At 38.9% G+C, this 56,946-nt stretch carries 63 protein-coding genes and 1 riboswitch (2 of these 64 only partly in view); of the genes, 10 read left to right on the top strand and 53 right to left on the bottom strand.

Annotated features, from left to right (window positions below):
• Positions 1-1,009: the 5' portion of a PTS transporter subunit EIIC gene (locus PT287_RS05475; RefSeq protein ID WP_277133288.1), read on the bottom strand. The gene continues 263 nt to the left of window position 1, outside the view; the window shows 1,009 of its 1,272 coding nt (coding positions 1-1,009); its start codon is at positions 1,007-1,009; its stop codon lies off the left edge, out of view.
• Between the two features lie 122 nt (positions 1,010-1,131).
• Between PT287_RS05475 and PT287_RS05470 the strand changes: the two genes are divergently transcribed.
• On the top strand, positions 1,132-2,010 hold the full coding sequence (locus tag PT287_RS05470; RefSeq protein WP_277133286.1) for an AraC family transcriptional regulator: 879 nt from the start codon (positions 1,132-1,134) through the stop codon (positions 2,008-2,010).
• Positions 2,011-2,096: 86 nt separating this feature from the next.
• On the opposite strand, the gene PT287_RS05465 is transcribed toward PT287_RS05470, so the two are convergent.
• Positions 2,097-3,953 carry an FAD-binding protein gene (locus PT287_RS05465; protein ID WP_277133284.1) on the bottom strand — a complete coding sequence of 619 codons (1,857 nt, stop codon included), beginning with the start codon at positions 3,951-3,953 and terminating at the stop codon, positions 2,097-2,099.
• Positions 3,954-4,071: 118 nt separating this feature from the next.
• Between PT287_RS05465 and PT287_RS05460 the strand changes: the two genes are divergently transcribed.
• Complete coding sequence (locus tag PT287_RS05460) at positions 4,072-4,986, top strand: LysR family transcriptional regulator (protein WP_277133283.1); 915 nt, start codon at positions 4,072-4,074, stop codon at positions 4,984-4,986.
• A gap of 75 nt (positions 4,987-5,061) precedes the next feature.
• On the opposite strand, the gene ribH is transcribed toward PT287_RS05460, so the two are convergent.
• From ribH to rsmG, 18 genes are all read right to left on the bottom strand, one after another.
• Positions 5,062-5,535 carry a 6,7-dimethyl-8-ribityllumazine synthase gene (ribH, locus tag PT287_RS05455; protein ID WP_277133281.1) on the bottom strand — a complete coding sequence of 158 codons (474 nt, stop codon included), beginning with the start codon at positions 5,533-5,535 and terminating at the stop codon, positions 5,062-5,064.
• 1 nt (position 5,536) lies between these two features.
• Positions 5,537-6,763 (bottom strand): GTP cyclohydrolase II, encoded by a 1,227-nt coding sequence (gene ribA, locus PT287_RS05450; protein ID WP_277133280.1) that lies wholly within the window; start codon positions 6,761-6,763, stop codon positions 5,537-5,539.
• A 10-nt stretch (positions 6,764-6,773) separates the two neighbouring features.
• Entirely contained in the window at positions 6,774-7,379 is a 606-nt protein-coding gene (gene ribE, locus PT287_RS05445) for a riboflavin synthase (protein WP_277133278.1), read from the bottom strand.
• Entirely contained in the window at positions 7,380-8,426 is a 1,047-nt protein-coding gene (ribD, locus tag PT287_RS05440) for a bifunctional diaminohydroxyphosphoribosylaminopyrimidine deaminase/5-amino-6-(5-phosphoribosylamino)uracil reductase RibD (protein WP_277133277.1), read from the bottom strand.
• Positions 8,427-8,552: 126 nt separating this feature from the next.
• Positions 8,553-8,691: riboswitch (FMN riboswitch) on the bottom strand.
• A 101-nt stretch (positions 8,692-8,792) separates the two neighbouring features.
• Positions 8,793-8,996, bottom strand: a complete 204-nt coding sequence (locus PT287_RS05435) for a hypothetical protein (protein ID WP_277133275.1) — start codon at positions 8,994-8,996, stop codon at positions 8,793-8,795.
• Between the two features lie 154 nt (positions 8,997-9,150).
• Positions 9,151-9,897, bottom strand: a complete 747-nt coding sequence (locus PT287_RS05430; RefSeq protein ID WP_277133274.1) for an amino acid racemase — start codon at positions 9,895-9,897, stop codon at positions 9,151-9,153.
• 12 nt (positions 9,898-9,909) lie between these two features.
• Positions 9,910-11,481 carry a UDP-N-acetylmuramoyl-L-alanyl-D-glutamate--2,6-diaminopimelate ligase gene (locus PT287_RS05425; RefSeq protein ID WP_277133272.1) on the bottom strand — a complete coding sequence of 524 codons (1,572 nt, stop codon included), beginning with the start codon at positions 11,479-11,481 and terminating at the stop codon, positions 9,910-9,912.
• A 45-nt stretch (positions 11,482-11,526) separates the two neighbouring features.
• A complete protein-coding gene (locus PT287_RS05420) occupies positions 11,527-12,681 on the bottom strand; it encodes a HAMP domain-containing sensor histidine kinase (protein WP_277133271.1) in 1,155 nt (384 codons plus the stop codon).
• A gap of 4 nt (positions 12,682-12,685) precedes the next feature.
• Positions 12,686-13,372: a response regulator transcription factor gene (locus tag PT287_RS05415; protein ID WP_277133269.1), complete on the bottom strand. Its 687-nt coding sequence runs from the start codon at positions 13,370-13,372 to the stop codon at positions 12,686-12,688.
• Positions 13,373-13,530: 158 nt separating this feature from the next.
• Positions 13,531-15,393, bottom strand: coding sequence for an ABC transporter ATP-binding protein (locus PT287_RS05410; RefSeq protein ID WP_277133267.1), 1,863 nt, complete (start codon positions 15,391-15,393; stop codon positions 13,531-13,533).
• Between the two features lie 9 nt (positions 15,394-15,402).
• On the bottom strand, positions 15,403-17,127 hold the full coding sequence (locus tag PT287_RS05405; protein ID WP_277133266.1) for an ABC transporter ATP-binding protein: 1,725 nt from the start codon (positions 17,125-17,127) through the stop codon (positions 15,403-15,405).
• Between the two features lie 144 nt (positions 17,128-17,271).
• Positions 17,272-18,063 (bottom strand): DUF1129 family protein, encoded by a 792-nt coding sequence (locus PT287_RS05400; RefSeq protein WP_277133264.1) that lies wholly within the window; start codon positions 18,061-18,063, stop codon positions 17,272-17,274.
• Between the two features lie 9 nt (positions 18,064-18,072).
• On the bottom strand, positions 18,073-19,173 hold the full coding sequence (gene ychF / locus PT287_RS05395) for a redox-regulated ATPase YchF (RefSeq protein ID WP_277133263.1): 1,101 nt from the start codon (positions 19,171-19,173) through the stop codon (positions 18,073-18,075).
• 31 nt (positions 19,174-19,204) lie between these two features.
• Entirely contained in the window at positions 19,205-19,474 is a 270-nt protein-coding gene (locus tag PT287_RS05390) for a DUF951 domain-containing protein (RefSeq protein ID WP_277133262.1), read from the bottom strand.
• Entirely contained in the window at positions 19,467-20,354 is an 888-nt protein-coding gene (locus PT287_RS05385) for a ParB/RepB/Spo0J family partition protein (RefSeq protein ID WP_277133260.1), read from the bottom strand. The genes PT287_RS05390 and PT287_RS05385 overlap by 8 nt, the downstream gene beginning before the upstream one ends.
• Positions 20,332-21,111, bottom strand: a complete 780-nt coding sequence (locus PT287_RS05380; protein ID WP_277133258.1) for an AAA family ATPase — start codon at positions 21,109-21,111, stop codon at positions 20,332-20,334. Before PT287_RS05380 ends, PT287_RS05385 begins: the two co-directional genes overlap by 23 nt.
• A gap of 15 nt (positions 21,112-21,126) precedes the next feature.
• On the bottom strand, positions 21,127-21,978 hold the full coding sequence (gene noc, locus PT287_RS05375; protein ID WP_277133257.1) for a nucleoid occlusion protein: 852 nt from the start codon (positions 21,976-21,978) through the stop codon (positions 21,127-21,129).
• A gap of 14 nt (positions 21,979-21,992) precedes the next feature.
• Positions 21,993-22,715: a 16S rRNA (guanine(527)-N(7))-methyltransferase RsmG gene (rsmG, locus tag PT287_RS05370; RefSeq protein WP_277133256.1), complete on the bottom strand. Its 723-nt coding sequence runs from the start codon at positions 22,713-22,715 to the stop codon at positions 21,993-21,995.
• Positions 22,716-22,873: 158 nt separating this feature from the next.
• On the opposite strand from rsmG, the gene PT287_RS05365 reads away from it, so the two are divergent.
• Positions 22,874-23,410, top strand: a complete 537-nt coding sequence (locus tag PT287_RS05365) for a CvpA family protein (RefSeq protein ID WP_277133254.1) — start codon at positions 22,874-22,876, stop codon at positions 23,408-23,410.
• Positions 23,411-23,466: 56 nt separating this feature from the next.
• Here the strand turns inward: PT287_RS05365 and PT287_RS05360 are convergent, their stop codons facing one another.
• The 13 genes from PT287_RS05360 to yaaA form a co-directional block, all read right to left on the bottom strand.
• Positions 23,467-24,489, bottom strand: a complete 1,023-nt coding sequence (locus PT287_RS05360; RefSeq protein WP_277133252.1) for a DUF3324 domain-containing protein — start codon at positions 24,487-24,489, stop codon at positions 23,467-23,469.
• A 2-nt stretch (positions 24,490-24,491) separates the two neighbouring features.
• Complete coding sequence (locus tag PT287_RS05355) at positions 24,492-25,046, bottom strand: WxL domain-containing protein (RefSeq protein WP_277133250.1); 555 nt, start codon at positions 25,044-25,046, stop codon at positions 24,492-24,494.
• 239 nt (positions 25,047-25,285) lie between these two features.
• Positions 25,286-26,215 carry an FAD:protein FMN transferase gene (locus tag PT287_RS05350; protein ID WP_277133248.1) on the bottom strand — a complete coding sequence of 310 codons (930 nt, stop codon included), beginning with the start codon at positions 26,213-26,215 and terminating at the stop codon, positions 25,286-25,288.
• Positions 26,216-26,223: 8 nt separating this feature from the next.
• Positions 26,224-27,015, bottom strand: a complete 792-nt coding sequence (locus tag PT287_RS05345; protein ID WP_277133246.1) for a tyrosine-protein phosphatase — start codon at positions 27,013-27,015, stop codon at positions 26,224-26,226.
• An 84-nt stretch (positions 27,016-27,099) separates the two neighbouring features.
• Complete coding sequence (locus tag PT287_RS05340) at positions 27,100-27,648, bottom strand: NADPH-dependent FMN reductase (RefSeq protein WP_277133244.1); 549 nt, start codon at positions 27,646-27,648, stop codon at positions 27,100-27,102.
• Positions 27,649-27,660: 12 nt separating this feature from the next.
• Positions 27,661-28,200, bottom strand: a complete 540-nt coding sequence (locus PT287_RS05335) for an NAD(P)H-dependent oxidoreductase (protein WP_277133243.1) — start codon at positions 28,198-28,200, stop codon at positions 27,661-27,663.
• Positions 28,201-28,328: 128 nt separating this feature from the next.
• Positions 28,329-28,955: a TetR/AcrR family transcriptional regulator gene (locus PT287_RS05330; RefSeq protein WP_277133241.1), complete on the bottom strand. Its 627-nt coding sequence runs from the start codon at positions 28,953-28,955 to the stop codon at positions 28,329-28,331.
• Between the two features lie 90 nt (positions 28,956-29,045).
• Positions 29,046-29,276 carry a hypothetical protein gene (locus tag PT287_RS05325; protein ID WP_277133239.1) on the bottom strand — a complete coding sequence of 77 codons (231 nt, stop codon included), beginning with the start codon at positions 29,274-29,276 and terminating at the stop codon, positions 29,046-29,048.
• A gap of 427 nt (positions 29,277-29,703) precedes the next feature.
• Positions 29,704-30,378: an ABC transporter ATP-binding protein gene (locus PT287_RS05320; protein WP_277133238.1), complete on the bottom strand. Its 675-nt coding sequence runs from the start codon at positions 30,376-30,378 to the stop codon at positions 29,704-29,706.
• 1 nt (position 30,379) lies between these two features.
• A complete protein-coding gene (locus PT287_RS05315) occupies positions 30,380-31,441 on the bottom strand; it encodes an ABC transporter permease (protein WP_277133236.1) in 1,062 nt (353 codons plus the stop codon).
• Positions 31,441-31,962 (bottom strand): TetR/AcrR family transcriptional regulator, encoded by a 522-nt coding sequence (locus PT287_RS05310; RefSeq protein WP_277133234.1) that lies wholly within the window; start codon positions 31,960-31,962, stop codon positions 31,441-31,443. Before PT287_RS05310 ends, PT287_RS05315 begins: the two co-directional genes overlap by 1 nt.
• 129 nt (positions 31,963-32,091) lie before the next feature.
• Complete coding sequence (locus PT287_RS05305) at positions 32,092-32,694, bottom strand: histidine phosphatase family protein (protein ID WP_277133232.1); 603 nt, start codon at positions 32,692-32,694, stop codon at positions 32,092-32,094.
• Between the two features lie 61 nt (positions 32,695-32,755).
• Positions 32,756-33,523, bottom strand: a complete 768-nt coding sequence (yaaA, locus tag PT287_RS05300; protein WP_277133230.1) for a peroxide stress protein YaaA — start codon at positions 33,521-33,523, stop codon at positions 32,756-32,758.
• A gap of 61 nt (positions 33,524-33,584) precedes the next feature.
• On the opposite strand from yaaA, the gene PT287_RS05295 reads away from it, so the two are divergent.
• Positions 33,585-34,241: a hypothetical protein gene (locus tag PT287_RS05295; protein ID WP_277133228.1), complete on the top strand. Its 657-nt coding sequence runs from the start codon at positions 33,585-33,587 to the stop codon at positions 34,239-34,241.
• A 48-nt stretch (positions 34,242-34,289) separates the two neighbouring features.
• Here the strand turns inward: PT287_RS05295 and PT287_RS05290 are convergent, their stop codons facing one another.
• The 9 genes from PT287_RS05290 to ulaG form a co-directional block, all read right to left on the bottom strand.
• Positions 34,290-35,693, bottom strand: coding sequence for a glycoside hydrolase family 1 protein (locus PT287_RS05290; protein ID WP_277133226.1), 1,404 nt, complete (start codon positions 35,691-35,693; stop codon positions 34,290-34,292).
• Positions 35,680-37,578 carry a beta-glucoside-specific PTS transporter subunit IIABC gene (locus tag PT287_RS05285; protein WP_277133224.1) on the bottom strand — a complete coding sequence of 633 codons (1,899 nt, stop codon included), beginning with the start codon at positions 37,576-37,578 and terminating at the stop codon, positions 35,680-35,682. The genes PT287_RS05290 and PT287_RS05285 overlap by 14 nt, the downstream gene beginning before the upstream one ends.
• Before the next feature lie 80 nt (positions 37,579-37,658).
• Positions 37,659-38,354, bottom strand: a complete 696-nt coding sequence (locus PT287_RS05280; RefSeq protein WP_277133223.1) for an L-ribulose-5-phosphate 4-epimerase — start codon at positions 38,352-38,354, stop codon at positions 37,659-37,661.
• Positions 38,355-38,367: 13 nt separating this feature from the next.
• Complete coding sequence (locus PT287_RS05275) at positions 38,368-39,249, bottom strand: L-ribulose-5-phosphate 3-epimerase (protein ID WP_277133221.1); 882 nt, start codon at positions 39,247-39,249, stop codon at positions 38,368-38,370.
• A 73-nt stretch (positions 39,250-39,322) separates the two neighbouring features.
• Positions 39,323-39,961 (bottom strand): 3-keto-L-gulonate-6-phosphate decarboxylase UlaD, encoded by a 639-nt coding sequence (locus PT287_RS05270; RefSeq protein WP_277133220.1) that lies wholly within the window; start codon positions 39,959-39,961, stop codon positions 39,323-39,325.
• An 11-nt stretch (positions 39,962-39,972) separates the two neighbouring features.
• Positions 39,973-40,278 (bottom strand): PTS sugar transporter subunit IIB, encoded by a 306-nt coding sequence (locus PT287_RS05265; RefSeq protein WP_277133218.1) that lies wholly within the window; start codon positions 40,276-40,278, stop codon positions 39,973-39,975.
• A gap of 30 nt (positions 40,279-40,308) precedes the next feature.
• On the bottom strand, positions 40,309-41,805 hold the full coding sequence (locus PT287_RS05260) for a PTS ascorbate transporter subunit IIC (protein ID WP_277133216.1): 1,497 nt from the start codon (positions 41,803-41,805) through the stop codon (positions 40,309-40,311).
• Positions 41,806-41,809: 4 nt separating this feature from the next.
• Positions 41,810-42,286 (bottom strand): PTS sugar transporter subunit IIA, encoded by a 477-nt coding sequence (locus tag PT287_RS05255; RefSeq protein WP_277133214.1) that lies wholly within the window; start codon positions 42,284-42,286, stop codon positions 41,810-41,812.
• Between the two features lie 36 nt (positions 42,287-42,322).
• A complete protein-coding gene (gene ulaG / locus PT287_RS05250) occupies positions 42,323-43,396 on the bottom strand; it encodes an L-ascorbate 6-phosphate lactonase (RefSeq protein ID WP_277133212.1) in 1,074 nt (357 codons plus the stop codon).
• A gap of 203 nt (positions 43,397-43,599) precedes the next feature.
• Here ulaG and PT287_RS05245 point away from each other — a divergent pair, with 203 nt between their 5' ends.
• A complete protein-coding gene (locus PT287_RS05245; RefSeq protein ID WP_277133210.1) occupies positions 43,600-44,361 on the top strand; it encodes a DeoR/GlpR family DNA-binding transcription regulator in 762 nt (253 codons plus the stop codon).
• A 58-nt stretch (positions 44,362-44,419) separates the two neighbouring features.
• On the opposite strand, the gene PT287_RS05240 is transcribed toward PT287_RS05245, so the two are convergent.
• The 6 genes from PT287_RS05240 to trpX all read right to left on the bottom strand — a co-directional run bounded on the left by PT287_RS05240 (position 44,420) and on the right by trpX (position 49,561).
• Positions 44,420-45,391, bottom strand: a complete 972-nt coding sequence (locus PT287_RS05240) for an NAD(P)-dependent oxidoreductase (protein WP_277133208.1) — start codon at positions 45,389-45,391, stop codon at positions 44,420-44,422.
• A 20-nt stretch (positions 45,392-45,411) separates the two neighbouring features.
• Positions 45,412-46,377, bottom strand: coding sequence for an amidohydrolase family protein (locus tag PT287_RS05235; RefSeq protein ID WP_277133207.1), 966 nt, complete (start codon positions 46,375-46,377; stop codon positions 45,412-45,414).
• 107 nt (positions 46,378-46,484) lie between these two features.
• Complete coding sequence (locus PT287_RS05230; protein WP_277133205.1) at positions 46,485-46,826, bottom strand: hypothetical protein; 342 nt, start codon at positions 46,824-46,826, stop codon at positions 46,485-46,487.
• 59 nt (positions 46,827-46,885) lie between these two features.
• Positions 46,886-47,662: an ATP-binding cassette domain-containing protein gene (locus PT287_RS05225; protein ID WP_277133203.1), complete on the bottom strand. Its 777-nt coding sequence runs from the start codon at positions 47,660-47,662 to the stop codon at positions 46,886-46,888.
• Positions 47,652-48,554 (bottom strand): ABC transporter permease, encoded by a 903-nt coding sequence (locus PT287_RS05220; RefSeq protein WP_277133201.1) that lies wholly within the window; start codon positions 48,552-48,554, stop codon positions 47,652-47,654. The genes PT287_RS05225 and PT287_RS05220 overlap by 11 nt, the downstream gene beginning before the upstream one ends.
• Positions 48,551-49,561 (bottom strand): tryptophan ABC transporter substrate-binding protein, encoded by a 1,011-nt coding sequence (gene trpX / locus PT287_RS05215; RefSeq protein ID WP_277133199.1) that lies wholly within the window; start codon positions 49,559-49,561, stop codon positions 48,551-48,553. The genes PT287_RS05220 and trpX overlap by 4 nt, the downstream gene beginning before the upstream one ends.
• Before the next feature lie 430 nt (positions 49,562-49,991).
• Here trpX and PT287_RS05210 point away from each other — a divergent pair, with 430 nt between their 5' ends.
• Both PT287_RS05210 and PT287_RS05205 read left to right on the top strand, forming a co-directional pair.
• Positions 49,992-50,435, top strand: a complete 444-nt coding sequence (locus tag PT287_RS05210) for a LytTR family DNA-binding domain-containing protein (protein ID WP_277133197.1) — start codon at positions 49,992-49,994, stop codon at positions 50,433-50,435.
• Positions 50,432-50,893 (top strand): DUF3021 domain-containing protein, encoded by a 462-nt coding sequence (locus PT287_RS05205; protein WP_277133195.1) that lies wholly within the window; start codon positions 50,432-50,434, stop codon positions 50,891-50,893. The genes PT287_RS05210 and PT287_RS05205 overlap by 4 nt, the downstream gene beginning before the upstream one ends.
• Before the next feature lie 523 nt (positions 50,894-51,416).
• On the opposite strand, the gene PT287_RS05200 is transcribed toward PT287_RS05205, so the two are convergent.
• Both PT287_RS05200 and PT287_RS05195 read right to left on the bottom strand, forming a co-directional pair.
• Complete coding sequence (locus PT287_RS05200; protein WP_277133193.1) at positions 51,417-51,728, bottom strand: hypothetical protein; 312 nt, start codon at positions 51,726-51,728, stop codon at positions 51,417-51,419.
• The gene (locus PT287_RS05195) at positions 51,725-51,928 is read right to left on the bottom strand and encodes a helix-turn-helix transcriptional regulator (protein WP_277133191.1); all 204 of its coding nucleotides are present in this window, start codon (positions 51,926-51,928) and stop codon (positions 51,725-51,727) included. Before PT287_RS05195 ends, PT287_RS05200 begins: the two co-directional genes overlap by 4 nt.
• 163 nt (positions 51,929-52,091) lie before the next feature.
• Between PT287_RS05195 and PT287_RS05190 the strand changes: the two genes are divergently transcribed.
• Together PT287_RS05190 and PT287_RS05185 are read left to right on the top strand one after the other, a co-directional pair.
• The gene (locus PT287_RS05190; RefSeq protein ID WP_277133190.1) at positions 52,092-53,099 is read left to right on the top strand and encodes a choloylglycine hydrolase family protein; all 1,008 of its coding nucleotides are present in this window, start codon (positions 52,092-52,094) and stop codon (positions 53,097-53,099) included.
• Positions 53,100-53,272: 173 nt separating this feature from the next.
• A complete protein-coding gene (locus PT287_RS05185) occupies positions 53,273-54,148 on the top strand; it encodes a DUF4097 family beta strand repeat-containing protein (protein WP_277133188.1) in 876 nt (291 codons plus the stop codon).
• A 60-nt stretch (positions 54,149-54,208) separates the two neighbouring features.
• On the opposite strand, the gene efp is transcribed toward PT287_RS05185, so the two are convergent.
• On the bottom strand, positions 54,209-54,781 hold the full coding sequence (efp, locus tag PT287_RS05180; protein ID WP_277133186.1) for an elongation factor P: 573 nt from the start codon (positions 54,779-54,781) through the stop codon (positions 54,209-54,211).
• A gap of 120 nt (positions 54,782-54,901) precedes the next feature.
• Positions 54,902-55,816 carry a type I pantothenate kinase gene (gene coaA, locus PT287_RS05175; protein ID WP_277133184.1) on the bottom strand — a complete coding sequence of 305 codons (915 nt, stop codon included), beginning with the start codon at positions 55,814-55,816 and terminating at the stop codon, positions 54,902-54,904.
• 95 nt (positions 55,817-55,911) lie between these two features.
• On the opposite strand from coaA, the gene PT287_RS05170 reads away from it, so the two are divergent.
• Positions 55,912-56,472 (top strand): SGNH/GDSL hydrolase family protein, encoded by a 561-nt coding sequence (locus tag PT287_RS05170; protein WP_277133182.1) that lies wholly within the window; start codon positions 55,912-55,914, stop codon positions 56,470-56,472.
• A 41-nt stretch (positions 56,473-56,513) separates the two neighbouring features.
• On the opposite strand, the gene PT287_RS05165 is transcribed toward PT287_RS05170, so the two are convergent.
• Positions 56,514-56,946 carry the 3' portion of a GNAT family N-acetyltransferase gene (locus PT287_RS05165; RefSeq protein WP_277133180.1) on the bottom strand. The gene runs 14 nt beyond the window's last position, so 433 of the gene's 447 nt are visible here — the last part of the coding sequence; its start codon lies beyond the right edge, outside the window — the gene reads right to left on this strand; it ends in the stop codon at positions 56,514-56,516.

Below are 56,946 nucleotides of genomic sequence, written 5' to 3'. Positions count from 1 at the left end.
CAAAGTTAAAGTTTAGGACTAGCGGTGTACCAAATACAGTTGGTTCAGTTATCCCAAAAAGAGCAGGAATAAGTGCTAATCGACCTAGCTCTTTATAACGCTTGCTCTTACTTATCAAGACCATTAATAAAACTAATCCTAAAGCTGTACCGCTCCAAGTTACAATAGTGAAAAAAGCATTCCCAATAATATTTGGCAGTGGCTTACCTGTCTTTAATGCTTCAAGGTTTTGCATATCCAAAGCCATCCAAATAGGCATAACGATTGGATTAAGTACGTTGGTACCATGAATGCCAAAGAACCATAATATCTGCATTAATAGTGATACTAAGATCATTGCCCAAATTGAACCACCAATATTTTGTAATGGTGTTTGAATAATTGAAAAGATCATTTGGTGGAAACTACCCCAACTAGTTAAGGTAAAGAGATAATTAACCAGCATAGCTACAACGCCATCAACAATTGCTGGAATTAAGTTAGCAAAAGAAGCTGAAACCATAGGTGGTACCCCAGCTGGCATTTTGATAGTCCAATTGTGTTGCTTCATAAATACGTATGATTTGGCAACTAAAATTCCGACAATCATAGCTGAGAAAACACCTTGAGAAGATAACCAGGTAGTTGGAATCGCAGTAATTGCAGCTCCTTTGTCTTTAATTTGACCTAGAGGAACTAAAATCAAAAATACCATTAATGAAATAATTCCTGCTGCACTACCATCATCCCCCTCAATAAAGTAAGGCACTAGGTGTTTAGCAATTAAAAATGCAATATATAAAGCCATACCATTCAAAGTAACGGCACTGACTGCATTAAGTACATTTGCTATCCCCGTCAAATTATATTTGGCAGCATAAACAGCGCCTAAAACGGCAAACGAACCTAAGATAATTGGCCCCAGTATTTCTAGCATCGCAGCCATAATCGTTTGTAAATATTTATTTGCACCCACTTTATTTAAAAAAGGTGTAATTTTTTCAAAAAATTTTGTCATTTTTTCTTTCATGACAATTAATCCTCCTATCAACTAATATTCCCTACATTAATTATTATAAGCGTTTTCATTTTTGGTAAAATGTATATAATTAACTTAGATATGTATTTTTTTTACTTATTAAAGGTTTGGATATGGAACAATCAAAACACGAAATTATTAAGTTCAAACAAGGCTTACCATTTAAGATTTTTACTTTTCATGGTAAAAATTCTAATAAAAAAATACCTCTACATTGGCATGAGCAGATAGAGCTGCTTTTCTGCATCGAGGGACATTTAAGTGTTAGCATTTCTAACAATCAATATTTAATGACTCCAAACGACATAATCTATATTCGTTCTAATCAATTACATTCAACATTTAGTCCCTCACCCAATCACGTTTTATGTATACAAATTCCTATGAAGTGGCTACGCTATAATTTAGGAGAAAATTTTGCAACGGATTGGGATATTTCAATTAATACAGTACATGATGAACTTATATCAGATAAATTGCTGATACAGAAATTAATATATGTTACCTCACTATTAGAATCTAAAAATAAGGATTTAAGCACTAATCTAAAAATTAAAGGGGAGATTTTTCTGGTTTTGGATTCTTTAATTAAACATATTACAAAATTAGACAAAGAGACTACTTCTACTGCTAATACAGAATTAAAAATTGAAATGCTTAATTACGTTAAAAACAATTTCCAAACTCAAATTTCTTTAGACAGTCTTAGTCAGCATTTTGGCTATTCTAGTGAATATTGCTCGCGAATGTTCAAACGATTAATTGGTACCAATTTTAAAGAGCTACTTACTTCGTATCGTTTAAGCAATGCATATGACCAGTTAATAAATAGCAATGATAGTATAGAAAGTATTGCTGCTGAATCAGGATTTGTTAGTTACCGGACTATGTACAATACTTTTTTGAAGTATTACAATATGACGCCATCGCAATTAAAGCTTTTATATCAAAATAACGAAATCAATATTAAAAATAATCATTTAAAAAATTAATACAAAAGGACCAACTTCAATAGAATATTGAAAGCTAGTCCTATGTTGAAATTTAATAATTTGATTTAATTTCAGGGCTTAAATCTCTAAAGAATATTCTTTTGACTAACCCTACATTCCACTACTTTATTTAACGAATCCTTAACCGCTTCTTTAATCGCCTTACTTGTTTGTGAAGCACCAGATACAGCATCAACATCATAAGTGTTAGCTGCAATCATTTTCTTTGGAAGTTCTTGAACTGCCTTTAGTCCATAATCATCGCTCTCAGTTTGCTTTAACACTTCAATATTGGCAATCTTACCATCATCGCTAAGAGTGGTCCGAACAACTACCCCATCACCCATTCCTTGATTACTATAGCCAAGGTATTGGTTTTTACTAGTTGAGTACTTTTGATTATCTTCATCACTAGTTGCATCAAAGTTAGGATTAATACTTACATCATTTAAGTTAATTCCACCTGAAACTGGCAATTCTTGCTTAACAGCTGCCGCATTTTCACCAGCAATTTTACCAGAGATCAGACAGTCAGCTACATTACCACCAGTAGTATATTTATTAACAAATGGTGCGCCTAATTCACCTGCTTCATACAAGTGCGGAATAGGTTGGTTATCAGGATCAAGCACCTGAGCGTGATCATCACGACGTCCCCCACCTTGTGTATTTAGCATATTTTGTCTTAAAGCAATTGCATAATATGGGCCATTCTCACTGAATTCACGCAAAGTTTGTGGTTCGCGATGAAAGGCGTAATCCTTTCCTTGCTCAACCATAAAATTAAACTCTGCAATGGTATTAGTAAGTGTCTCTGGCTTCTTGCCAATCTTTTGCGCTAATTCAGTTATCGATGATGCCTTAATCGCTTTTTCCAAGAAACCTGGAACTTTCAAGCCATCGTCTGGTTCATTCTTCAATTCATCATATTTTTGTTGGTCAAAAATCATGTAAGGATGGTTTTGGTTCAACGGCACAACCCAATCACCATGATTATAAATATGACCATGACGATTCATTTCTGCTTCGTTAAAGTAACGTGTACCATCATCGCCAACAACGATGACACTACCAGTGGAGCTTTCTTGCCAAAAGACATTCAGAGCATACGTTGAACGCGCGCCTTCTTCTTGTCTTAATGACAACCCGTGGAATTGACCTAGTGACTCAAATGAACGCATATTCCATAATTGTGCGTTTACTTCTTCGAGCATCTTAATGCCGTCACCCTTGTTGTACAAAGTACCAATTGGTGACAAGTAAGAGGATTGCAAGAAGCCTTGGATCATATCTTTATTATTTTCAAAACCACCAACGGCTAAAACAACCCCATTATTCACTTTAATATTGCGCAAAACATGGTCACGTTCAATTTGAACGCCAATCACCGTTTTAGTAGCGCCATCTTGAATTAAATGTTTTGCAGGTGAAGCATACCAAACATCAATTTTATCAGATCGATCTAAAACCTTTTGCCGTAAAATCTTCCACAATGCTGCATCATCAACACCACTATGTACCAAATAGGCATCATAAGAATCCGCATCAGGTAATTCTGGATATTCTGTCACATAAGCAGTTGACGGCGTATTAGCTAGCAGCTTTTTCATGCTCACAGGCTCGACGTCTAAATATTTTCTAAAGTAATCACCCATGTTAGCCATGCCTTCAATTAAGGCATTGAAAACTTTTTTGTCAGGCTTTAATGGTGCTGCAAGGTGTTCGTGATAATTTTTCAAACCTTCAAAATCAGTCCCAGCACCGACCATTTGACCTGAATATCTTGTATTACCACCTTCATGTCCTTCTGGAGCACTGTCTACTAGCAAAACTTTTGCACCATTATCTGCTGCAAACCTTGCTGCAGTAGCACCAGCACCACCGAATCCTAGAACGGCAACATCATAAACTGCATCCCATTGAAATTTTTGATTATTAACCATAAGTAAACCTCCTATCAGTAAGTTCTTGTTCACGCTTTCATTAAATACTATAATTGGTAATATGTGAAATACTTAATTATTAAAATCAATATTACAAAATAGGTATAGGTAAATATTAATGAACAATCGCTTATTGATTTTTTTGGAAACATTAGAAAACAGCAATTCAATTTCGGAAGCGGCGCAAAAATTGTACTTGAGTCAGCCCTATCTTAGTCGCGTCATTAAAAAGTACGAACAAAAATACAATGTTATTTTAGTTAAGCGCGATACTAAGCCAATCAAATTAACACCGGCAGCGCACCTATTAATTAAATATTTACGGAAAAACTTGCAGCTGCAGCATCAATTAAAAGTAAAAATGAAGCAGTATGAAAAAAATTATTTCCCTACCTTACAAATGGGAATTACACCGCCATTAGGTGAAAGATTCAACTTAGTCGTATTGCCGCAATTATTTGCAAAGTTCCCTAACCTGCAAACCAAAACTTTCGAATTAAGCACGGCAGATGCCGAAAAAGCCTTTCAGGATGGGCAATTAGATCTTTTTGTCGGCAACACGATTCTCCTACCAAATGTTAAAAATGAAAGCTTATACACTTCAGCACAAGTTTTGGTTCTAGGACGGCACTCACATTTATACGAAGCTGGTAAACATGAAATCAAGCTGTTAGCTCAGGATTTAAATAAAATCAATCACGAAAAATTTATCGTGACCGATGGTGAGCGAGGCTACCAAGCAATTATCAACAATTACTTTAGCAACATTGGCCTAGAATTCTATCCCACTATCCACGTTCGTGATTCCACAACTGCACTTAAATTAGCTGAACTAGGATTAGGAAATATGACGACCAGTATCGAAGCTGTTAATGAGCAAAAGCCGTCTAATATCAACTATGTCCGTCTACCTAGACATGAAATTAACGTTAGTTTTTCTATTTCCACAATCAAGTCGCAACCAAAACTCACAGATGAAATTAACTACGCAACGCAAATTCTAAAAAAAGATTTTGTCGATAAAATTATTTAACATCACAAAAAAGCCATGACTTCTTCTCAGTCATGGCTTTTTAAGCATGTATTTATGTAAGAAAAAATGGCAATATTACAAATTGTTGATTTGCTCTTCCAGGCTTAAAACCTCTAAGATATCCGTTGCGCATTCAGCACCCTTATTACCAGATTTACCACCAGCACGATCAGTTGCTTGAGCAACAGTATCGGTCATTAAGACGCCAAACATTACTGGCACTGGGCCATTAGCAGTGGCTGCTGCTAATTGTGATGCTGTACCTTCACAAACATAAGTATAGTGGTCAGTTTCACCGCGAATAACTGCGCCCAAAGCAATAATGCCATCGACCTTGCCACTTTTAGCCAAACAGTTAACAGTCCGCGAAATTTCATATGCTCCTGGCACGTGAACAACAACGATATTGTCGCTAGATACACCGGACATCTTCAATTGTTCCAAAGCGCCGCTAAGCAAGCGATCAGTCACAACACCATTAAATTTGGCAACCACAATCCCAATTCTTTTATCTTGCTGTGCCACTAATTTTCCTGTCAGTTCTTTCATTTTAGTCTACCTCGTTTAAAATATGATTCATTTCGTGCTTCTTGGTGCTCAAGTATTGTCTGTTTTCCTCAGTGAGACCAACTTCCATTGGAATTCGTTCCACTACCTGCACGCCAAAGTTTTCTAACTGGGCAACCTTATCTGGATTGTTAGTCATTAATTTAACTTCTGTGATACCTTTTTGGCGTAAAATTTCGCCAGCAACATTATAGCGGCGGGCATCAACAGGCAAACCTAATTGCTGATTAGCTTCAACAGTGTTCATGCCTTCATCCTGCAATTTGTATGCGCGCAATTTGTTTTCCAGACCAATTCCGCGGCCTTCTTGACGCAAATACAGCACGGCACCCGAGCCATTTTCTTCAATTTTAGTCAAAGCTTCTGCCAGTTGTGCACCGCAATCACAGCGCTTAGAACCAAAAACATCCCCAGTCAAACATTCACTGTGCAAACGCAACAAGAGTGGCTCACCCGGTTTAATTTTACCCTTACTAATTAGCAATGTTGGCTGCTTGTCTGGGTGCTTACTATCTCTAAAGCCTTCAAGTTGGAAATGGCCATATTTAGTTGGAAAATCAACTTTAGTAATGGATTCAATTGCCAAATCTTTATTTTCTTGCCGTTTACGGTATTCAATTAATTCCTCAATTGTCAAGTAAGGAATGCCCAGCCCTTCTGCTAATGCCTTCAAGTCCTTACGGCGAGCCATCGTACCATCTTTTTTAATGCATTCACAGATAAATCCGACTGGGGCAACTCCGGCTAAACGAGCCAAATCAAGTGCGGCTTCAGTATGACCAGTCCGCTCTAAAACGCCGCCTTCTTTGGCAACCAATGGAAAGACGTGACCAGGATGATAAAAATCATCCCATTGACTATTAGGGTCTGCCAACTTTTTAATCGTTTTAGCCCGATCAAAAGCAGAAATTCCCGTTGTTGTCTCGGTTGAGTCGACACTAAGAGTAAAGGCTGTACCGAAAGTATCATTTGAACCCGTTTCAAGTGGACTTAATTGTAAGCGGTCAGCGTATGCCTTACTCATCGGTACACATAATAGGCCGCGAGCTTTAGAAATCATGGTGTTAACCATTTGCGGGGTTACTTTTTCTGCCAAACCAATCATGTCACCCTCAGACTCACGTTGTGGTGAATCTGCCACGATAACCAAGCCACCATTTCTCATATGATCAAAAATTTTGGCCATTTTTTCGTTTAATTCGTCCTTCATTTTTATCCTCCTAAAATTCTTTTTTCCACGCCTGAATCTGCTTAACTGCGTAACGACCAATCATATCAACCTCAATATTAACGTGATCGCCAACCTGGCAATTAGCTAACGTTGTATTGGCAATAGTAAACGGAATCAGACTAACGCCAAAGACATCGTTTTCTGCCATTGTGACCGTTAAACTAATACCATCAATTGCGATTGAGCCTTTTTCAACAATATACGGATCATACTTGTGCGGCACTTGGAAGCGCAGCTCGATTGAATTTTCTGTTTCTGTACGCTTAATTAATTCCGCCGTTGTATCAATATGACCAGCAACAATATGACCGTCAAGCGTGCCGTTGACACTAACGGATGGCTCCAAATTAACCAAACTGCCATTAGTAAGGTTGCCTAAGTTTGTTCGCTTCATTGTTTCTGGCATTACATCGACCGTAAACTCATCATCATTCCAAGCGGTAACTGTCAGACAAATACCGTTGACCGCAATACTGGCGCCAAGTGGCAGATCTTTTTGGGCCATTTTGGCTGAAGTAATACCTAACTTGGCATGCTTTTCTGTAATGTCTAAGCGCGTAATTTTACCCGTGCCTTGAATTATTCCTGTAAACATTTATCCTCTCCTTGCGCAAATGCGCACATCTTGACCCAATTGTTGGACATTAAGAAGTTGATACTGCAATTTAGTACTTAAAGCTGGGCCAACTGCTGCCGGTAAGCCGGTACCGCCTAAAACTTGCGGAGCAACATAAGCAATAATTTCATCTGCCAAGTCAGCGGCAATAAATTCAGCTTGAATCTGGCTGCCACCTTCAACTAGTAGTGACTGGATTTCACGCTGCGCAAGTAACGCCACAATTTTTTCTGGCGTCCATTTTTCAGCCGTTAGACATTCAACGTTTTCGCCTATTTTTTTAGTTAATGGTTGTTCACTAAGCAGCCAAATTTGTTCCGGTAATTGAAATAATTGCTTAGTAAAATCAAGTTGGTTGGCATCCCGCGTGACTACAATCCTAATTGGCGGAATTGGCAAATTCTTAATTCTTACTGTTAATTGCGGATCGTCAATGCGTAATGTGTTAGCACCAATTAAAATCGCTTGATTACGGCACCGCAGTTTTTGGACATCAATTTGGGCTGCATCACCTGTTAAAAACGTTCGCTTCTGCTTAGCTTCATTAATTTTGCCATCAAGTGACATCGCATACTTGAGCGTGACAAACGGGCGCTTTTTTTGATAGAAAAAGTTATAGCGCTCATATAACTGCTCTACACCGCCAATTACTTCGGTTTCAAGGCCATGCTCATTTAAATATTGCATCCCCTTGCCGCCGACAATTTGATGCGGATCTACCTGACCAACTACCACACGCTTAATGCCAACTTCCACTACACGCTTAGCACATGGTGGCTGCTTGCCGTAATGGCTGCATGGCTCTAGCGTCACGTACAAAGTCGCACCTTGCGCTAGGCTTGGCTTAGCTAAATGCGACAACGTGTTAATCTCGGCATGCTCTTTACCATATTGGTGGTGGTAGCCTGTTGCCAATACTTGCCCATCTTTAACCAAAACCGCACCAACAAGCGGATTAGTCCAAGTCGCACCCTGTGCTTTTAAAGCTTCATGAACGGCCATCTGCATGTAATCCTTGTCTTGCACTATCTTCACTTCCTAAATACACAAAAAAAGACCCCGTTGATTATTTCAGCGAGGTCCATTCATTATTAACCAAATATGATTTCAGCGAAGTTCACTCAAAACGACGCGAGTCAAATATTAGTCGTATTTGTTCTTCTCCCATCCAGACTTTAACTGTCGGTGCTAGACTCACACTAGCTCCACCGCGATGTACGCGGGTCACGGACTTCAGCTTACTTAGGCTGTCACCGTCGGTCAGGAATTACACCCTGCCCCGAAGAAACCGTATTCAATTACTTTAAGAATAAGCTAGACGTTACAAAATGTCAATAGTTAAAGTTACAAAAGGTAATTAAAGACAAGCTCCTTCCCCTTGGCTCTAGTAGTTTAGCTCAATAATATTTCCCAATCAGTCAAACTTACTGGCAGATTGTTATTTTTAATAAAGTACTTTTTAAACGCCTTACCAAAGGCTAATTGTTCTTGATCGCGATGTTGATAGATGTCCCTAAGGGTCAAGCAGGCAGTTACTGCCAAGTTAACAGCCAAAATAATTAATAAACCAACCAGTATGTATAAAAGATAAAGCATCGTCCTACCTCTTTTGCAAATATCATTTAGTATTGTATTACTTACATAATACACTAAACTATAATTGCAAAATTGTCAATCAATTATGTGAAATCGATTACAATTTTCCGTAAAAAAAGAAGAATCTGGGGTTTTCAGATTCTTCTTTTTAACTTTAATACAAATACTTTTTAGTAGCCTCTTTAGGATCCATTCCTGCACGTATTTTCAGCGACAATTCAATTGCCACATCAGCAATAATTGATTGTGGATCAATCACGTTGTATGGGTGGTCCGGTGCCTTTTCCTGAGCCAAGGACAATTCCGTACAGCCAAGCAAAATCACGTTACAGCCATATTTATCATGCATTAATTGCAAAATATGATGGTATAAATCGTGATCAACTACGCCTTTTTCCTTGATATTAGCATAAATTAGTTTAGTTACCAGCGGTTGAATTTCTGGTCCGCCAAGCTCAACCTCACGCCCAACTGCCTTAATCTCATCGGCATAAAGATGGTCATAGATCGATCCTTCGGTTGCAATTAGGCCAATCTTAGGTTCATCCGGGTACTTTTCAACAAACTTGTGCACGGCAATGCGCATCATGTGCAAAAACGGAATATCCGTCAATTTGGCAAGGTCATCGTAAAAATAATGCGCGGTATTACACGGCATAACGAAAAAATCAGGCCCCAATTTTGCTTGTCCCAAAACATCTTCACGTAAGTCTACCAAACAATTAGGCTTAGTATGATCCTTGATATACGCTGTTCTATCTGGAATTTGCGCATCATTAACCAAAATATAATTTAAATAATCTTGATCCTTCGCAATTTTTACCCGATGATTCAATAACCGAACGTAGCTTTCAGTGGCAATTGTCCCCATGCCACCAATAATACTAAAAAAATGCTTCATTTTTCTGCTCTTTTACTTATTAAAGTGCTCGCTCTGACCTTCCAATTCGTCAATGACTTGCTGGGCAACAACAATATCTGATGGATACGGGGTATCAATACCGCGCACCTTTTGGAAACCATCGGCACCCTTGCCGCAAATTAACACAACATCGCCAGAGTGAGCCATACTGATCGCATCATGAATGGCTTTCGTGCGGTCAAGTTCAATCGTTACATCAACCTTGGCATGATCGATACCGGCGTCAATTTCTTCTGCAATATCCTTCGGATCTTCAAATCCCGGATCATCTGACGTTAAAAAGGCCTTGTCTGCGTATGCATTTAAACTTTGACTAAAACCAGGTCTGCGCGACACACCCTTATCTCCGGGAGCACCAACGACCACAATAATTTTAGGATTATTAAATTCGCGCTGCATAAAGCTCATTAACGCCATCATCGATGCTTTATTATGCGCATAATCAACCACAACAATCCCATGATCCTTAGTTACTTCCGTTTGCATTCTGCCCGGCACAGTAACGTTACTAATTCCCTTGGCAGCATCGGCATAATCTAGACCAGCTAACCCAGCACCGATAATTGCGGCGGTGCCGTTTGACTCGTTAAAGTCACCCAGCATCTTCAACTTATAATCCCCAGCAATTGCCAGTTCCTTAGCCTTATCTGTTGCGCACAAAACTTGGAAGCGGGTTTCTGCCATATCACTTTCTTCTGAAGAAAAGCGGAAGTCAATCGGTGCCTTCAAGTTAGGATTAGTGAACTTTTCATCCGCAAATAGATAAATGCTATCCGGATCTGTCGTCGTTGTTGCGGCAGCGTAAATTTCGTCAAAGTGATCACTTTGAGCATTGATAATACACTTGCGTGCATTAACCATCAACTGTAATTTGCAGTGCAGATAATCCGCAAAGTTAGGGTGTTCATTCGGTCCAATATGGTCCGGTGAAATATTTAAGAAAAAGCCTAAATCATAAGTTAAACCAAAGACACGGTTCTTTTTATAAGCCTGGCTGGAAACTTCCATTACCAAATGCGTCATCCCGTTATCAACCGCGCGCCGCATATCACGGAATAAGTCCAGCGACTCCGGCGTTGTCAGACTCGACTTGAAGCTGTCTTCGGGTTTAGTCCCAACAACATCATTAACTGATGAAATCAGCGCTGTCTTGCCACCATTGACTTGGTCCAGCATCCCCTTTAAAAAGTAAGCTGTCGTGGTTTTACCCTTTGTTCCCGTAATGGCCACAACAAATAGGTCATCTTGAGGAAAGCGGAAAAACGCTGCTGACAGCAGTGCCATCGCTTTAGAAACATCGCGCACAATTAACGCGTGCATCCCCTTACCCTCTGGATAAGGCTGCTCGGCAACGTAACAATTAGCGCCATTATCCTTAGCCATTGATAAGTAAGTCGGCCGAAAGCCAGCACCCTTGCAGAAAAACAAGGTGTTAGTTTTAATGTCACGTGAATCGTATGATACATATTCCATCTTAGTCGCGACAGTATCTTGAACAGCACTCGATTTTAGCAAGTGGTGTTCTTTCAAAATTAAAATACAGGTATTTAAGGAAATACTCATTCTGTGCCCCTCTGTTTTTTTATCTCAGTCAAAATTATAACACAGCTAGCCAGTTGTTTTATCATTCTTTAGATCTAACGGCAATTGAATAATAAAGCGCGTCCAGTCATCATCGGATTCACAGCGGATTTTACCATGATGCAAATCGACAATACTTTTGGTAATTGATAATCCCAAGCCTGTGCCGCCAGTCTGCGTATTGCGTGAGGTTTCTACACGGTAGAAGCGCTCAAAAATTTTCTTCAGTGACGCCTGCGGAATCTTGGCACCGTTGTTTTCTACCCGCAGTTCAACCTCATCGTCATTGACTAAATTAGCAATCAAATTAATCTGACTTGCACCGCTGCCGTACTTGAGTGCGTTAGTAATCAAATTATTATAAACTCGCACCAATTTTTCCGGGTCTGCCTGAATCGTCAAATCCTTTGGACGCACCGCAATTTGAAACTCGATGTTTTTTTCTTCAGCTTCAAATTCAAACCCCGCCTCTACTTGTTCTAACATTGAAAAAATGTGCAGTGGCGACAGATTTAATTTTGTCGTGGTTGATTTAAGCGTTGTATATTCAAGTAAGTCATGCGCCAAAGACTTCATCTGCTCGGCCTTGGTATAGGCAATATCCAAGTACTTTTGCTGGTCCTTAGGATCTGATACTCCCGTTTTTAACAAGCCCAAATAACCAATAATTGACGTTAGCGGCGTTCGAATATCGTGCGAAACGTTACTAATCAGTTCATCTTTGGACTGTTCAATCGCCTTTTCCTCATTAATTGCGGTCACCGTACTATCAACGAGGGAATTGATTGAGTCAATCACCTTCTGCAAGTCGGTCTTCACCTTAAAAGATATGCAATGGTCAAAGTGCCCTTGCGCAATATAATGCAATTCTGAAATCACGTGGCGTAGTTGCATCTGATGATAGCGACGAATTAAGCGCCAATACAGCACAATTAAATCGCCGGCACCCATTAACAGCAAAAAGGTGTGTTGCCACGACCACATATGCCGACCACCAAAAAACGTGATAGTTTTTTTAAGAAAGTAAATGCCATTAATCAAATTCTTATCGCGTAAAATTGTCAAATTGACCAAAATAATAATTGATAAGTTAAGTAGCAGCAGTAATACCACCGTAATGACGCCTTCAGCAAACAGTTCACTCTTTTCTGCAGCTGTTAACTTGACGCGTTCTTTTTTCATTTAATTACGCCTCGACTTTGTAGCCAACTCCCCAAACAGTCTGAATGACATCTTCGCCGCCTGTCGCCTTTTGGATTTTATCGCGTAAGTGCGACACGTGAACCATGACGGTTTTAGCAGAAACAATCGACTCTTGCTGCCAAACACGTTCAAAAATCTCATCGGCTGAAAATACCCGGTTAGGATGGCTTGCTAGCAAATATAAAATACCAAACTCCAATGCAGTTAACTGGATGTCCTTGCCGTCAATTGTCTTAACTTCGTGTGAATCGCGGTTAATCACTAACGGTCCAACCTCTAAGACATCGGGCTTTTCATCCTTAACCTGCTTTTGACTGCGCCGCAGTAATGAACGCACTCGAGCCATCACTTCCAACGGATTAAACGGCTTTGACACATAATCGTCAGCACCTGTAATCAGTCCTTGAATCTTATCCATATCGCCAGTCTTGGCTGAAACAATAATAATCGGAATGTCGGAATCCTTGCGTACTTCTTTAATCACATCAATTCCACTCATATTCGGCATCATGACGTCCAAAATCATTAACGCAATATCTGGCGTAGTCGTTAAACGGGTAATTGCCTCCTTACCACTATATGCCGCAACTGGCGTGTAACCTTCATTTTTTAAATAAATGCTCAACAACTCAACGATTTCTTTATCATCATCAACAACCAAAATTTTCATAGGGCGTATCCTCCCCTTTATTTAAGTTCTATTAATCATCGGGCACTAAGGCCTATGCTTAACATTTTAATCATTTTTAAGGTCAAAGCCTACTAATCAGGCATAATTTTATCTTTTTATTAAAAAAGAGCTGAGAAACTCTCAACTCTTTAGCAAAACTATTCAATTTCTTTCTTACCAGTGTATAACTCGTAATAGTAGCCCTTCTCCTTAATAAGCTTATCGTGGTTACCGGCCTCAATAATATGACCGTGGTCAAGCACAAGGATTAAGTCAGAGTTAACAATTGTGGATAATCTGTGGGCAATAACGAAACTCGTCCGGCCAGCAAGAAGGTTATCCATCCCAGCCTGAACCAATTTTTCAGTTTGCGTATCAATACTCGATGTTGCTTCATCCAAAATCATTACGGGTTCGTCAGCAATCATTGCTCGCGCAATACTGAGCAGTTGCATTTGTCCTTGAGACAAGTCCCCACCGTTACCGTCAATAATTGTCTTGTAGCCGTCATCCAAATGATGAATAAACTCGTCAGCGTGCGATAAGCGAGCTGCTTGGTAAACTTCATCATCACTAGCTTCTGGATTACCAAAACGAATATTATCCATAATAGTACCCGTAAACATGTGCGTATCCTGCAGAACGATAGACAGTGACTGCCGCAAGTCGTCCTTCTTAATCCGCGTAATCGGAATCCCGTCATAAGTAATTGTTCCCGACGCAATTTCGTAGAACCGGTTAATCATGTTGGAAATCGTAGTCTTACCAGCACCAGTTTCACCAACCAAGGCAACCTTCATTCCCGGCTTAGCATCAATTGAAATATTGTACAAAATCTGCTTATCAGGTGAATAGCTAAAGTTAACATTGTCAAAAACAATGTGACCCTTAACCCTAATTTTCTTAACTGAACCGTCTTGTTGCGGTACATTCCAGTACCAGCTACCCTTAATGTCCTCATCTTTAGAAATCGTAACGTCACCATTATCAACTTCAACTGGTTGGTCTTCTAATTGGAAGATCCGTTCAGCACCGGCTAAGGCCATAACGATTGAGTTCAATTGTTGCGAAATCTGCGCAATTGGCATTGCAAATTGCTTCGATAATTGCAGGAAAGCACCAATTACACCAAGTGATAATGGCGCAATCTTATTAATGGCAACAGCACCACCTAGAACTGCAATAATAACATAAAGCAGGTTACCAACGTTACCCATAATTGGGAACAAAACTGTGGCGTAAGTGTTAGCCTTACCAGAAGCATCCCGCAAATTTTCATTATATTTGTCAAAATCTGCTTCAACTTCTGGTTCATGACTGAAGACCTTAATAACCTTCAAGCCGCTTAGCATTTCTTCATTATAACCGTTGACTTGACCCAATTCTTTTTGCTGAAGCTTGAAGAAGTGAGCTGAGCGCGTAGTCAAAAACTTAACAATCCCAATTGACAAAGCAAAGATAATCAACGTAAAAATGGTTAATTGCCAACTCAAGCTGAACATTGCAGCCAAAACAAAGACTAAGTTCAATGTTGAGTTCATAAACTGGGGAATTGACTGCGAAATCATCTGCATCAGTGTATCAATATCGTTAGTGTACCGACTCATGATGTCGCCGTAATCATTTTCATCAAAGTATGAAATTGGCAATTGCTCCATGTGACTAAACATTTCGTTTCTGACTCTGTACTGCGTCTTTTGCGCCAAAACGGCCATCAAAACAGCAAACAGATAGTTAGAAATAAAACCAATTGCATAAATACCAAACATAACCTCAATTGCATGGAGTAATGGCATAAAATTCGGTTGTGCCTGCTTCAATAATGGCATGATGTAATCATTAATTAGGCGCTCAATAAATAGTGACCCTAAAACATTCGCACCAGCCGCTAAGACAATCGCAATCATTGATGTGATGAGCATCCATGGACTAGTAGTTGCGACTAACTTAAGTAACCGCCACAAAGTAGCGGAACGCTTACCATCCTTACTTGCATTTTTATTTTCTATTGCGTTATCCAAATTGCTCACCTACTTCTTTTGCTCTTCTTGGAACTTAGCAATTGAACTGTAAAGTTCATTGTTCTTCATCAATTCGTCGTGAGTTCCAATATCTTGAATTTTACCTTCATTCATCACAACAATTCTGTCTGCATCCTTGATAGAAACAATCCGTTGCGAAATGATAATTTTAGTTGTTTCTGGCATATTCTTAGCCAAGGCTTCCCGAATTTCACGTTCAGTCTGGGTATCAACAGCTGAAGTAGAGTCATCCAAGATTAAAATCTTCGGCTTCTTTAACAGAGCTCTGGCAATAGTAATTCTTTGCTTTTGCCCACCAGATACGTTAGTACCGCCTTGTTCAACCATTGTGTCGTACTTGTCAGGCATTTCTTGGATGAAGTCGTCTGCATGAGCTACCTTGGCTGCCGCAATGACTTCTTCATCAGTGGCATTCTCGTTACCCCATCTCAAGTTGTCCTTGATTGTCCCAGAGAACAAGACATTATTTTGTAAAACCATGGCAACGTTGTCGCGCAAGGTCTTCAAGTCGTATGACTTAACGTTGTGTCCTGATACCCGTACGGCACCAGAATCAGTATCGTAAAGCCGAGGAATCATTGACACCAACGTTGACTTCGATGATCCTGTCTTACCAATCATCCCGATTGTCTCACCCGGCTTAATGTGCAAGTTAATGTCGTTTAAAGCCAAAGCCTTATCATCATTGTCATACTTAAAGTTCACATGATCAAAAATCACTTCACCATTATTAAAGTTAGTCAATGGCTTGTGTGGATTTTCAATTGATGGCTTTTCATTAATTACGTCAGCAATTCTTCGACCACTAGCACCAGAAATAACTAATTGCGTAAAGATCATCGCTAAAATGTTCAGACTGTTTAAAACAGAATTGGAGTATGAAAACATAGAAATTAATTGACCGGTTTGCAAACCGCCACCGACAATTTCTTTAGCACCAAACCAGCAGATAGCTAGGTTAGAAATGTTCAAAACAGCCATTACGATTAATGAGTTCAAAGACATAATCTTTTGTGCTGTTGAGAATAATTTGTAAATAAAACCAGATGACTTCTTAAATTCAGCCGTTTGTGGTTTTTCCTGGACATAAGTCTTTACTTCTCGAATACCGCGAATGTTCTCCCGAACTACTTGGTTCATCCGGTCATAACCTCTAAAGATCCGTGGGAAGTATGGGTAAGCACTCTTAATCACCACTGCCAATAGCAGAATGAAAATTGGTGCTAGCACAACAAAGATTAACGACAAACGCGGGCTGATGATAACTGACATAATGACTGACACAATCAGCATCATCGGTGCTCTAACCGCAATTCTGATGATCATTTGGTAGGCCATCTGAATGTTGTTAACATCCGTCGTCATCCGCGTTACCAGACTAGCACTTGAAAACTTATCAATATTTTCAAATGAATAATCTTGAACATGATAAAACATGTCCTTGCGCAAATTAGCGGCAAAGCCGGCAGCAGCGTGAGCTGACACGTAACTAGCACTAGCCCCTAAAATCAGTGAAACAATCGTCAAAACCAGAAGAATCATGCCCCATTTAGTAATGTAGGCCATATCCCCCTTCATAATTCCGTTATCGATTAAAATACCGACCAAATACGGGATTAACATTTCAATGATAACTTCACCCGTGACAAATAAAGGCGACAGTAAAGACTGCTTCTTATACTGCCGAATTGATTTACGCAGTGTGTTAATCATTAAATACCTCTTTCTTTTATGTTAAACAATTATATTTTCATACATGCAAAAAGCTTCAAAAAAGGATAAACAGACAACTCAAGTCTGTTTATCCTTTTTAGCATTTGATAGTTTAGTATAATACTCTTATAGACAAAAAGCACACTATTTGCTTTTTACAGTCGGTGTAAAGACTGAGCCAATAATCTGGTAATGCCGTCTAAAGAGCCAACGTAAACCATAAGCAACTGCTGCTACAATAATGTTTGCAAATCCTGACAAGACTGGATTAATAACCCGCAAAGCCGGGATTGACAATACCCAAATGAGCACAAATAAAATTGCTAACATGGCAACCATGCCCAAGATTAACTTAGTCCACGGAATCTTTTTGTTTCCTGTCTGAGCAGGAATAACCCATTCATTATACTTAGTCATAAAGACTCCCATCATCGCCCCAACAACTAAGAGAGTCAAAATTCCCATTTGTGAGCTTTGCGCACTTGCCTTTTGGTTGGTTTGGAATAAGGCAATCACGCCAAACAAGCCAACAAAAATTGCAATGTACAACAAGGCACTATCAACAGCATATTGCCAGAACGGAATATCTGCTGCTGTGCGTACTTTGGGCTTTAACATATCAGCAGCCTTTAATTTAGGTGCCATATTGTAGTAGGTGCTAGCGGGTTGACCATGATGTTGCGCCACAACCAATTGTGGCAATATCTCATCGACCTTACTGGCCGCTTCAGCTTGACTGAGCTTACCTTGCAACTCCAATTCTTTTTGCAAGCGGAAAACATAGTCAGAGTTCTTATTGCTCAATTCCTTGCGCAATTCTGCCGGCTCAAGCTGCTTAACTTGATCATCCTTATTCTGACTTTCAATCTTATCTTTTAACTTTTCCTGCTTATTAGTATCGATTTTTGCTTGTTCTTCTTTTTTCTCTTCTGCCATTATTTTGTCCTAAACGTTAAATCTAAATTCAATAATGTCGCCGTCTTGAACTTCATAGTCCTTACCTTCAAGGCGTAATTTACCAGCTTCCTTAACCTTTTGCATGGTTTCAAACTGATCCAAGTCGGTGTATGAAACAACTTCTGCTCGAATAAAGCCACGCTCAAAGTCTGAGTGGATAACACCAGCAACCTGTGGAGCCTTCATCCCTTCGTGGAATGTCCAAGCCCTAGTTTCTGGACCACCGGCTGTAAAGAATGTCCGCAAGCCTAAGATATGGTAAGCAGCTCTGATTAAACGGTCAAGTCCGGATTCAGTAACACCTTCTGCTTCCAAAAATTCGGCTTTTTCGTCATCATCAAGGCCGGCAATTTCTTCTTCAGTAGCAGCTGAAATACCTAAGCATTCCGCATTTTCGCTTTCGGCGTGCTTCTTAACAATTTGATAGAATTCATCACTTTCTGGATCAGCCATTGATTCTTCGGCAATGTTAGCCACGTAAATTACTGGCTTGTCTGTCAATAGGAAGAAGCCCTTGACCAATTTTTGTTCATCATCAGTAAATTCAATTGACCGAACTGCTTTGCCATCTTCCAAAACTGGCTTGATTTTTTGCAAAACTGCATATTCAGCCTTAGCTTCCTTGTCATTTTGCTGGGCAATCTTCTTAACCTTATTAATTCGACGGTTAACAGCATCAAGGTCGGCAATTGCCAGTTCCAAATTAATAGTGTTGATGTCTTCTTCTGGATCAACTTTACCGGTAACGGAAGTAATGTTTTCATCTTCAAAAGCCCGCACAACGTGAATGATGGCATCAGTTTGACGAATGTTCTCAAGGAACTTATTACCTAAACCTTCACCCTTTGATGCACCCTTAACTAGTCCAGCAATATCAGTAAATTCAAAAGTGATATGGACAATTTTCTTAGCCGGAATGAGTTCCTGAATCCGTGCAAGCCGCTTATCAGGTACTTCAACCATCCCTACATTTGGCTCAATCGTCGCAAACGGATAGTTGGCCATCTCGGCTCCAGCTTTAGTAATTGCATTAAATAACGTAGACTTACCAACATTCGGCAAGCCGACAATCCCAGCAGTTAATGACATCTTTATCCTCTTTTTCTATTTAAAATCTTACTTATTCTTGTTTAGAACCCGGTCTGATAATTTCATCTTTGGGAACATAAAATTCCTTTTTGTTATTGACCGGATCATTTGCCTTAGTCAAAATCTTTTTCAAATTATGAGTAAACTTGCCGCGCGGCATCAACACCACATGTCCGCAGCCCATGCACTTGAGTCTGATATCCGCACCCAGCCGCAAAACTTCCCAATCGTTAACTTTGCAGGCGTGGGGCTTTTTCATCTGAACGGTATCAGCTAAATTATAAGCAATCTCTTTATTCATCAAGATCAACACCTAAAATATCAAGAATCCGGTTCAATTCATCAACCGAGCTAAAGCCGATTGATAAATGACCCTTACCCTTCTTGCTTTCTGAAATATTGACACTTGAACCTAATTTATCAGCCAATTGGTGTTCACTAGCCCGAATAAAAGCAGACTTGTGCGTTGTTTTCTTGGTTTGCTTTTTAGCATTCAATTGCGCTACCAATGCCTCAACTTTACGCACCGGCATGCCTTCCTTAACAACTTGCTTTGCAACTTCGTCAATCTTATCCTTATTCTTGAGTCCCAATAAAGTTCTGGCTTGACCCATTGACAATTGCCCGTATTGCAGTAAGTGCTTTGTCTTTGTCGGCAAAGTCAATAAGCGCAGATAATTAGCAATATATGGCCGCGACTTGCCCATTCGTTTGGAAACTTCTTCTTGCGTTAAGCCCAAGTTTTTTTGCAGCATTTCGTACGCCTGAGCTTCCTCAAGTGGGGACAAATCCTCACGCTGCAAGTTTTCCAAAACGGCAACTTCCATCATTTGACCTTCGTCAAAGTCACGTACAATTGCTGGGACAGTCGTCTTTTTAGCTAATTTTGATGCCCGAAAACGCCGCTCCCCCGCAATAATCTCATAGCCGTTAACCGACTTACGCACAATAATTGGTTGAAAGACACCATTTTCTTTAATTGAATCAGCTAATTCCTTTAATGCTTTGTCATCAAAGTTCTTCCGCGGCTGGTATGGATTGGGCCGAATGTCACTTAGGTCAAGATCGAGAATTTCTTCTTCGGTTTCTTCAACCTGGGGTTCATCCTCAAATAAGGCTTCAATACCACGACCAAGGCCGCCCTTTTTCTTTGGTTCTTTATTTCTTGAGTCTCTTGCCATTATTCTTTAGCACCTCTTTTGCTAAATCATCATAAACCTTTGCACCACGGGAATTAGGAGCATATTCTGCAATTGATTGACCATAACTTGGTGCTTCTGCTAGTTTAGTAATCCGCGGAATAATCGTCTTGTATACTTTTTTAGCAAAGTACGATTGAACTTCCTTGACTACTTCGGCACCCAAGTTAGTCCGCGCATCCAGCATCGTCAACAGGACACCCTCAACACCCAAATCCTTGTTAAAGTGCTTTTGCACTAAGCGAATTGTATTTAATAGCTGGCTTAAACCTTCCATTGCGTAATATTCACTTTGAACCGGTATCAAAATCGAGTCCGATGCCGTAAAGGCGTTAATTGACAGCTGTCCAAGAGACGGCGGACAATCAATGAAGATGAAGTCATAATCGTTACTAACAACATCAATTGCCGACTTCAATCGGGTTTCTCGCGCCATCATGCTAATCAGTTCTGTTTCTGCTCCAGACAAGTTAATTGTGGCTGGTACTAAATCAAGATTTCGATTTGAAGTATGGAAAATAGTGTCTTTTAACGGTACATCATTAATCAGTACGCTATAAATATCATCATTAATTTCTGACTTTTCAATTCCCATTCCGGAAGTCAAGTTTCCCTGGGGGTCAATATCAATAATTAAGATATGATAGCCACGTTCAGCCAGAGCTGCCGACAAGTTAATTGTCGTCGTTGTTTTACCAACACCACCCTTTTGGTTAGCAACCGAAATTACTTTTACCATTTTTGCTCCGCCTTCCTATTTTCTCTTCAACTCAATTGTAATCATATAATCATTAGGATCATTATTTTCCTTAACTTTGACCTTAATGCCCGATTCTTTAGCCAACTTAACAGCACGCTTAATCGTATTAATCTGCACTTGCAAATCTTTAGGAATACGGCTGACAGCCCGCTTAGTCTGCTCAGCCTTCTCTTGATCCTTAGCCCGCTTTTGCTTATTGATAAAATAGCCGTCGACATCTTTGACAATCTTTTCAGTATCGTTAACGTTTAGGTTATTAGCTAAAATCTCATCTAAAACGCGGCCTTGATCCTTCTCACTAAGACCAACAAGACACCGGCCGTGGCGCGGTGATATTTGACCACTAGCTAAATAACTTTGCACCTTGGGCGTTAATTTTAACAACCGTAATTTATTAGCAACATACGATTGTGACTTACCGATATTTTTAGCCAAGCTTGTTTGCGTTAAGTTATTTAATTTCATTAAATTATCATAAGCCTGAGCTTCATCAATGGGGTTCAAATCCTCACGCTGCAAATTCTCAATCAAAGCAAAGGAAGCAGCTTGACTATTATCCATGTTGTTCACGATTGCTGGAATGGTCTCCCATGCAAGGTGCTTGGCAGCACGGTACCGCCGCTCGCCAGCAATAATCTCATAATTATCATCACCCTGCTCGCGCACGATAATCGGCTGCAGAAGGCCATCTTTATCAAGAGTTGACGCCAATTCCCGGATCGACTTATCTGAAAACTCGCGCCGCGGTTGGTAAGAATTTGCTTTAATTTTAGTTAATTCGATATCTTTAATTTGTTTATCTTTAGGAATTTCATCATGATGTCGTAAAGAAGAAAAGATTGACATATAGAGTCCCCCTATTAATGAATTGGTTTTCGGTGCGGTGTGCCCGCTTGCCGAGGATATTTCTTAGGTGTTGCCCGCACTTTTTGAACAAGAATAAGCGTACGTTCTTCATTACTTTTGGGCAAAGCTAATTCCTCACCAGCAATTACCTTACCACCTAACACTTTAACTGCCTTTTGGCTGTCCTTCAATTCGTTTTCAGCCTTTGGCCCTTTTAAAGCCACGAAATAGCCATTTGCTTTAACCAGCGGCAGGCAATATTCACTTAATACCGCCATATTAGCAACCGCTCTCGCCGTCACGATGTCAAATTGTTCGCGATACAATTTATTTTGCCCGACATCTTCAGCGCGACCATGGACTAAGGTTACACCCTCTAAATCCAGCTTGCTAACTAAATCTTGCAAAAAGGTTAGCCTTTTTCCTAGCGAATCAACAATCGTTACCTGTAATTCCGGCATTAAAATCTTTAACGGAATTGACGGAAAACCGGCTCCAGCACCAACATCACATAAGGAGGCATCCGACTTAAAGACTGAGCTAAAGACAAACAGCGGCGTAATGCTATCGAAAAAATGCTTTAAGTAGACATCTTCTTCTGCAGTAATCCGCGTCAGATTAACGTGCTCATTCGCCGTCACTAAGTTAGTAAAATAAAGTTTAAATTGTTTGATTTGCTTTTCACTTAATTCAAAATTATGTTTTGATAATTCTTGGACAAATTGTTCAGGATTCATTTTTCACCCGTGAAACCTTGTTTCACATTCTATAAATTTAACGCCAAAAATAACTTATTGTAAAGCCATTACATCTCTTTAATTATGAAGTATTTTTAGGCAATCGTCAAAGTCTAAATATGCAAAATAAGCTATAATATACGACAAAGGAGATAAACATGATCGTTACTTTAATCGTTTTAGCCTATTTGGCTCTAAAAACCTACAAGGGCTACCAAACAGGCTTTACCAAATTAATAATTAATTTGATTTTTGCTGCAATTGTTTTTATCGTTGCAATTTTATTTCAAAATCCGCTGGGAAACTGGCTTTATGGCCAGATTACCGGACAAAATATGCAAACCACTTTAACGCCGAGTACAAATTTAATTTTGTTTCGCTTTATTGCTTTCTTTATTTTACTATTTGTTGGCAAAATGGTAGTCAAAATTTTCAAGGGTTGGGTACCAAGTAAAAATCCTCACGCCACTAACTTTGGCAGTATTTTAGACGGTGTGCTGGGTGCAATCGTATCCTTTGTAGCCAGCTACTTTTTCGTCTATATTATTTTGTCGATGCTTAACGCGCTGCAAAATCCGTGGTTCATCCAACAAACACTCGATTCATCATTTTTACGGTTTATTATTTATAACACACCAGGATTATCTAACGGCGTGTTTAACAGCATCTTCAGTATTAGCCGGACAACTGCTTAAAATTTTAACAATATAAAAAGGACAAGACGGTTTTACGCTTTGTCCTTTTGTCTTATTTAATTTTTACTATGACGTTTACCTAAATAATACATGCCGCTGAGCATAAGGAGTATCACAATCACTGCTGCACCAATCGCTAACCACAACCAGAGTTTATGGTTTTTTGGCGAATGATCCTTTTGACTAGCAGCCTGCGCTAATTTAGCATCAATCTCAACTTTTTGCTTAAATTGCCAATGCCGAGTTCCCGACTGTGCTGTTACTAGTAGGTCATAAGTACCACTAGACAACTTTTTATTAAGTAAAACATGATTGTCAAAATAGCTTAATGGCGCCATTGCCAGATTTTTCTTAGTTTGCACAAACACTGACTTCTTAGTCCGTGGATCCACAACTTTAGTTGTGACATCCAGCTGACCAAACATTGTCGGTGTCTCATTTGCTAGCCGGACAATAATAAAGGGATTACTCCGATCCACTTTTGTCATGACCTTAGGCATCGCTAACTTAGTATGCACCACCTGCTTACTTTCACGCAAAATTAGCGGAATCACATAAGAATAAACATTGCGATACCCCATCACTGCCTTTTGTCCTGCAGCTTTTTTATCTTTTTGCGGCTTAGTAATTTGCGACACATAAAAGCCGCCAGCTAAAACACCCTTGAAAGCTTTTCGTGGAACTTTAACAACATAGGTTTTACTGACTTGAGCATGCGCAGCCAGCCTAACGCGGCGCGGCCCACTTGTCATTTGCCCAAAATTATTTTGGCCAAAATATCGTTTGCCCGGGTTAGCCAGATTATACTGCACTAAGCCGTTATCACCAGTGACAGCTTGATTGGGTGACACATTAACTGTCTGCACTTTGGCACTATTATTAACAAAAACGAGTTTAACACGAAGATTTTGTTTCGGCTTGACTTGGCGTTCAATGTAAGAAGAATTACTGCCGGCAACCCTAACGGAAAAGCTTTCCGCTGCGTTTACTGTTTGTCTACCTCCAATTAAACTAAACAAAAACAGGGCTGCTGCAATAGAGATAAAGCCAAGTCGCTTACGCTCACTAGTAAAATTCATGATTATTCAGCAGAATTAGCTGTATCTTTAGGTGTACCACTTAATGTCCAAGTAATTGTACCCGTGTAATCACCAGCAAAAACTTGGTTATCTTGTTGAAGCGCGATTGAAGTATTGGCAGCGGTTAACGGAGTTGTAATTGTACCTTCCTTATCACCGCTAGCAACTTCAACGCCATTAGTACCATCAATGACCGATGTAGCTTTACCATTAATTGTTAAACTGGAAGCCTTTAAAACATGACCATTGGCATCTGTTAACTTTGTTGGTACAGCAGATAAAGTCCAGTTAGTATCAGTACCTAGACCGCGGTTATCGGCAGTTTCAATAGAGCCATCTGCAGCGATATTAGCAGTTGTCTCGCCGTTAGCAATTGCTTCAACTGAAGAACTAAAGTTAAAGTCTGATACATTACCTAGTGTCAGTGTACCTGCTTGAACAGCAACTTTAGTAGCACTATCTTTAGTTGGATTTTCAGCAGCTTTAACTACACCAGTTGATACACCGAGACTAGCTATTAATGTCATTGCGGCCGTTAAAATTACACTTTTCTTCATAAGTTTCCCTTTCTTACTTATAAAATTCGATTAAATAAAATTTCTGCATGCAGCATTTACAAGTTTACTGACTAATAACTATTTTTAGCAAGTTTAATGCTTACTTTTTAAAAGTATATTGTTGATTCAGGGGCATTAAACATGAAAGGCAAAAGCAATTGCTAAAAACCAATTACTCTTAGAACTATACAAAAATAGCTATTACGCAATCAATAAAAATTGTGTAATAGCTACTTAAATTAATTATTAAAATTGTCATACTCGACGTGTTCATCATTATAAACAAAAATTGCACCAACACGATCGGGATCATCATGCCAGCCCTTAATTGGATGCCCAGCAAAAAATAGTCGCTTACATTCAATTTCAGCTTCAACTGAATCCTTGGTAAAGGTAGTCACCCCAGCCAAATCAGTTTCTACTGGATAACCAGTCCGCGGGTCAATTAAGTGGTGATACTTATGCCCATCAACAACTAAGTAGCGCTCATACGTCCCACTAGTAACTGCCGAACATTTAGGTACCATTACCGAAGTAATATTTTTACCACGCTTTTCTTTCGGGTCTTGAACACCCACTGACCACTGGCCGCTAATCCGTTTAGGCGAATCACCAACCAGCAGAATATTGCCGCCAAGGTTAATAATCCCAGCATTGACGCCATAAGCATGCCAGAAGTCCCGAATCCTGTCAGCAATCCAGCCCTTGGCAATCCCACCAAGGTCAAGTTCCATTCCTTCTTTAGTTAAAAAGACAGATTGATTATTATCGTCAAGTTCAACGTTAAACGGGTCGATTAATTTCATTTTTTCTTTAATTTGGGCATCAGTTGGCACGTGCGCACCCTTAAACCCAATTGCCCACAGCTTAACTACTGGCCCAATCAATGCGTTAAAGCCAAAGTTAGCTCGGCTTTCTTTTACAGCTAATTTAATCAAGCTGTAAGTACCGCTCGATACTTGTACCGGGTGCTTCCCAGCAGCGTGGTTAACACTCATTACCTCAGATTGATCGCGGTTAACCGTCAACAAGTCCTCATAATGATCGATTAAGTCAAAAGACTTATTAATGATGTCCTGATCTTGCGTGCCAAAAATCTGTAACGTAATTGACGTCCCTAAGGCGTGATGCTGACCAACTGCTTGTTCTAATGCTAAATCATCAATCATTGCTATACCTACTTTTCCAAATATTTATTTCTAATATCATCTTGAACTTGCGCTGTAATTCCTACTGCTTGTTCAAGGTAAGCGTCTAAACCGCCATATACTTCATTAATTGTAATCAAGCTAGTATCCAAGAACGCATCGCTGACTGAACCCAAAACACGCATGTTAGCGCGAAACTTATCGTTTTCACCACGCTGTTTAAACCGGCGATCACGGACAGCACGATACTCATTTAACATGTAATTTGAATATAAATAATCTTGCCGAATTGTTTCAGGGTCAACTCCTAAAATATGCAAAATGAGCAGTGTCACTAAGCCGGTCCTATCCTTGCCTTCTGAACAATGATACAAAATTGCGCCTTGATCTTGACTAGCAATCAATTGCAAAATTTGATGAAAACTATCTTGACTACTCTTATTTAAAATGTGTTTACGATAACGCGCGCACATCATTTTTAATCCTGCATACTGATCCTGACGATACTTGGCCTTGTTTTCTTCAATCTGGCTGCCACCACCGGAAGTATTGTCTTCAATTCCTAGTGGCAACTGATAATGTTCAACGCCAGCGAGTGTTTTATCAGGATTAATTTCACATTCTGCCGGAGAACGCAAATCAATAATTTTTTTCAGACCATAATCAAGCAAAAACTGTTGGTCTTGTACCGTAACTTTACTAATATTGCCAGTTCTAAGCAAACGATGCTTTTTTATTTTGCGATTTTCAAAGCCGCGATAACCGCCTAAATCTCGGGGATTGCGAACAGATAACACTGGTAAAACTACAGGCTCAGACATGTAAATACACTTTCTAGCATAAAAATAACCGGATAGTACTCCTATCCGGTTATTTTACTCTATGCCAGGCATTCTAGCAAAACTTTATTTAGTTGCTTGCTTAACAAAATTGAAGAAGTTATCCATCATACCATCTAATGATTTAATAGTAGCTTCATCAGTTAATTCGCCAGTTTCTTTATTAAACTTACTTGCGACACCGCCGATTAAGACTTCGTTACCTGGCAAAACATTAGCACTCATATCTGGTGAAAGTAAAATTTCACGCATATCTTCTTGAGCGCGACCAGAACCTTGGCTACCGTATGAAGCACCAGCAATAGCAACTGGCTTGTTCTTCATAACGTTAGGACCAGCATGTGAACCCAACCATTCCAAAGCACTCTTTAATGGTGCAGGAATAGTATGGTCATATTCTGGAGTGGTAATTACAATACCATCAGCAGCTTTAATGTCTTCAATCCAAGCTTTAATTGTGTCATCAGCCATTTGCGTTCTGCAGAAAGGTGTTAACTTATCGATTTCTTTTACTTCGATATCAGCCTTGTCAGCGTAACGCTTAGCGATAAATTGTGCTAAAAAGCGGTTATATGAAAAATCTGCGTTTGTACCAACGATTGATAAAATTTTCATTCTTGGTCCTCCTTACTTAGTAACTTGTGCGTACCATTCGTCAACTTCGTCAAAGAATTGACCTAAGAATTTAACGGTACCCTCATCAGTCAGGTCACCGTTATCATCAAATTGACTAGGACCGTTGCCCATCATGAATTCATCACCAGCAAAAACATTTGCACCAAAGCCAGGAGCCATTAACAAGCTTCTTAAGCGACTTTGTGAACGTGAAGCACCTTGTGGCATTGGTGAAGTTGATACCATAACAACTGGCTTGTTCTTAAATGGGTGAGAAGTGCTTGATAACCATTCAAGAGCACTACTCAAAGCACTTGTTACTGAGTGTTGTTGTTCAGGTGAACCAATCAATACTAAATCAGCAGCTTCAATTTCTTTACTTAAAGCAGTAACTGATTCGGGAGCATCTTCACCCTCTTTAAACATTGGTAACCCCTTAACTGTTGCCAGTTTAAAATCATATCTGTCGGCGAAGTGCTTAGAGATAAACTTAAGCAAAGCTTCATTAAACGAATTATTGGCATTTGAGCCAGATAATGCAAGGATTTTCATAAAAACCCACCTTTCAAAAAACTAATTTCTACAGATTATTATAACCTATATATGATTTTTTGAACATAACTCTGCTTTCATGTTTTTACACAAATTAAATAAACACTCTAGCTTCACACTTAATAATCTTACTCATCGATAGCATTTTTTTGCTTTTTATAATCTCTCACATCAAACAGCGGTATCTCCTTGTTCTTACTGAGCCAATCATTTAAAATTGCGTCATTAATTTGCGCTGTCAACACGTTAATAATCTGTGTTTCCGAAAAAGTAGCAATCTCATTAATAATTAGTGAAGCAATACCGATTGTAGTAATCCAATTTGCCACAACAATATTCATGATTTTTTCTTCACTATAATCAGTATCTTCATATTGCTCATTAAACTTCTGGATACCAAAATCAATTAACGTATTAGAAATACGCTTGCTGCCTAACTTACCATCCACAAACATTGCTCGAAACAGATTTTCGTGTTCTTTTGCATAATCAATATAAGATAAATCCATGTCAATTAAGGGCTTACCTGTATATTCTTTTTGCAAAACATTACCTTTTAAATTCTTCGCAATTTTATCTAAAACTTCATCCCGAAGCTCATCCATACTGCTAAATTCAAGATATAGGGGTTGCGTCGAAAAATGTCCTTCTTTAGCAATATTACGTGCAGTCAGACATTCGACACCATCTCTCATCACCATTTTATAAGCAACGTTTAAAATTTTGTCTCTACCTATTTCTTTTTTTCTCGCCATTCGGTTTTTCCTTAACTAACTTTCGTAATTGTACATTCGAATGCTTGCGATCTGCTGGTCAATTAATTAGTACCGCTAATCAATTATCAACTAGTTATTATTGTTATTACTTTCCAAAAATTGATCGTAGGATGATGAAACCATCTCACTAACTTCGGACTTACTTAATCCTTGAGAAGCACAAAAGGAAAAGAACGCTGCCGATAAAATATAACCGCGCTCACGATCATCTGTTAGATCATCCGAAAACTTAATATTGATACTTTGATTTTGATAATCCGTTGCTAACACAATTGATTTATCTGTTGGTACTTCGTTCATTTCTTACCTCATTAAAAATTAGCTGCCTATCTACTTAAATATAATTACTAATATCTAGCTAAACAAATACACAATTACATAACGCTTTGATACATATCCAATTACAAATCACTTGTTATTTTATAACTATTAAATGTTCAATCTTTTCAATAGCAACAGCGCTTTCAGCGTTAGCCTTAAAATGCCGTTTAAAGCCATTTTGTTTTTTTATCATATTAAAAATAACAAAGCAATTATCTAACACCTAGAATAGTAAATTTGAAAGCCCTTTGTCAAGAGGAAATCGCTTTCTAAAAGATAAATAAAAGGCCAAATTATTAATAGCCACTTTATTAAATATCTTCATTTTTTTCGCAAAAAAATACACAATCCTTTATTAATTAAAGCATTGTGTACTTCTGCTAAACATTAAAATAGTAGCTATTTTTTATTTTGTTTGCGTCATTTTGCCATCCATCATCTCGTAAATATGATCGGCATATTGTTCCAAACGTGGATCATGAGTTACTAATAAGACGGCTTTAGCATAATTTTTCGCTAAGTTTTTAAATAATTGACCAACCTCATCAACATTCTTACTGTCTAAAGATGCCGTTGGCTCATCTGCCAGCAAGATTTCTGGATTAGCATATAGAGCCCGTGCAATTGCAGCCCGCTGCTGCTGACCGCCAGATAATTCTCCGGGATACTTATTAACTAAAGCAGTAATGCCTAACTGGTCTAATAATTTAGTTAAGGTCGCGTGATCAATGTTGCCCTGCTTTTTTACCCGGTCAACTAATTCAAATTGTTCCTTAACTGTTAAAAACGGCACTAAGTTATAGGCTTGCAAGACAAAGCCAATTTGATTAAGCCGCAAGTGGTTGCTCTGCTTAGTTGTCAAATGGGCAATGTCTTTGCCATCAATTAAAACTTGACCAGACGTTGGCTTCTGCAGTGAACCAGCGATGGTTAAGAAGGTACTTTTACCAGCGCCAGATGGCCCCATGATGAGGACCACTTCACCTTTATTAGCCGTAAAATTGATATTTTTAAGTGCTTTAACTTCGGCAGCACCCTTACCATAAATTTTTTGGACGTTTTTTAATTCAATGACTGCCATCTTATTCACCTATTGCCTTTGCTGGATCTACTTTCAAAATTGATCTAATTGGAATTAAGCTGCCGATAATTCCCGTTAACAGCATGCCACCAGCACCACTCAGCATAATTACCGGAGTAAAACTCATCGGTACAGCAGCTGGCAAGGCTTTAGCAGTCAAAATCATTGCTAACAGGCCAATTATTACCCCAACAACAACCAGAATAATTGCTTGACTAACTGTTGCTCTAACTAAAGTGCCACTAGGAATCCCTTGTGCACGCATAACCGCGAAGTTGTGCATCTTTTGCATCGTTAGAATATACATAAAGACAGCAATAATAATTAGAGAAATCACAAACAGAAAGCCAATCATTAATTCAAAAGTCATATTTTGAGCAGTATAACCCGGCAATTTATTAATAAATGTTTTAATCGGATACGTCTTGCTCTGAGCATGATGATACTTATAATTGGCATTACGTGAAATAATTGCTGACGCCTGCATCTCAGGCATCCCCTGGCGAAGCAATTTCCAAGCACTGAGCGAGCCATAAACAATCGGCGCGATATTGATTTTGGCATTCTTAGCAAAACCGACTATCGTATATTTTTGTTTAGAGCCGTTTAGTTCCAGCTTGTCACCAAGCTTGTAGCCCTTAATCTTAAAGGTTTGGTCGGCAACTACTTCCTTTTTGGTTTTAGCTTTACGACCGGCAATTATCTCTTGGGCATCATAGATAAACTGTGACTTTTTAAGGCCAATAAATTGTGCGGAAATCTGTGGCCGCTTTTTATTTTTAGCGACCACCGCTGTTTGCCCAACCAGTGCCTCGTCCTTACCAATCGTAGCTTTTTTCAAGTCGGACTTGGTCAAGACCGACTGGTTCATACTGACATTGGCATTTTTATTCAAGACCACTGATTGCGCATTCCATGACTTCAATGCCTGCGTATTTTCACTGGCTAAACCAATTGATAATGACGATAAAATAAAAATCAGATAACTAATTAAAAAAATCATCAACACAATTAGGCCGTAACGCAATTTTTCTCGTTTAATTTCTTTAAATGCTAAAAACATTAATTTGACCTCTTTTGTAATAGTTCTAAACTCGCCTTAAAGCGAAGTAAAATCTCGTCTTTTTGACTTGGATTTGTGAGCACAGCCCGGATTGACGCGTGGCTCAAGACCATCGCGCTCCAGTTTTGCGGACTTAACTCTGCTTGACTGGCACTTTGACCAGGCTTAGCTAATAAACTTTCGTTATACAAGATATGCATTTTAATTAAAGGTGCATACTTACTAGCGTGCGTTTTTTCAACAAAGTTGACCACATTTAGATAAAAAATCTGTGGTTCAAACTCATGTGTAACCTTAATATCGGCGTGGATTTCTTGCATTGCCACACCATATAAATAGCTATAAGCATCAAGTAAATCCGTAAAATACTTATAAAAGGCCCCACGCGCAATCTGCGCTTCTTTAACAATTCTTGCCACCTGCGCCTTTTGGAGCGGATAATGACTAAACTCGTTCAGTAGAGCCTGCGTGATGAGGTCCCTCTTTACCTGCGGCAAGTTAATAAAAGTTGCCTTGACCATTCTGTTACCACCCTTTTCTATTGCATTGGTGACACCGTGTCACTTTTGTAAAATAATATCATTAGCTAACTTGTATAGTCAAATATTATGCCAACAAAAAAAGATTCACGAGGAATCTTTCATCATTTATTAAAGCGCTAACACTTGATTATAATAGTTAATTCGCGGCGTATGATCGCGGTACGAAATTTTTGCTAAAGCACAATTCTTCATCGTGTCAAAATAGTTAAAATCACCATTAGTAAAGTAATGGGCAAACATCATCCGGATTAACGTACCATGACAAACCACCAAAACTTTTTTACCAGCATAATTTTGGGTAATATCATCTAAGAATTGCCCGCAACGCTCATTTAACTCTTCGTTGCTCTCGCCATGTGGAGCGTACTTAATGTAGTTTGCATTTGCCTTGCCCCAAGGATCAATCGCATCAGGATATTTTTGGCCTAACTCAGATAACAGCTGACCATCCCACTCGCCAAAGTTAAACTCAACCAACCGGTTATCAATCTTAATTTCTTTTTGCCCTTTAGTAAAAATCCGCGCCGTTTCCAATGCTCTTTTCATTGGACTGGAAAACACAACATCAAAACTTGACGGGTCAAAATTGGCGGCAGCCTTTTCGGCATAGGCGCGACCAGCCTCATTTAAATCGTGATCAAAAAGCGACCCCTGAATACAACCCATTTTATTTAAATCAGTTTGACCATGACGAACAAAAACAATTTCCATACTTAAACCTCACTTTTTCAATAGGTATATTTTACTATTAGTTGGAACAGTTGACACATTTTTATCGTCTTTTAAAGTCAAACTCCGTGCGAAAGATATAGGTATCAGCAGTGCTTTCTTCGGGCATAAATTGAAAGCCAAAATCATTAAAATTCTGTAATTCTTCGGGCTTAGTCAGCTGATTTTCCGCAATGAAGCGCGTCATTTCTCCTCGCGCCATTTTGGCATGCACGCCAACAGTCTTCCATTGCCCATTCTTGCACTCCTGGAAATCAATATTAATCATGCGCCGCTTGGCTGATAAATACGGGCTGATATTCTTAGAATATTCCTTGGACGCCAAGTTAATTAGAACCGATTCGTCATTAAATAAATTATCCGCAATTGTTGAACCCCAGAAGCGATATAAATTTGGCTCTTTAAAGCCAGTAACCTTGTTCTTCATCTCCAAGCGATACGGCCAGACGCCGTCAAACGGACGTAAAACGCCATATAGGCCAGACAAAATCCGCACCTTGTCCTGTAAGTAATCAAGCGCTGGTGCAGTAAACAAATCTGCCGCCATATATTGGTACTGAATGCCGGAATAAGAAATAACTGCCGGAGTTAAATTGCTGGTCTGCGTTAAGTCAAATTGAGCAAGCTGGCTCTGACCTTCCTTAGCTGTTCGCTCACTTGCCTGCCAAATAGCCTTCAACTGCGCTAAATCACAGCTTTTTAAATAATCTGCTAATTGCTCAGCTTGCGGTAAGAACTGCGGCGTTGACCTTACCTTAAAGGCTTCATAGTCAACTTTCATCTTCATTGCTGGGGAAATAATAATTTTCATTTTTCGTATTTTCCTCCTTTTAGAGTTAAACTTAATATTATTATATCTAAGGAGAGATCTGATGAATCCTGATTTTGCAATTGTCTTAAATTTTAAACTATCTGACACTAAAAAAGCCAATGCCGACTTACTAGTTAAAACTGCCCGGGATATTGGCGCCCGCGCTGTCTCAACTAATGGTGACCAGACTGCCTTTCAAGCTGCCTGCACTAAGTACACCATTGCTTTAGTTAACGAACCTGCCGGGCAAAGCTATACCCCAGATAACGTAATTGATAAAATGGTGACACAACGTAAAGCTGGTAAAGCAACAATTATTGATTTACCGGTAGATGAAAACGGCGAATTAACCGACGAAAGTCAACAATTGTTAGCGCCAATCAATGACTGGATGCACATGTTTGGCCATGCTTTTAATGAAGGCGAGCCTTGCAATCTTGCTGCCGACGGCGAGAGTTTTGTCCTGCAAAACCGCCACATGCATTATCAAAAATATATTTTCGTTAAAAAGCCGCTCCCTGCTACAATTACCGTTACTGGCTTAATTCATGAAACTAATCGGGTTGAATGGATTGAAAAGCGCGTTGATTTAAAGTTCACCTATGAAGATAATAAGCTGGAAATCGAAGTAGCTGAACCAGTTGACGTCTTCCCGTGGCAAGTCTTACGTATTCAAGAACACCGTCCAGAAGATGATATTCTTGAAACTAAATTCTAAATAACCGAAAAATTCCACATTTGTGACTCGCAAATGTGGAATTTTTATTTACTCTTCTAAGCCGTTATTCTTAATTACATTTTGATACCAATAAAAACTATCTTTAGGTATTCTGCGCATGTCCTTTAAGCCAAAATCGGTGCGATTGACATAGATAAAACCGTAGCGCTTTTTAAAGCCTTGGTGTGAACTCAAAATGTCCATTACTGACCACGGACAATAGCCAAACAGCTCAACACCATCCTGAATTGCGTCGTAGCATGCCGCAATATGGGCTTGTAAATAATCAATCCGATATTGATCGTGAACTTTGCCATCAGCAGTCAATTCGTCAGCTGTTCCCAAGCCATTTTCGGTAATAATCATTGGCAGGCGGTACTTTTGATAATATTCATTCAAAACGAGCCGCAAGCCAAGTGGATCAATTTGGGCGCCATATTCAGTTGCCTTCAAATGCTCATTCTTTTTGATTTTAAAATAGCCATAAAGGTCAAAGTCAATATCGCTCACGCGCTGACCAACTGGATGCTCTTGATCGGCCGGTAAATATTCCGCCGCTAAAGTACGGTAATAGTTAACCGCAATAAAGTCAGGCCGCGCACTTGCCAAAACCTTGTCGTCGCCAGCTGCGGTTTGCGGATAAATGCCCTGCTCTTGCAAAAAATGACGATAGTAACCCGGATATTGACCAAAGCAATACATTTCTAAGGCATAATTAGTCTTAAAATTATCGTTCATTTTCGCTGCCCAGACATCAAGCGGCCGATCGCTAACCGGATAAGTCATTGTCGACGAAATTGCCGGGCCAATCTTACCGCCAGAAACCATTGCGTGACAATCATTCATTGCGTATGCACAAGCTAGGAACATGTGATAATCCATCTGCGCGCGGACCTTTTCGGTCTCAGCTTGCGGGACATTATCCATATTCATCCGTTCATTAACCCGCACCATCAAGTTTTGCTCATTAATTACCTGCCAGTTTTTAACCCGGTCGCCAAAAGCCTTAAAACAAATCTGAGCATAACGCCGAAAGGCACTAACGCAATCGCGACTAGCCCAGCCATTGTACTTTTGAGCTAACGCCAGTGGCAAGTCAAAATGATATAGGGTCACAAAGGGAATAATCTGATTAGCCACACACTCATCGATCACACGATTATAAAAATCAATTCCAGCTTGGTTGACCTGTCCATCGCCATCGGGAATAATTCTAGTCCACGCAATTGAGAAACGGTAAACCTGCATCCCCATCTGCTTCATTAGCTTAATATCTTCTTGATAATGATGATAAAAGTCACTGGCTACCTTGGTATCGGCTTGCTCATCCGAGTGCTTAAACGAATTATAGTCGGCAACGGACTCACCCTTGCCGTCTTCATCCCAAGCACCCTCAATTTGAAATGCGGAAGACGATGCTCCCCACCAAAAATCATCCTTAAACTTCTTCATTTGTTACCTTACCCTTAAATTCCATTAAGACATTGCCTTGCGCAACTTCATTTTCATCTGTCATTGTAATTAATGCATCAGGAGCCGCATTAGTAATAATTACTGGCGTTGTTAAATCATAACCAGCCTGTTTGATTTTAGCACAATCAAAGCTAACAATCGGATCGCCCTTTCTTAAATGCGCGCCAACTTCTGTATGACTAGTAAAGTATTTGCCTTTTAGTTCGACAGTATCTTGACCTATATGAATTAATAATTGAATCCCATTATCCAGCAGCAAGCCAATTGCGTGCATTGTTGGGTACAAAACTTGCACTTCACAATCAGCAGGAGCCACAACTTCACCTTCTGTTGGCACAACGGCAACACCCTTGCCCATTGCTCCTGACGAAAAGACTTCATCTTTAACTTGTGCTAAAGCAATTACTTTTCCTGCCAGTGGTGATGCGATTTCTTCATCTTCAGCTGCTGCAACTGGAATCGTAGCTAATTCTTCACTATTTTGACTCGACAATTTTTCTGGTAAATCCTTAAAGCCCAAGACAACCGTTAAGATACAAGCACCAAAGAAGGCAATCGCACATCCTAACAGATAACAAACAAAGCCTTTCAGACCGCTGCTAGCATAAACCGGAATGGTCAAAATTCCTTGATTAGCAAAGGCATTACCAAAGGAACCGCCCCAGCCCATTAAGGCGCCACCTAGAGCACCACTGATAACTGCATAAACCATCGGTCGTTTTAGCCGTAAGTTAGCACCATAGATTGCTGGCTCAGTAATACCAAACAGCGCCGTCACCGTTGCCGAAGCAGAAACAGTCTTTAGATTCTTATTTTTTGTTTTCAAGAAAACACCTAGGGCAGCACCAGCTTGAGAAAAGTTGGCAGCACCAGCAAAGGCCAGTAAGTTCTGGTGGCCTGTTTTAGCAACGTCATTAATCCCAATCGGAATAATGGCACGATGTGCACCAAAGACAACCAAGACACACCAAATACCCCCAATAAATGCCCCTAATAAAATCGGGCTGAAATGCATAATATAGTAGTAAAGCCAGTTGATGAAATTACCAAGATAAATACCAATTGGGCCAAACAGCATTAAGGTTGCAGGCACCATAATCAGCAAACAAAGTGTTGGCACCATGATAATCTTTAAGACTTCCGGCATAATCCGATCAATAAAGCGTTCCAAATAAGCTAAGATAAAGACGGCAATAATAATCGGAATAACCGACGAAGTATAGCTTGCCTTAGTAATTTGTAAGCCAAACAAGGTAACTGGCGCCTTACCCGTCATCAAATTAACAATTGACGGATAACAAAGCGTAGCCGCAATTACCATCGCAATATATTCATTAGTTTTAAACACCTTAGCCGATGAACGAGCTAAAATAATCGGCATAAAGTAGAACAGAGCATCTGATGCCGCACTTAAAATAATGTAAGTATTGAACTTAGTAATATCAGTATGATAAACATTGGTAGCAACAATTACTGCAATTGCCAAGAAACCTTTAATCATCCCCGATGCAGCAATTGCTGGTACAGTTGGGGTAAAAATCGCGGCAATTACATTGAGAATTTTAGTTCCTATCCCAACCTTCTCTTTTGGCGCATCATCAACTGAAGCTGAAGTCGCCTCACCAATCATTGGCTCAATTGCATCATACGTTTTACCGACGTTATTACCGAGCACAACCTGAAACTGACCGTTGGCATTCAATACTTGAATGACACCTTCTAAGTGACTAATTTCGTCGCTATTTGCCTTACTACTATCTTTTAAAACAAAGCGTAATCTGGTAAAGCAACGCTCCAAACTAGCCACATTTTCTTTGCCGCCAACATTAGTCAAAATGTTTTGGGCCAAAGCTTGGAAATCCATCTTAATATTACCTTTCTAAAAAACAATTATATTAAATCTAAACAACGCATTTTAAAATAACCTAACTTTAACTTCTTTTGTTATTTTTGTCCATAGTAAGCATTGGGCCCATGCTTACGATAATAATGCTTATCAAGTAAGTATTGCGGCAATTCGGAACTTTGATGCGTTAATTCTAAGGTATGAAAATCTTCTTCTGCAACGACTTCTAAAACTTTGGCATTGTATACTGCTTTTTCAGGAGTTTCTCCCCATGCAAACGGTCCGTGCTGACTCACTAAAGCTGCCGGAGTTGCTTCATAATCTAAATGTCGCTCCTTAAAAGTCCTAACAATTGTCTTACCAGTATTGCCTTCATAATCTTCTTCAATCTCTTCCTTAGTTAACGCATCAGCTGCTGGAACATCAGTATAAAATGTATCGGCATGTGTAGTGTTTAACGCCGGAATATCCATTTTAGCTGCCGCAAAAGACACCGCCCAAGGTGAATGTGTATGAACAATACCACCAATGTTAGGAAAATGATTATATAAATATGTATGGGTTGGCGTATCTGAAGATGGATTTTTATCTCCTTCGACTACCTCACCCCTTAAATTAACAACTACCAAGTCTTCTGGCTTAAGTTCCTCATATGGTACACCTGACGGCTTGATAACATATAAACCCGCGTCACGATCAATGCCAGATACGTTTCCCCAAGTAAAAGTTACCAAATTTAGTTTGGGTAGCGACATATTTGCCTTATAAACTTCTTCTTTTAACTTTTCAAGCATAATAACCTCCCCATTACTCAACTACTTCTTGCTTAATTCCAACTTTAGCAAAAATTTTATCAAAGAAAGTCTTCGCAGACTTAACTTCTTCTAGTGCATTCTCATCGCCATTATCGCCTGACCACATTTCAATCGTAAAACTACCATTATAGTTAAGACGAACTAATTCTCGCAATAAGCCCACAAAATCAACACAACCCGTACCAAAAGGTACATTCTTAAATTGCCCCTTAAAATCGGACGTTACTTTTTTACTATCTTTTAGATGAATTGCACAGATCGTATCAATATAGTTTTCGATTTCGGCGGGCACATCATTTTCAGGCCATGCGCTTAAGTTGCCCAAATCTGGATAAGCTTGCAGCCACGGACTTTGAGTTAGTTGATGATATTGCGCAATCTTAGACAAATTATTAATAAACGGATCATCCATTGTTTCGATCGACAGCATAATATTTTTCTTGGCTGCCATATGGACACATTTAATCAAATTTTCCACATAATATTCACGAGATAAATCGGTCTTTTTTTCATAATAGACATCATAGCCAGCCATCTGAATATTATGTATGCCTAAGTCAACACATAAATCAACTGCCTTTGACATCATCTCTAATGATTTTTTACGGACAGCAGGATCAGCAGAACCTAACGGAAAGCGGCGATGTCCTGACAGCATTAAGTTATTAATCCTTGTATTAGTTGACCACATTAGGTCACGAAATTTTTTGCGTTCATCATGTGTCCAATCCAAGCGCGCCAATCGCTTGTCACTTTCATCAATTGAAAACTCCAAGAAATTAAAGCCTAATTGATGAACTAAGTTAAAGGTTTCTTCCCAAGATAAATTCTGCGGTAAGGCTTTTTCATAAATACCTAACGAATTTACTGTCATGTTGTTTTTCCTCTCTAATTTAAAATAAAAGGAAAACCATGAATTTAAACTCAATAGTTTTCCTAATCATTAATTAACCCCAAATTTTATTAATTTCGTCCTTGAACTGTTGTGCAACAGCACGGGGATCGTCGGCTTCTCTAATAGCCCGACCAGCAATAAAGGTATAAACAGGTACACCCTTAAATAACTGCAGAATTTCCGGATGAACACCACCAGTAACAGATACTTTGAAGCCCATCTTGATCAAATTCTTAACGTTTTCAACATCTTTTTCAGACCATTTTTGACCAGCAAACTTAGCATCACGGCTTTGGTGATAAACAACTTGGTGAATCCCATTGTCAAGCCATTGTTGCATTCTATCTTTATCATCCCAGCCTTCATAAAGCTCAACCTGAACTTCAATTTCTTTTTGAGCATTGCTCATTGTTGGCACAGTAGCCGCATTAATACAAGTCATCCAATCAGCACCGGCATCTTTGCAAGACTTACCACATTTTGTTCCGGCATCAGCACATTTCACATCTGCCAAAACAATTTTATCTGGTGCCATTGCACGTAAATTTCTTACAGCACTTAAACCATCGCGATAGACCAAAATAGTCCCAGCTTCAACAACATCAATTAAATCTTCAACTTTGCGTAAAACACTAATTGCTTGGGCAGTATTATCACTATCTAAAGCAACTTGTAATTTAGGTATCGTCATTATTATCTCCTTTAATTTTTCTTGAATTTTGTTGGAATATCAGATTCATTAATCTTATCTTCAACTTCTTTAGCTGAGATAACATTCTTAATACCAATTACTTCACCACCACGTTTTTTTACTTCGTCAAACATTTTAATAAATGGAATTGAAGTAAAAACAACGTCATAATTACGGGCAATTCCTTTAGCTTCTGAAATTGAAGTATGGTCAGCTTGCGTAATCTGATAACCCATTTTTTCCATTGTCTTTTTAACAGTTCTCATCAACATTAAGCTGGTTCCTGAACCGTTAGCACATGCAGTCAAAATTTTCATAATTCTCGTTCCTTTAACCTAAAACAAATATTATTTTTCTTTATGATTTAACTTTTCCCAAGCTGAGTAATCTTCAGTAATTAAGAAGTAGCCTTCTGGGTCTGCGCGGTACTGTAATTGTGGAATTGCCAGCAAGGCAATAATGATAATCGCAACACCAAAGTAACCTAAGTACTTCATAATCACAGTGAAGAATGGCCAAACAGTAGCCCAGTCGAACATACCAAGGTAGCCACCATAACGAGCCATACCAACCCAAGTAGCAATTAAGGCTGAACCAGCAACCTGAATTAAGCCAGAAATAAACGGCATTATCATGGCACACTTGTAACCACCACGATCGTTAGAGTACAAACCAATTGCAGCATTATCAAAGAACAGTGGGATAAAGCCTGCAATTACCAAAGTAGGTGAATGGAAGATCAGTAACAAAAAGATCATTGTAAATTGACCTAATGCACCAAACATAAACCCAATCGTTTGTGCATTTTGTGAGCCAAAGCCTAAGGTTGCAGCAACATCAATACCAGGTACTGCACCAGGCAGCCATCTATCAGAAATACCCGTGAAGGATTCTGTTAATTCATTAACGAAAGTTCTAACACCTAACTGTAAAATCGCAAGATAAACTGAGAATTGTAAGGCTGTTTGCAAAATGTAAAAGACGAAGCTTTGACCCTTTTGCATAAAATGAGCCTTAGTTAAGTAATCTGGACCTAATACGATTAAAATTGCACCAATGAATACCAGCATTAACAACGAAGTTGAAACCATGTTGTCATTAAAAATTGACATAAAACTAGGCAATTCAATATCTTCAAGTCGCTTATTTTTATTTTCCTTGCCCTTTTTCATAGAATGCTTTTCAAGCAGTTCAGAAATTTTAGCAAAGAAATAAATTCCAAACATTTGTTGGTGAGCAACCGCAAAACCAGCACCATCAGTTAACTCTTGCGTAATCCCAACAGTTAAGTTGGAACCAACGGCCCAATAAAGTCCCAAGATCAAACTCATAATTGCCAAAATTGACAATCTATTTAAAGTTGGAAAACAAAACAGAATTAGCCAGAAAGCAGTAGCAGCCTGCTGAACTTGAACATTACCAGTTGTAAAAACTGCTCTTAATTTAGTGTATTTAGAAAAGCGCACCAACAAAATGTTGATAATATATGCAAACAAGAGTAACAACATGGTATCTGCAAAAGAACGACCAAATCGTTGCATAATCCCCGCATTAACGGCATTTTGTCCAAAATATGGGTCAATAATCATCGCACTTAAATGAAAACGATCTTTTAATCCAACCAAAATTGGTCGGAAAGTATTAACTAGTCCACCTGATCCAGCTGACAAAATAAAGTACCCGACTGTAGCCTTTAAAAAGCCAGACAAGACTTCGTACCACTTTTTACGTTCCAAAATATAACCGATCAAAACAATAAAACCGATCATAAATGCAGGTTGTCCTAAAACATTAGTGGCAAAGTAGCTCCAAATGGCTAGTAAAACATTTAAAACATTTTGCATTTGCTTACCTACTCTCTTCTGTGCTTAATTCGTACTTGTCCATTACCTGATGATAATCTTCTAAGCTTTTAACTTTTCGTAAGTCTTCAATCAAGCCATCTTCCATTAGCATATTGGACAAGTTAGCAATATTCTCCATATGCTGCTTGTTATCCTTGGCAGCTAACATAAAGAACAACTGAGCATCCTTTTCAGAATCATCTTTGTCGAAGGAAACTGCTTCTGGAAAAATTGTTAGACCAATACCAGTACCCAAAACACCTGAACTATCCGCTTGTGAGTGAGGCATAGCAACCCCAGGTACAATCACAATATACGGACCATACTTTTTAACATCAGCAATTACTTGATCAACATACTTATCAGTAACAAGATTATTTGACTTCATAATTTCACCAGAAACTCTGATTGCATCTTCCCAATTTTGCGGATGCTCTGTACTGATATTAATCAAATGATTTTCTAAAAAATAACGTAGCATAATTCCCTCCTGTCATATAATTATCTAAAAAAATAATTATAATAATTCTGGGAATGGTAAGTCTGGATCATTCTTAAAAGCATCATGGAAGCCACGATCATACATGTATTCAAAATTATCTTTATCTTGTGGATAATTGAATTCGCCGCCAACTTGCCAAATATATGGTTTAAATTTGTATTGTAAGCGGTACTTTTTTCTGCTCCATAAAGCTAAAATATCTTTAGGATCACTATAAATATTTGACCAAATATCATAGTGCATTGGAATAATTACTTTAGTATTCAAAGCTTCACCCATTCGTAAAACTTGTGAATCATCCAATTTATCAGTAATACCACGAGGATTTTCACCATAAGCACATAATGTAACATCAATTTTATTTTCATTACCATGCTTAACATAAGTGTTAGAATAATGAGAATCACCTGAGTGATATAAATTACCACCTGAAGTTTCAAGAAGATAATTTACGGCCAACTTTGCCATTTCCTTTGGCTTCGTCCCAGCCAATTTAACATTAGGATCGTCTTCAGTTACTAATTCTGTTCTATCAAAAGCTTCTAGAGCCTTGATCGTTACAGCGCCTACCTTGACTTCGTCACCTGGCTTTACAACGATGATTTTTTCTTCAGGAACACCCCACGACTTCCATTCATCGGCAACTCCTTGAGGCCCAATAAACTTAGCATTTGGACAGAACTTATTTACACAAGCTGCAGTATAAATATCTAAGTGATCGTGGTGAGTATGAGTAACGCACAATGCATCCAAGTCTCTAATTGCAAATGGATCAATTACGTATGGCTTGTTACGCATGTTTGGCTGTAAGGCTTCCCCACCGGTCATCCGCATCATTTGGTGACCTTTACGCATTTTACCGTCACCGTGTGTGTGCTTACCTGTGCCATTCCACATATCAATAGCGATATTGGTACCTTCATGCGTCTTGAGCCACATTCCCATACATCCTAGCCACCAAATTGAGAATGACTTTTCGGGTACTTGTTTATCTGCAATCTGTTCATTTAGATATGTACCCCATTCAGGGAAATTGTTTTCCGCAAAAACTGCAGGTGTAACTTCATTAATATTTGTAGGTTTTGACATTTTTTCCTCCTAAAAAGTATCTTTATTTGTTTTCATAACAGATTATATTGTTTTGTGTTATCGCTTTCAATCATATTTTATGATAACTTGGTGTTTTTATGATACTTTTAAATAAAATGTAGCTAAATGTTAGTTTTTATCATATTTTTATGATACTTTTTTGATAGAAAATGTTGGGCATTATTATTAACTAGGGAACTAAAATGAAAAATTCATACCAAGAAATAAAAAATAGAAGAAAAAAAATCATCGACTTGCTAAATCATCAAAAAAACATTTCGTTAGATGACCTTAGTAAAAAATTAGGCGTATCAATAATGACAGTTCGCCGTGATTGCAGTAATTTAGCCAATCAGGGACAAATCGAACAAGAAAAAGGAATTATTTCCTTAGTCAAACCTGAAGAAATTCCGTTTACAGACTCTGTAAGTTACATCAAGCAGCGAATTGGTAAGGAGGCTTCATCCCACGTTGAAAAGCACAATTGGGTCTTTGTTAATTCAAGTACAACAGCCTTTGAGGCTATCCCATATTTGTTAAGAAAAGACGTTAATATCTTAACTAATAATGGTTATGCGGGAAATTTGGATATGCGTGCCAGCAATAGCAAAATTATTTTAAGTGGTGGCAATATCAGTCGTAAAATGATTATGAGCGGGGATTTAGCAATTGAGCCATTTTTAAAAATTTATGCCGATTGGGCAATTATTGGTTGTGCTGGACTTAGTTTAAATCGTGGCGTTTCTACACCATTTATTGAAGAAGCCAAAGTTAATGAGGCAATTATTAAACATGCTCGAAAACTAATTGTGGTTGCTGATTATAGTAAATTCAAGCAGTTCTCTAACTTCACAATTTGCCAAGCAACCGACATCGACTTACTAATCACCGATTCTTTTACACCCAAGAAGATTATTAATGATTTTATTAAGGCAGGGATACAAGTCATTCAGGTTCAACTTTAACCAAATAAAACAGGCTGGAAAGCAATTACTTTCCAGCCTGTTTTGTCTTATTTCTTCCTTATAAATATTGTGCAACCTGATTAACCATATTTTTAGCCTGGCCATCTCGCAATAGGGCGATGATATTTACCGAAGCCTCTCTAGCAATCGCCGTCCGTGCTTCCAGTGTTCCAGTGCCGGCATGCGGCGATAGCACTACGTTATCTAATGCTCGCAAAGCCTCTGGGACTTCAGGTTCAGTTTCAAACACATCAAGTCCCGCACCAGCAATCGTTTTATTTTCTAAAGCAGTAATTAAATCCGCTTGGTTGATTAACTTGCCCCGCGCAGTATTAATAATATAAGCTGTCCGCTTCATTTGGTTAAAAACATCAATATCAAAAACTCCGGCAGTTTGCGGCGTTGACGGAGCATGCAAGGTAATGACATCTGCATCCCTAATCAACGTTGAAAAATCCGCATATTTAACATTAAGCTCCTGTTCCTTAGTGGGACTTAAACGGTGGCGTTTATTATAAATGACATTCATCCCCAATACTTGGGCAAATTGACCGACAGTACTGCCAATTCGTCCCATGCCGTAAATGCCCAAGGTCTTACCTTCTAGGCTCATCCCCATATTCTGCAGCTGACCGGCATCAAGCCAGTTACCCGAGCGTAAATTCTGATCATACACATGCAGTCGACGCACAGTTGCCAGCAATAATGCAATGGTCATTTCCGCTGTTGGCATCCGTACTGCCTGCGGGGTATTAGCAACCACAATCCCCTTAGCTTGTGCGTAATTAATATCGATATGGTCAAAGCCCACACCACTTGTAGCAATAATTTTCAGATTAGTGCCAGTATCAATTAACTCGCGATCGCCCTTTAGCCCCATTAAGAGCAAGCCATCATATTCGGGCAACATTTGTAATACTTCTCTACGTGAAAACGGCTTGTCTAGTGGATAAGTAACATCAAACTCTGCCTGCAGCTTTTTAATTCCTGATTCGGGAGCTTTCCCTGTTACCAATACTTTTCGTTTCATTAAAAATTCCTTTCTAGTGACTAACCTTCATTAGCTAACTTAACAGCTGCAATTGCCGCTTTTTTAAAATAAATTCGATTAGCATTGTTGTACATCACATCTGCCAGTTCACCTGGAGTAAAAATCGTAGTCCGCTCTAACCAAGTTGCTAAACTATGGTAAGAATTAAAGGTAGCCGACCACGGTGCGTCACTACCCCAAATAATCCGCTTAGCACCCAGGACTTGTTTAGCAAGCGTGACATCTTTTTGACAACGCGCAAATGGTTCAGCAGTTTCACCTTCAATATCCTGAATTGCTGCAATATCAGTATAAATATTGTGGTAAGGCTGCCACTGCTCAAGTGCATTTTGCAGTCGATCTAAATGATCAGCATTTGGAAAAGACAAATGGCAAACCACAAAGTCTAATTGAGGGTACATTTTAGCTAAGTTGACAATTGCTTCCGGCTGATAGCTGGTTTGTGAATAATCACCATAATCCACAGTGACCACAAAGCCGGGATAATCGCTAAGATAATGAAAAATGCGGCCAATGCGCGGATCGGTATCCAGCCGAAACGGCGTGGTCACATGATACCCGGTCATGCCACCACCCTGACTAATTTCAAACTTCATCGCCCTAAAGCCCAGTTTCTCAACATGCCGCTTAACAATTTGCATATAAAATTCACTAAACGGGTCTACCGAAAAGGCACCAATAAAGTGGTCAGGATATTTTTTAACCGCCTGATAAGAATAATAATTTTGAAAGCCATATAGACTCCCCTGCAATAAAACGGCTTTTGCAACTTCGTTAGCTGCTAAGACTTTTAACGCCGATTCAGCAGTAAAGGTATCATCACCCCACCCATCTGGAAGCAGCTTAATCACGGTTTGATCATTATCCCAAATTGCCCGGCCATTACCTAGAGCTGTTAGGCTGCCTTTGCCATTAAAGCCGGCAAGTGAGCGCACTAAATGCAAGTGTCCATCAATCTTCTTCATTATTAAACCTCCGTTGTTAGTCCTTAGTTTACTACTAATAAACTAAGATTTTTAAAATTAACGTTTTTCAAGAAAAAAGCCACGCCTAAACACTAGACGTGGTTTTATTAATCAAAGCAATCGACAATTTCTTGAACTTCTTTTTCTTTTTGTTCAGCAGTAATTTGGTGATCGTTAATTACCATAATTGCCTGCTGGATTAATGAAAAAATCTGCTCATTATCCTCGCTGTCATTAATCAAATAACTAATTTTAAAATATGATTCCAGCTTCTTGGTATCGTCTTCTTCCAACGCATCCTTAATAAAAGCCTTAAAAATCAACCGCAAATTGCGTGACCGCTTATTACGTTCCTGCTTTTTTTCATAATATGGCAAAAACAACGCAACACAGACAGCCGCAATCTCCGCTAATGCTGTAACCCACTCTGATATTGAACCTAATTCCATGATTTCACCTCTGTATTATTATACAAATATATCAAGTAAAAATCACATTTTCTTCAATATTATTCATCAACAACAAAAGTTGCCATTAATGCTTCCAAAGTTAGTTTTGACTTTTGTTCTTGGTTAAGATCAGCGACAATTTGGCCAGCTCGCAACACTAACAGACGATTCCCGTATTTAAGGGCATCTTCCATACTGTGAGTAATCATTAAGCAGGTTAACTTTTGCTCGGTCACAATTTGGCTGGTCTGTGCCATTAACTCACGGCTAGTTTTCGGATCCAGCGCCGCCGTATGCTCATCTAGCAAAAGAATATCTGGACGTTTGATGGTTGCCATTAGGAAACTTAATGTCTGTCTTTGCCCACCTGATAAGTGTTCTGTTGGTGTATCCAGCTTTTCAGCCAGTGAATTACCCATCTGTGCTGCTATCTTTTGTAGTTGCGCTTTATGTGCTCCTAGTTTGCGCAGGTGCAATCCGCGGCGCTCGCCCCGCTTTTTAGCAAGCATAATATTTTCAGCAACAGTCATTCTTGGCGCGGTTCCCATCTTGGGATCCTGGAAAACGCGACTGATAAAACTGGTCCTTTTTTCAACTGACTGGTGGGTAATTTCCTGACCCTGATGCAATATCTTGCCTGTCGTCGGCGTAATCAACCCGCTAATCGTATTAAATAAAGTTGATTTACCAGCTCCATTGGCACCCACAATTGTAATAAAGTCGCCTTGATTAATTGTCAGTGACAGCTCGCGCAAAATTTTTGTAGCCGCCGGAGTGTGTTGATTAACAACTGTTGTCACCTTGTCTAAAGTCAGAACTGCCTGTTTATTTTCCATATTGGCTCACCCCTTTACGTAAAATTCCGTCCAGTTTTAACGCGTGCCGCAATGTCGGCAACATTAAACAAATTGCTAAGATAATTGCGGAAATCAGATTCAGGTCATTAGTTGAAAAGCCTAGTTGCAAAACAATTAATAAAACAAACCGGTAAATAATACTACCTAAGATAACCGCGATTAACCGCTGATTAAGTGTCAAATAGCCGAAGACAACTTCACCAATAATAATTGAGGCCAAGGCAATTACGATAATCCCAATTCCCATGTTGGCGTCCGCATAACCATTACTTTGCGCAATTAAGGCACCAGCTAGACCAACTAGCCCGTTCGACAAGGACAACCCGAGAATTGTCATGTTATCGGTGTTAATACCCATAGACCGCGCCATCATTTGGTTATCACCAGTTACAATGAATGCCTGACCCAGATCAGTTTCTAAAAACAGGGCAATTAAAATGGTGATTAAGATAATCGTGCCGCCACCAATTAGGACACTATCAAAATACCGCGGCAGCGATTGGAAGATTTTAGCTGAGAAGAAGGTCTTTTGTCCTAACAAAGAGACATTTGAACCACCCATAATCCGCAAATTAACTGACAAGCAACCGGTCATTACCAAGATTCCTGCTAATAAAATTGGAATTTTGCCTTTAGTATAAAGCAAACCGGTGATTAAGCCGCCTGCAGCACCGCCTAAGAAGCCTAAGAAAGTAGCTACAAGTGGCGAAACGCCCTTAGTAATCGCCGTTACCGTAATCGCTGCACCCAACGGGAATGTTCCTTCAACCGTCATATCGGCAAAGTTCAGAATCCGAAATGTTAAAAACAAGGCAATACCTAAGAGAGCCCATAATAGTCCTTGCCCAATGCTTGAAGTTATTAAATTCATTTGATCACCTTCCCATGTTGACTAGCAGCACGCATAATCGCTGCTGGAATTTTAATATGTAATTTACGCATTTCTTTTTCATTAATCATATAATAGCCGCTCTTAACCGTCGCAACCGGATACGTTGCTGGATTTTTACCACGCAAGACTTTCGCTGCCATTACACCAGCAACTCTGCCCATTTCTTTTTGACTGATAACATACGAGGCCACCCCACCATCCGGCACCATTGTTTCCGCACACGGAAAGACCGGAATATTGACGTTGTTAGCAACGTTTACCAGTGTCTTCATTGCCGAAGCCACGCCATTATCTTGTGGGGCATAAACCATATCGACTTGGCTTACCATCTGACTAGCTACTTGCTGGAGATCATTGGTGTTAGAAATTGTATATAGTTTTGGAATGAGACCTGCTTGTTTCACAACACGAGCAAAAGCATGAGCATTAGTTTGACCGCCATGATCTGATGACGTGTAGATGATGCCGATTTTCTTTGCATGTGGCATAACCGCGTGCATTAATTCAAATTGTTTGGTAACAGGGTTGAGACCCGAGGTACCTGTAATGTTGCCACCAGGATGGGCCTCACTCTTGACTAAGCCACTAGTTGCTGGGGTAGAAATACCGGCCAAAATAATTGGTGTAGTTTTTGGCGCACTATTTGCCAGTGCCTGTGCCGCTGGTGTGGCAATCCCTACCAGCAGCGAATCCTTATTGGCTAACTGCTGGGACATTGTCTTCAAATTACTTTGGTCACCCTGAGCGTTTAGAAAATCAATTTTCAAGTTTTTGCCAGTAGTTAATCCTTCTTCCTTCAGACCGGCAACAACACCTTGACGAATCTGATCAAGTGCTGGGTGGGTCATCATCTGTAAAATACCAACATGCACAACTTCAGTTTTAGGTGCAGCTTGATTAGTTTGACTAGCTGCCTTGGGAGCTACAACTAAGTCAACCCCAAGAAACAGTAAGATAGCACTTATAAATGCGAGCATTCTCTTCATTTTTCTCTCCTTATTTTTTGTTAAGCTGGGGCATTTTGATAACAAAAAAAGGCAAACCAGCATTTGCTCTGGTCTGCCCTAAGGACACAAAGCCTGCTGCACGTTTTACCATGCAGACAAACTTCGTCAAGTTAAAAAGTAGTCAGCACGGATACAAACTGTTTGCCAGATCGTACCCGTTCTAGACGATTACGATCAATCCTGCTGGCCTTGCCAACTCTTATTCATGTTTAATGAAGTCGATTGAATCATAATTATTTCCTTTCTTTCGTAAATTATTCTTAGTTTATCTTATTTTTCGTTAATGTCAAGAAAATTTTCTAAGTCATTTAACCATTTAACCTTCCAAAACAACCATTTATCTCCAAGTGATAGCAATTTTAGTCGAAAGCGAATATATTTAAAATATTAACAGTAAGGAAGTAATGCCATGCTTGTAAAATTTAACCTAAATCCTAAATTTCAACCAACTTGGATTGCGATCAATACAACTGAGAAAACCGCAAAATCGGAGAGAATGGCTAATGCGATTACCCACCTTGTCAACGATTGGCAAATTCAAGGATCTGCTGCGGGCAAAATCAAAATGATTTCACTTTATGAAATTACCCGCTTTTACACTCAAAATAAGCACGTTGTCTGTGAAGTTGGCCAGCAGGTTTATCGGATTAAATCCAGAATATATGAACTTAATGAAAAATTGCCACCCGACACTTTTATCCAAATTTCTAGCTCCGAAATTGTCAGCCTCGCAAGCATTGATAGTTTAGCCTTAACTAAAACTGGAAGCTACCAAGTTAATCTGACTAATGGCGAAACCACCTTTACTTCCAGAAGGTACATGCAAAAATTAAGAAAGGAATTTTTAAAATGAAGTTATTTAAAAAGATTTTACGTTATGGTTGTTCAGGAATACTACCAGGAATTGCCATCGGCTTCCTTGTGGCTCTCTCATTTAATCTCGCATACCAAACTACCGATTTCATCCCGTCAAGTACGACTTTTATCGACCATTTTCATTCCGTTACTCTTGCCACGTTAATTTCCGCAATTCTCTGGGCACTGATGGGCTTTCTAGGTGGCGCAGCGTCTCTGGTCTTCATGCAGGAAAAGTGGAACATTACTAAGCAAACAATCATTCATTTCATCGTAATGTTTTGCTTATTCACACCTTTAGCCATTTTAGCAGGCTGGTTCCCATTAAACTTCCTGTGGCTGAGCTTTTATACTATTACTTTTATCATTGTTTATGCGATTATCTGGTATACATCAATGCTCAAAGCTAAAAAACAAATCGCTAGGTTGAACGAAGTAATTAAAGAGAATAAGTAGTCAAGCTCTAGTTAAAGTATTGAGCTTTAAACTATTGCATGTTAAAATGACTACGAATAAAAAGAGTCGTGCAAACACGACTCTTAATATAAACATGTAGCTTCCGCTATAAGAGCGGTAACTACTTAAGATGTTATTTTTTCAAAATAAATCCGTCAGTTTTCCAAGCCTAGACGGATTATTTTTTTGCAAGAAATTTTTTCCAAGCTGTAATTAAACTATTGATTGCAATAATTAAATTAGTTAATGAATTAACAAATTGAGTTAACTCATCAAGCAAATTGATTAATACTCTAAAAATTAAAGCAACAATAGAATAAATAACAATAAAGATATTCATAGAATACCCGACTACTCCTTTCCTTTAAGAGATTGGAATATGAATCCATTAATACCATAGGCATCATCTTCTTTCAGAAAGCAAGTAGTCACCGCCCTTAGGACTTTACTACATGTTCTATATGATTATATCTTAATGATAATTATTAAGACAAGAAAAAATTAATTAATTAGTAATTTTTATTTATAATTGATGGTCGTACATTAGCAGTAAAACTAATTTCAATACGTAAATTACGAAGGGCAATGCAGCGCAATAGCCTACTAGTATTCTTCTAAGCTGTTGACCATCAAGCGGAATATTTAAAATAACAAAGACCATTGCAATGGAAACTGCCAATACCAAATTTAAAGTCAAACTATTAGCCTTAGCCACAATCAACTGCCAGCGTTCATCATTTTTACGTTTTTTAGTAATACATGTAAAGTACACCAAAAAGCTAACACCAATTAAAGAAAAAACTCCCCATAAAATATCTTTAAGCATAACATTCATTTTTGTTCCTCCTGATAAAAAACATCAGTAATTGATAAATCAAAAGCACCCGCTAATTTAAATGCTAATTCTAATGAGGGCATGTATTTATAGCGTTCAATCGAAATCACCGCTTGCCGTGAAATACCAACTTTATCTGCCAGTTCTGCTTGGGTCCAATTCTTTTGTGCTCGTAACATTTTAAGATTATTTTTAATCAAAGTAATCTCTCCTTTACAAAATGTAACCAGTTGATTACATTAATAATATAATCATTCAACAATAAATGTCAATAAGCTATTATTTTACAACCACTGCTTGAATTGTCCCCCTAAAGCTTATATAATCTTGGAAATACATCAATTAATTTACGGAGGAAAATCAATGATCGGTTGCAGCAGTTTTACATTAGAAACGAAAGACAAAAAGCACTTTTTGTCACGAACAATGGACTTTATGATGGAAATGGCCGAACAAGTAGTTTACACGCCAATTAACAAAACCTTTGCCGTAGCGTACAGTGCCAAGCAAGAAGTTACCAGTAAGCGTGCCTTTATTGGTCTAGGTGTAATTCAAGATTTTGACAATGCACCAGTGACTTTTGATGGTGTTAACGATCAAGGGGTGATGGGGGCCACTCTGTACTTCCCTGGTTATGCCAGCTACCATGAACAAGCAATAGCCAATACCTGGGCAGTATCACCTGATAAGGTAGTTTCAGTAATTTTATCGCAGGCCAGCAGCTTAGCTGACATTGAACAATTATTCAAAACGCAGATCACAATTGTCAATGATGCTAGCCCTAGTTTAAAGGCAGTGTCACCCCTGCATTTCATCTTCTCGGACACAACTGGTGCAAGCCTGATTATTGAACCCGAAGAAGATGGTGTTCATATCATCAGGGATTCAATTGGAGTTATGACCAACAGCCCTGATTATCATTGGCACGAGACTAATTTACGTAATTACCTGTCTGTAACACCTCATCAACATGACGACGTTAACTTTTTAGGTAAAACTCTGAAGCCATTCAGTCAAGGTTCTGGGACTTTTGGCTTGCCCGGTGACTATACTCCAGTTTCTCGTTTTGTCAGAACTGCCTTTATGAAAAATAATGTGGAGCAGCCAGCCGATGAACTCGCTGCCGTGAGTCTTGCCCACCATATGCTAGAACCTGTTAGCATCCCACGCGGCATCGTAGTTACTCCTAATAAGACTTTTGACTATACTTGCTACAGTGCCTACATTTGTGCTGAATCCAGAAGTTATTATTATTCAACTTACAACAACCAACGGATTCGCTGCGTGCGCTTAACACCAGAATTGCTCAAGGAAACTGACTATAAGGAATTCAAGGTCAATCCTAAAGAAGATATTGAATATCAAAATTAATAGCAAAAAGCTGCAGTTATTGAAACTACAGTTTTTTTGTTGTCAATTAATCATATTAAAATTCAATTTATCATTAATATAATTTTGGTTATTTTCATCGGTGTAATAGTGATATAATATACTATATAAATCTATACGTATTATCAAAAACTACAAATGGAGATTTTAAACACATGAAAAAGCCAAAAATTACTTTTGTATTATTACTAGCCTGCTTTATGCTAACCGAAACTGGTTGTTCTATTAATAATTATCAAAGCACCAGTACTAAAGAAGCTAAACAAACAAGTTTATTAAACACAAAGCGCTCACAGCATATACCAAGTTTCAACAATATTAATATGGATATTACCAATGCCAAAGTAACAGTTGAGGAAGGTAAAAATTTTGCCGTAACTTATTACAGTAGAAAAAATGATAAACCAACTGTTACTGTTAACAGGAACTGCCTATGGATTACTCAAAAACCTCAACAAAGAAAATCCTATTATTTAAGAGCTATACTAAAAATTACTATTCCAGCTAAGACAAAGCTAGAGCAGTTCAAATTCAAAGGCACTTGTACATCTTTAAACCTAAACAAATTATATATCAAGCAATCAAATATAGTCTCTAATGATAATAACAATGATGGTCATGGAGATAATACGTTAATTAAAAATTCAACAATTTTACAAGGAAAATTATATGACAATGTAGGTGACTTAACTGTTAAAAACAGTAATTTACATTCTTTGATAATTAACAATTCAATTGATGACGTTGATTTTAAAAATGTACTTCTAGATAACAGTGAACTTACTTGCGCTTGTGGAGATATTTCAATAGTGAATGCTAAAATTACACACGGCTATAAAGTAATTGCAGAAACAGGCGACATTTCAATTAAAAACGCTAAAGCATCAGGTTTTTATTCCAAATCAGGTGATGAAAATCAGTTGTTTGACCAAGAAAATGATAGTGATGACGGTAGTGTACTGAAAAAAGGTTCTCAGAAGGGTAATGTTTTAAAAGTTTACAGTAATTATGGCACTAATGAAATAAGCTAAACTATTATGAAAATATAAAAAGAACGTTGGTTTTTACACTAACGTTCTTTTTTAATTATTTTACTTGCTGCCTTCGGCTCTTGACTTATAGATCCCACCATCAGTGTTAATTACTAAGTCCTCGCCTTCGGTGATAAAGTCAGGCACTTGAACAACCAAGCCTGTTTCCATTGTGGCTGGTTTACCCGAGCCAGTAACAGTTGCCCCTTTAATTCCCGGCTCAGTTTGCGTAACCTTCATCACAACTGTTGATGGTAATTCCACTCCTAGCAGCTTACTGCCGTTAGCGAACTCTAGCTGAACTTCAATATTAGGAATTAAGTACAGCTTGTCATCACCCAATTGGTCGCTGGAAACTTCGTATTGCTCGTAAGTTTCGGTATCCATAAAGGTATAAATATCACCTTCATTATACAAATATTGGGCATTTTTCTTCGTAATATCAACTAGGTCAACCTTTTCCGTTGGCCGCATTGTCTTGTGGACCACTGCACCACTTTCGACATTACGTAAGTCCATTTGCATAACTGTATTGCCCTTGCCGGGCTTGTGGTGGTTAGCCTTCAATACGCGAATCAGTTTGCCATCTTGACTAAAAACCATACCTTTTTTCAAATTAATTGCTTGTACCATGTTTATACTCCCTTAAATTTCTAAAATATTTAATGCCTAAATTCAAAGTTATTCACGCTGGAGGCAAAGCGAATTTTTCAATTAATTGTAAATAAATCTTCATATTCTTAGTATAGCAAATTAAAAGTGTCTGAGGTAGATTTGATCGATTAAATGTCCAGTAGTTTTATGCAAAATCAAGCTTGCTCGCTGCTTAGTTGGGGCGATATATTCACGTAAATTGACCAAATTTACCATCTGCCAAGTTTCTTGAGCTAATTGCAAGGCAGATTCACGAGGACCGTTAGCCATTTCATAATAAAAGTTATTGGGGTTATTTTTATTTAGCTCCAGCACCCTGACAAAGCGCTGCATGAACCACTTTTCAATTAGTTCTTCTGCAGCATCGATATAAATTGAAAAATCAAAAAAATCACTGGTTACAATCTGGCCGTTAGTTGGCAATTGCAACGTGTTAATCCCCTCAATAATCAAAATATCCGGCTTTTTAACATGGCCATATTGGCCCGGCACAATGTCACTTAATTCCTGTGAGTAGAGCGGATAAACAATATCATCTTTGCCAGCCATGACATCCTGCAAAAAGTTAGTTAACAGGCTCATGTTATAGCTCTCTGGGAAGCCTTTGCGGTCAAAAAGATTCCGCCTTTTTAGTTCCTGATTAGAATATATAAAACCGTCGGTCGTCATCAAGTGCACCCGCAACTCGGGATAAGTTCGACTTAAGAGTACCTGCAATAACCGTGCCGTCGTTGATTTACCAACGGCTACTGATCCCGAAATCCCAATAATAAATGGGGCTGCTGTTACTTTTTGGTGTAAAAATTCACACTGCCGATCCTGCAGTGCTCGCTTTTCTTGATAAACTAAATACAAATATTTCGTTAAACTGCCGTAGATTTCACGCACATCTGTTAAATTAACAACGTCGCCCAACGATTTGATTTTTGCCAGCTCATCCTGGCTAATTTTGACTTGATTACCCGCGGAAAACGATGCCCACTGATCCCGATTAAACTGCAAATAATTTTTCATTTAATTGTCCTTCAATTCGTTTTCTTCTATTATAAAGTAAATAAATATTAGCACCAAAATATTTTAGCTTTAATCAAAATGAAAAGAGAAACTATATGAAAAATATTATTTTATTCGGCGATTCCTTATTCAATGGCTACCGTAATGGTCGCGACACTAACCTAATTACTAATAGCTTACAAAAAGCTCTTGGTAGCAATTTCCACGTAATCAATTTTTCCCAGAGCGGGGCGACAACCGCCGATGGTTTAATGCGGCTGCCGCTAATTGACGACGATGCCGACCTTGTTGTCTTGGAATTCGGCACAAATGATGCGGCGTCAGATTGGGGCCTATCAAGCAGTCGCTACGAGCATAATTTACAAAAAATGATTACAACAATCGGTGCTAGTCGCTGCTTGCTTGTTGGACCTTCTTATCCCAATCCCGATAACAAGAATATCATGCAATATTACACTGCAGCTAGCTTAGCCCGCTACAATGAAATTGCACAGAAGCAAGCACTGGAGCACAACATCCCCTTTATTAATTTAATCGCTAACTTACGCAACTTACCCCAGATTACTTCCTATTATCAACCCGACGGGCAACACTTTTCCGACTTAGGTAATAACCTTCTAATCAATCTGGTAGCTAGCGCAATTAAAGAAAAATAAGCAAATAAAAACTCACGTTAATCCTACGTGAGTTTTTTCTATTATAATTCGTAAGACATCATTACGTGCTTAATGCCAGCCTCAGTGAAGGGCTCGCCCACCACTTGATAACCCAAATAATCATAAAATGGCTTAGCTTGCCACTGCGCATGACAATACAAGTGGTCAGCGCCACGCTTTTTCAGGAAGTCATGCACCTGAGTCAACATTTTACTGCCTAGCTTTTGACCACGTGCTGCCTTGGCAACGGCAACTCGGCCCAACATCCACTTGCCATCTTCTAGAAAAATCCGGCAGACAGCTAGTGCCATTGTCTTGTCCTTATTTAATAAGTAAACTTGGATAGCCGTTAAGTCTTCATCGTCTAATTCCGGCACCGTAATCTCTTGTTCGGTTACGAACGTGTTAATCCGTAAGCGAGCAATACAAAACATGTCGCGACCCGACATGTCATCAATTCTTTTAAAAGTGAAT

This window comes from Lactobacillus sp. ESL0679, assembly GCF_029433515.1.
In the GTDB taxonomy this organism is placed as follows: Bacteria; Bacillota; Bacilli; order Lactobacillales; family Lactobacillaceae; genus Lactobacillus.
The sequence above is the reverse complement of the archived record's forward strand: the minus strand, read 5'-3'. Positions and strand labels throughout refer to the sequence as shown.

Coding starts and splice junctions, on each gene's coding strand:
- PT287_RS05200 (WP_277133193.1), bottom strand. CDS start 51,728: ATGAATGTTATGCTTAAAGATATTTTATGGGGAGTTTTTTCTTTAATT.
- PT287_RS05390 (WP_277133262.1), bottom strand. CDS start 19,474: ATGAATAAAGAGATTGCTTATAATTTAGCTGATACCGTTCAGATGAAA.
- PT287_RS05190 (WP_277133190.1), top strand. CDS start 52,092: ATGATCGGTTGCAGCAGTTTTACATTAGAAACGAAAGACAAAAAGCAC.
- PT287_RS05365 (WP_277133254.1), top strand. CDS start 22,874: ATGATCGTTACTTTAATCGTTTTAGCCTATTTGGCTCTAAAAACCTAC.
- PT287_RS05465 (WP_277133284.1), bottom strand. CDS start 3,953: ATGGTTAATAATCAAAAATTTCAATGGGATGCAGTTTATGATGTTGCC.
- PT287_RS05245 (WP_277133210.1), top strand. CDS start 43,600: ATGAAAAATTCATACCAAGAAATAAAAAATAGAAGAAAAAAAATCATC.
- PT287_RS05350 (WP_277133248.1), bottom strand. CDS start 26,215: ATGATTGATGATTTAGCATTAGAACAAGCAGTTGGTCAGCATCACGCC.
- PT287_RS05235 (WP_277133207.1), bottom strand. CDS start 46,377: ATGAAGAAGATTGATGGACACTTGCATTTAGTGCGCTCACTTGCCGGC.
- PT287_RS05470 (WP_277133286.1), top strand. CDS start 1,132: ATGGAACAATCAAAACACGAAATTATTAAGTTCAAACAAGGCTTACCA.
- noc (WP_277133257.1), bottom strand. CDS start 21,978: ATGTCAATCTTTTCTTCTTTACGACATCATGATGAAATTCCTAAAGAT.
- PT287_RS05210 (WP_277133197.1), top strand. CDS start 49,992: ATGCTTGTAAAATTTAACCTAAATCCTAAATTTCAACCAACTTGGATT.
- PT287_RS05340 (WP_277133244.1), bottom strand. CDS start 27,648: ATGAAAATTTTATCAATCGTTGGTACAAACGCAGATTTTTCATATAAC.
- PT287_RS05360 (WP_277133252.1), bottom strand. CDS start 24,489: ATGAATTTTACTAGTGAGCGTAAGCGACTTGGCTTTATCTCTATTGCA.
- PT287_RS05320 (WP_277133238.1), bottom strand. CDS start 30,378: ATGGCAGTCATTGAATTAAAAAACGTCCAAAAAATTTATGGTAAGGGT.
- PT287_RS05185 (WP_277133188.1), top strand. CDS start 53,273: ATGAAAAAGCCAAAAATTACTTTTGTATTATTACTAGCCTGCTTTATG.
- ulaG (WP_277133212.1), bottom strand. CDS start 43,396: ATGTCAAAACCTACAAATATTAATGAAGTTACACCTGCAGTTTTTGCG.
- PT287_RS05240 (WP_277133208.1), bottom strand. CDS start 45,391: ATGAAACGAAAAGTATTGGTAACAGGGAAAGCTCCCGAATCAGGAATT.
- coaA (WP_277133184.1), bottom strand. CDS start 55,816: ATGAAAAATTATTTGCAGTTTAATCGGGATCAGTGGGCATCGTTTTCC.
- PT287_RS05325 (WP_277133239.1), bottom strand. CDS start 29,276: ATGAACGAAGTACCAACAGATAAATCAATTGTGTTAGCAACGGATTAT.
- trpX (WP_277133199.1), bottom strand. CDS start 49,561: ATGAAGAGAATGCTCGCATTTATAAGTGCTATCTTACTGTTTCTTGGG.
- PT287_RS05275 (WP_277133221.1), bottom strand. CDS start 39,249: ATGACAGTAAATTCGTTAGGTATTTATGAAAAAGCCTTACCGCAGAAT.
- PT287_RS05315 (WP_277133236.1), bottom strand. CDS start 31,441: ATGTTTTTAGCATTTAAAGAAATTAAACGAGAAAAATTGCGTTACGGC.
- PT287_RS05280 (WP_277133223.1), bottom strand. CDS start 38,354: ATGCTTGAAAAGTTAAAAGAAGAAGTTTATAAGGCAAATATGTCGCTA.
- PT287_RS05295 (WP_277133228.1), top strand. CDS start 33,585: ATGAATCCTGATTTTGCAATTGTCTTAAATTTTAAACTATCTGACACT.
- PT287_RS05290 (WP_277133226.1), bottom strand. CDS start 35,693: ATGAAGAAGTTTAAGGATGATTTTTGGTGGGGAGCATCGTCTTCCGCA.
- PT287_RS05225 (WP_277133203.1), bottom strand. CDS start 47,662: ATGGAAAATAAACAGGCAGTTCTGACTTTAGACAAGGTGACAACAGTT.
- PT287_RS05170 (WP_277133182.1), top strand. CDS start 55,912: ATGAAAAATATTATTTTATTCGGCGATTCCTTATTCAATGGCTACCGT.
- PT287_RS05415 (WP_277133269.1), bottom strand. CDS start 13,372: ATGAAAATTTTGGTTGTTGATGATGATAAAGAAATCGTTGAGTTGTTG.
- PT287_RS05420 (WP_277133271.1), bottom strand. CDS start 12,681: ATGAAAAAAGAACGCGTCAAGTTAACAGCTGCAGAAAAGAGTGAACTG.
- PT287_RS05205 (WP_277133195.1), top strand. CDS start 50,432: ATGAAGTTATTTAAAAAGATTTTACGTTATGGTTGTTCAGGAATACTA.
- PT287_RS05305 (WP_277133232.1), bottom strand. CDS start 32,694: ATGGAAATTGTTTTTGTTCGTCATGGTCAAACTGATTTAAATAAAATG.
- PT287_RS05310 (WP_277133234.1), bottom strand. CDS start 31,962: ATGGTCAAGGCAACTTTTATTAACTTGCCGCAGGTAAAGAGGGACCTC.
- PT287_RS05405 (WP_277133266.1), bottom strand. CDS start 17,127: ATGATTAACACACTGCGTAAATCAATTCGGCAGTATAAGAAGCAGTCT.
- PT287_RS05430 (WP_277133274.1), bottom strand. CDS start 9,897: ATGAAGCATTTTTTTAGTATTATTGGTGGCATGGGGACAATTGCCACT.
- PT287_RS05285 (WP_277133224.1), bottom strand. CDS start 37,578: ATGGATTTCCAAGCTTTGGCCCAAAACATTTTGACTAATGTTGGCGGC.
- PT287_RS05425 (WP_277133272.1), bottom strand. CDS start 11,481: ATGAGTATTTCCTTAAATACCTGTATTTTAATTTTGAAAGAACACCAC.
- PT287_RS05345 (WP_277133246.1), bottom strand. CDS start 27,015: ATGTCTGAGCCTGTAGTTTTACCAGTGTTATCTGTTCGCAATCCCCGA.
- PT287_RS05330 (WP_277133241.1), bottom strand. CDS start 28,955: ATGGCGAGAAAAAAAGAAATAGGTAGAGACAAAATTTTAAACGTTGCT.
- PT287_RS05230 (WP_277133205.1), bottom strand. CDS start 46,826: ATGGAATTAGGTTCAATATCAGAGTGGGTTACAGCATTAGCGGAGATT.
- PT287_RS05220 (WP_277133201.1), bottom strand. CDS start 48,554: ATGAATTTAATAACTTCAAGCATTGGGCAAGGACTATTATGGGCTCTC.
- ribA (WP_277133280.1), bottom strand. CDS start 6,763: ATGAAGGACGAATTAAACGAAAAAATGGCCAAAATTTTTGATCATATG.
- PT287_RS05435 (WP_277133275.1), bottom strand. CDS start 8,996: ATGCTTTATCTTTTATACATACTGGTTGGTTTATTAATTATTTTGGCT.
- yaaA (WP_277133230.1), bottom strand. CDS start 33,523: ATGAAAATTATTATTTCCCCAGCAATGAAGATGAAAGTTGACTATGAA.
- ychF (WP_277133263.1), bottom strand. CDS start 19,173: ATGTCATTAACTGCTGGGATTGTCGGCTTGCCGAATGTTGGTAAGTCT.
- PT287_RS05270 (WP_277133220.1), bottom strand. CDS start 39,961: ATGACGATACCTAAATTACAAGTTGCTTTAGATAGTGATAATACTGCC.
- ribE (WP_277133278.1), bottom strand. CDS start 7,379: ATGTTTACAGGAATAATTCAAGGCACGGGTAAAATTACGCGCTTAGAC.
- efp (WP_277133186.1), bottom strand. CDS start 54,781: ATGGTACAAGCAATTAATTTGAAAAAAGGTATGGTTTTTAGTCAAGAT.
- PT287_RS05380 (WP_277133258.1), bottom strand. CDS start 21,111: ATGGTAAAAGTAATTTCGGTTGCTAACCAAAAGGGTGGTGTTGGTAAA.
- PT287_RS05265 (WP_277133218.1), bottom strand. CDS start 40,278: ATGAAAATTTTGACTGCATGTGCTAACGGTTCAGGAACCAGCTTAATG.
- PT287_RS05385 (WP_277133260.1), bottom strand. CDS start 20,354: ATGGCAAGAGACTCAAGAAATAAAGAACCAAAGAAAAAGGGCGGCCTT.
- PT287_RS05460 (WP_277133283.1), top strand. CDS start 4,072: ATGAACAATCGCTTATTGATTTTTTTGGAAACATTAGAAAACAGCAAT.
- PT287_RS05355 (WP_277133250.1), bottom strand. CDS start 25,046: ATGAAGAAAAGTGTAATTTTAACGGCCGCAATGACATTAATAGCTAGT.
- PT287_RS05335 (WP_277133243.1), bottom strand. CDS start 28,200: ATGAAAATCCTTGCATTATCTGGCTCAAATGCCAATAATTCGTTTAAT.
- rsmG (WP_277133256.1), bottom strand. CDS start 22,715: ATGAATCCTGAACAATTTGTCCAAGAATTATCAAAACATAATTTTGAA.
- ribH (WP_277133281.1), bottom strand. CDS start 5,535: ATGAAAGAACTGACAGGAAAATTAGTGGCACAGCAAGATAAAAGAATT.
- PT287_RS05260 (WP_277133216.1), bottom strand. CDS start 41,805: ATGCAAAATGTTTTAAATGTTTTACTAGCCATTTGGAGCTACTTTGCC.
- PT287_RS05400 (WP_277133264.1), bottom strand. CDS start 18,063: ATGGCAGAAGAGAAAAAAGAAGAACAAGCAAAAATCGATACTAATAAG.
- PT287_RS05255 (WP_277133214.1), bottom strand. CDS start 42,286: ATGCTACGTTATTTTTTAGAAAATCATTTGATTAATATCAGTACAGAG.